Annotated in this window: 55 protein-coding genes (2 of these 55 running past the window's edge); 26 read left to right on the top strand and 29 right to left on the bottom strand. The window is 33.7% G+C overall.

Annotated features, from left to right (window positions below):
* Positions 1-2,984 carry the 3' portion of a T9SS type A sorting domain-containing protein gene (locus C6368_RS10985; protein WP_159038561.1) on the top strand. The gene continues 118 nt to the left of window position 1, outside the view, so 2,984 of the gene's 3,102 nt are visible here — the last part of the coding sequence; the start codon falls outside the window, past its left edge; it ends in the stop codon at positions 2,982-2,984.
* Between the two features lie 677 nt (positions 2,985-3,661).
* Here the strand turns inward: C6368_RS10985 and frr are convergent.
* The 7 genes from frr to C6368_RS10950 all read right to left on the bottom strand — a co-directional run bounded on the left by frr (position 3,662) and on the right by C6368_RS10950 (position 8,690).
* Positions 3,662-4,222, bottom strand: coding sequence for a ribosome recycling factor (gene frr / locus C6368_RS10980; RefSeq protein ID WP_107039246.1), 561 nt, complete (start codon positions 4,220-4,222; stop codon positions 3,662-3,664).
* Positions 4,223-4,278: 56 nt separating this feature from the next.
* A complete protein-coding gene (gene pyrH / locus C6368_RS10975) occupies positions 4,279-4,983 on the bottom strand; it encodes a UMP kinase (RefSeq protein ID WP_107039245.1) in 705 nt (234 codons plus the stop codon).
* A 94-nt stretch (positions 4,984-5,077) separates the two neighbouring features.
* Positions 5,078-5,902 (bottom strand): translation elongation factor Ts, encoded by an 825-nt coding sequence (gene tsf / locus C6368_RS10970; RefSeq protein ID WP_107039244.1) that lies wholly within the window; start codon positions 5,900-5,902, stop codon positions 5,078-5,080.
* Positions 5,903-5,925: 23 nt separating this feature from the next.
* Complete coding sequence (rpsB, locus tag C6368_RS10965) at positions 5,926-6,807, bottom strand: 30S ribosomal protein S2 (RefSeq protein ID WP_107039243.1); 882 nt, start codon at positions 6,805-6,807, stop codon at positions 5,926-5,928.
* Between the two features lie 114 nt (positions 6,808-6,921).
* Positions 6,922-7,308: a 30S ribosomal protein S9 gene (gene rpsI / locus C6368_RS10960; RefSeq protein ID WP_107039281.1), complete on the bottom strand. Its 387-nt coding sequence runs from the start codon at positions 7,306-7,308 to the stop codon at positions 6,922-6,924.
* A gap of 5 nt (positions 7,309-7,313) precedes the next feature.
* Positions 7,314-7,769 carry a 50S ribosomal protein L13 gene (gene rplM / locus C6368_RS10955; protein ID WP_107039242.1) on the bottom strand — a complete coding sequence of 152 codons (456 nt, stop codon included), beginning with the start codon at positions 7,767-7,769 and terminating at the stop codon, positions 7,314-7,316.
* A gap of 288 nt (positions 7,770-8,057) precedes the next feature.
* Positions 8,058-8,690, bottom strand: coding sequence for an FkbM family methyltransferase (locus C6368_RS10950; protein ID WP_159038560.1), 633 nt, complete (start codon positions 8,688-8,690; stop codon positions 8,058-8,060).
* 419 nt (positions 8,691-9,109) lie between these two features.
* Between C6368_RS10950 and C6368_RS10945 the strand changes: the two genes are divergently transcribed.
* Entirely contained in the window at positions 9,110-11,227 is a 2,118-nt protein-coding gene (locus C6368_RS10945) for a S9 family peptidase (RefSeq protein ID WP_107039240.1), read from the top strand.
* 64 nt (positions 11,228-11,291) lie between these two features.
* Here the strand turns inward: C6368_RS10945 and C6368_RS10940 are convergent, their stop codons facing one another.
* Positions 11,292-11,813, bottom strand: a complete 522-nt coding sequence (locus C6368_RS10940; protein WP_159038559.1) for an NUDIX domain-containing protein — start codon at positions 11,811-11,813, stop codon at positions 11,292-11,294.
* A 9-nt stretch (positions 11,814-11,822) separates the two neighbouring features.
* Complete coding sequence (locus C6368_RS10935) at positions 11,823-13,022, bottom strand: pyridoxal phosphate-dependent aminotransferase (protein WP_107039238.1); 1,200 nt, start codon at positions 13,020-13,022, stop codon at positions 11,823-11,825.
* Between the two features lie 375 nt (positions 13,023-13,397).
* On the opposite strand from C6368_RS10935, the gene C6368_RS10930 reads away from it, so the two are divergent.
* Positions 13,398-14,000: an RNA polymerase sigma factor gene (locus C6368_RS10930; protein ID WP_107039237.1), complete on the top strand. Its 603-nt coding sequence runs from the start codon at positions 13,398-13,400 to the stop codon at positions 13,998-14,000.
* A gap of 56 nt (positions 14,001-14,056) precedes the next feature.
* Here C6368_RS10930 and C6368_RS10925 read toward each other — a convergent pair whose 3' ends face one another.
* A complete protein-coding gene (locus tag C6368_RS10925; RefSeq protein WP_107039236.1) occupies positions 14,057-15,106 on the bottom strand; it encodes an HlyD family efflux transporter periplasmic adaptor subunit in 1,050 nt (349 codons plus the stop codon).
* 256 nt (positions 15,107-15,362) lie between these two features.
* On the opposite strand from C6368_RS10925, the gene C6368_RS10920 reads away from it, so the two are divergent.
* Positions 15,363-15,905, top strand: coding sequence for a hypothetical protein (locus C6368_RS10920; RefSeq protein WP_107039235.1), 543 nt, complete (start codon positions 15,363-15,365; stop codon positions 15,903-15,905).
* 134 nt (positions 15,906-16,039) lie between these two features.
* On the opposite strand, the gene C6368_RS10915 is transcribed toward C6368_RS10920, so the two are convergent.
* Together C6368_RS10915 and C6368_RS10910 are read right to left on the bottom strand one after the other, a co-directional pair.
* Positions 16,040-16,675, bottom strand: coding sequence for a carboxypeptidase-like regulatory domain-containing protein (locus tag C6368_RS10915; protein WP_107039234.1), 636 nt, complete (start codon positions 16,673-16,675; stop codon positions 16,040-16,042).
* A 56-nt stretch (positions 16,676-16,731) separates the two neighbouring features.
* A complete protein-coding gene (locus C6368_RS10910) occupies positions 16,732-17,253 on the bottom strand; it encodes a DUF7935 family protein (protein ID WP_107039233.1) in 522 nt (173 codons plus the stop codon).
* A 253-nt stretch (positions 17,254-17,506) separates the two neighbouring features.
* Here C6368_RS10910 and C6368_RS10905 point away from each other — a divergent pair, with 253 nt between their 5' ends.
* The 3 genes from C6368_RS10905 to C6368_RS10895 are packed head-to-tail and all read left to right on the top strand — an operon-like array spanning position 17,507 to position 21,704.
* Positions 17,507-19,048: a hypothetical protein gene (locus tag C6368_RS10905; protein WP_234369127.1), complete on the top strand. Its 1,542-nt coding sequence runs from the start codon at positions 17,507-17,509 to the stop codon at positions 19,046-19,048.
* A complete protein-coding gene (locus C6368_RS10900) occupies positions 19,045-20,271 on the top strand; it encodes a hypothetical protein (protein WP_107039231.1) in 1,227 nt (408 codons plus the stop codon). Before C6368_RS10905 ends, C6368_RS10900 begins: the two co-directional genes overlap by 4 nt.
* Positions 20,259-21,704: a T9SS type A sorting domain-containing protein gene (locus C6368_RS10895; protein WP_107039230.1), complete on the top strand. Its 1,446-nt coding sequence runs from the start codon at positions 20,259-20,261 to the stop codon at positions 21,702-21,704. Before C6368_RS10900 ends, C6368_RS10895 begins: the two co-directional genes overlap by 13 nt.
* A 9-nt stretch (positions 21,705-21,713) precedes the next feature.
* On the opposite strand, the gene C6368_RS10890 is transcribed toward C6368_RS10895, so the two are convergent.
* Entirely contained in the window at positions 21,714-22,229 is a 516-nt protein-coding gene (locus C6368_RS10890; protein WP_107039229.1) for a KdsC family phosphatase, read from the bottom strand.
* On the bottom strand, positions 22,229-22,999 hold the full coding sequence (locus C6368_RS10885; protein ID WP_107039228.1) for a Rossmann-like and DUF2520 domain-containing protein: 771 nt from the start codon (positions 22,997-22,999) through the stop codon (positions 22,229-22,231). The genes C6368_RS10890 and C6368_RS10885 overlap by 1 nt, the downstream gene beginning before the upstream one ends.
* Before the next feature lie 104 nt (positions 23,000-23,103).
* On the opposite strand from C6368_RS10885, the gene ccsA reads away from it, so the two are divergent.
* The 6 genes from ccsA (at position 23,104) to C6368_RS10855 (ending at position 31,826) form a co-directional block, all read left to right on the top strand.
* Complete coding sequence (gene ccsA, locus C6368_RS10880) at positions 23,104-26,400, top strand: cytochrome c biogenesis protein (RefSeq protein WP_107039227.1); 3,297 nt, start codon at positions 23,104-23,106, stop codon at positions 26,398-26,400.
* Between the two features lie 7 nt (positions 26,401-26,407).
* On the top strand, positions 26,408-26,884 hold the full coding sequence (locus tag C6368_RS10875) for a glutathione peroxidase (protein WP_107039226.1): 477 nt from the start codon (positions 26,408-26,410) through the stop codon (positions 26,882-26,884).
* Positions 26,877-27,599, top strand: coding sequence for a bacillithiol biosynthesis deacetylase BshB1 (gene bshB1, locus C6368_RS10870; protein ID WP_107039225.1), 723 nt, complete (start codon positions 26,877-26,879; stop codon positions 27,597-27,599). The genes C6368_RS10875 and bshB1 overlap by 8 nt, the downstream gene beginning before the upstream one ends.
* 61 nt (positions 27,600-27,660) lie before the next feature.
* Positions 27,661-28,803, top strand: a complete 1,143-nt coding sequence (locus C6368_RS10865; protein ID WP_107039224.1) for a glycosyltransferase family 4 protein — start codon at positions 27,661-27,663, stop codon at positions 28,801-28,803.
* A 136-nt stretch (positions 28,804-28,939) separates the two neighbouring features.
* On the top strand, positions 28,940-29,785 hold the full coding sequence (locus C6368_RS10860) for a class I SAM-dependent methyltransferase (RefSeq protein ID WP_107039223.1): 846 nt from the start codon (positions 28,940-28,942) through the stop codon (positions 29,783-29,785).
* Between the two features lie 301 nt (positions 29,786-30,086).
* Positions 30,087-31,826 (top strand): T9SS type A sorting domain-containing protein, encoded by a 1,740-nt coding sequence (locus C6368_RS10855; protein ID WP_107039222.1) that lies wholly within the window; start codon positions 30,087-30,089, stop codon positions 31,824-31,826.
* A 239-nt stretch (positions 31,827-32,065) separates the two neighbouring features.
* Here the strand turns inward: C6368_RS10855 and C6368_RS10850 are convergent, their stop codons facing one another.
* Both C6368_RS10850 and C6368_RS10845 read right to left on the bottom strand, forming a co-directional pair.
* Complete coding sequence (locus tag C6368_RS10850) at positions 32,066-32,947, bottom strand: polymorphic toxin type 23 domain-containing protein (protein ID WP_234369126.1); 882 nt, start codon at positions 32,945-32,947, stop codon at positions 32,066-32,068.
* A 36-nt stretch (positions 32,948-32,983) separates the two neighbouring features.
* The gene (locus C6368_RS10845; protein WP_107039220.1) at positions 32,984-34,378 is read right to left on the bottom strand and encodes a right-handed parallel beta-helix repeat-containing protein; all 1,395 of its coding nucleotides are present in this window, start codon (positions 34,376-34,378) and stop codon (positions 32,984-32,986) included.
* Positions 34,379-34,728: 350 nt separating this feature from the next.
* On the opposite strand from C6368_RS10845, the gene C6368_RS10840 reads away from it, so the two are divergent.
* From C6368_RS10840 to C6368_RS10810, 7 genes are all read left to right on the top strand, one after another.
* Positions 34,729-34,986: a type B 50S ribosomal protein L31 gene (locus C6368_RS10840; RefSeq protein ID WP_107039280.1), complete on the top strand. Its 258-nt coding sequence runs from the start codon at positions 34,729-34,731 to the stop codon at positions 34,984-34,986.
* A gap of 145 nt (positions 34,987-35,131) precedes the next feature.
* Positions 35,132-35,476, top strand: coding sequence for a cupin domain-containing protein (locus C6368_RS10835; protein ID WP_107039219.1), 345 nt, complete (start codon positions 35,132-35,134; stop codon positions 35,474-35,476).
* A 2-nt stretch (positions 35,477-35,478) separates the two neighbouring features.
* Positions 35,479-35,877 (top strand): group III truncated hemoglobin, encoded by a 399-nt coding sequence (locus C6368_RS10830; protein ID WP_107039218.1) that lies wholly within the window; start codon positions 35,479-35,481, stop codon positions 35,875-35,877.
* Between the two features lie 19 nt (positions 35,878-35,896).
* Positions 35,897-36,388, top strand: a complete 492-nt coding sequence (gene tpx, locus C6368_RS10825; RefSeq protein ID WP_199851628.1) for a thiol peroxidase — start codon at positions 35,897-35,899, stop codon at positions 36,386-36,388.
* Positions 36,389-36,452: 64 nt separating this feature from the next.
* Positions 36,453-37,034 (top strand): hypothetical protein, encoded by a 582-nt coding sequence (locus C6368_RS10820; RefSeq protein ID WP_107039217.1) that lies wholly within the window; start codon positions 36,453-36,455, stop codon positions 37,032-37,034.
* Positions 37,035-37,056: 22 nt separating this feature from the next.
* Positions 37,057-37,380, top strand: a complete 324-nt coding sequence (locus C6368_RS10815) for a phosphoribosylpyrophosphate synthetase (RefSeq protein ID WP_107039216.1) — start codon at positions 37,057-37,059, stop codon at positions 37,378-37,380.
* Position 37,381: 1 nt separating this feature from the next.
* Positions 37,382-37,849 carry a hemerythrin domain-containing protein gene (locus tag C6368_RS10810; protein WP_107039215.1) on the top strand — a complete coding sequence of 156 codons (468 nt, stop codon included), beginning with the start codon at positions 37,382-37,384 and terminating at the stop codon, positions 37,847-37,849.
* Between the two features lie 5 nt (positions 37,850-37,854).
* Here C6368_RS10810 and C6368_RS10805 read toward each other — a convergent pair whose 3' ends face one another.
* Genes C6368_RS10805 through C6368_RS10795 form a run of 3 tightly spaced genes read right to left on the bottom strand, consistent with a single transcriptional unit; the run spans position 37,855 to position 42,448 of the window.
* Positions 37,855-39,240 carry an FAD-binding oxidoreductase gene (locus tag C6368_RS10805; RefSeq protein ID WP_107039214.1) on the bottom strand — a complete coding sequence of 462 codons (1,386 nt, stop codon included), beginning with the start codon at positions 39,238-39,240 and terminating at the stop codon, positions 37,855-37,857.
* A gap of 23 nt (positions 39,241-39,263) precedes the next feature.
* Positions 39,264-41,339, bottom strand: coding sequence for an OmpA family protein (locus tag C6368_RS10800; protein ID WP_107039213.1), 2,076 nt, complete (start codon positions 41,337-41,339; stop codon positions 39,264-39,266).
* Positions 41,340-41,350: 11 nt separating this feature from the next.
* Positions 41,351-42,448 (bottom strand): tetratricopeptide repeat protein, encoded by a 1,098-nt coding sequence (locus C6368_RS10795; RefSeq protein ID WP_107039212.1) that lies wholly within the window; start codon positions 42,446-42,448, stop codon positions 41,351-41,353.
* Between the two features lie 171 nt (positions 42,449-42,619).
* On the opposite strand from C6368_RS10795, the gene C6368_RS10790 reads away from it, so the two are divergent.
* Positions 42,620-43,831, top strand: coding sequence for an acetyl-CoA C-acyltransferase (locus C6368_RS10790; protein ID WP_107039211.1), 1,212 nt, complete (start codon positions 42,620-42,622; stop codon positions 43,829-43,831).
* 56 nt (positions 43,832-43,887) lie between these two features.
* Here the strand turns inward: C6368_RS10790 and C6368_RS10785 are convergent, their stop codons facing one another.
* The 4 genes from C6368_RS10785 to murB form a co-directional block, all read right to left on the bottom strand.
* Entirely contained in the window at positions 43,888-44,391 is a 504-nt protein-coding gene (locus C6368_RS10785) for a GNAT family N-acetyltransferase (RefSeq protein ID WP_107039210.1), read from the bottom strand.
* Between the two features lie 41 nt (positions 44,392-44,432).
* The gene (locus tag C6368_RS10780) at positions 44,433-45,200 is read right to left on the bottom strand and encodes a CDP-alcohol phosphatidyltransferase family protein (RefSeq protein ID WP_107039209.1); all 768 of its coding nucleotides are present in this window, start codon (positions 45,198-45,200) and stop codon (positions 44,433-44,435) included.
* A 232-nt stretch (positions 45,201-45,432) separates the two neighbouring features.
* Positions 45,433-46,698 carry an aminotransferase class I/II-fold pyridoxal phosphate-dependent enzyme gene (locus C6368_RS10775; protein ID WP_107039208.1) on the bottom strand — a complete coding sequence of 422 codons (1,266 nt, stop codon included), beginning with the start codon at positions 46,696-46,698 and terminating at the stop codon, positions 45,433-45,435.
* 170 nt (positions 46,699-46,868) lie between these two features.
* A complete protein-coding gene (gene murB / locus C6368_RS10770) occupies positions 46,869-47,879 on the bottom strand; it encodes a UDP-N-acetylmuramate dehydrogenase (protein ID WP_107039278.1) in 1,011 nt (336 codons plus the stop codon).
* Between the two features lie 105 nt (positions 47,880-47,984).
* On the opposite strand from murB, the gene C6368_RS10765 reads away from it, so the two are divergent.
* Both C6368_RS10765 and C6368_RS10760 read left to right on the top strand, forming a co-directional pair.
* A complete protein-coding gene (locus C6368_RS10765) occupies positions 47,985-48,407 on the top strand; it encodes a hotdog fold thioesterase (RefSeq protein WP_107039207.1) in 423 nt (140 codons plus the stop codon).
* A 4-nt stretch (positions 48,408-48,411) separates the two neighbouring features.
* Positions 48,412-49,389, top strand: coding sequence for a chorismate-binding protein (locus C6368_RS10760; protein ID WP_107039206.1), 978 nt, complete (start codon positions 48,412-48,414; stop codon positions 49,387-49,389).
* 1 nt (position 49,390) lies between these two features.
* Here the strand turns inward: C6368_RS10760 and C6368_RS10755 are convergent, their stop codons facing one another.
* The 5 genes from C6368_RS10755 to C6368_RS10730 all read right to left on the bottom strand — a co-directional run bounded on the left by C6368_RS10755 (position 49,391) and on the right by C6368_RS10730 (position 53,475).
* A complete protein-coding gene (locus C6368_RS10755) occupies positions 49,391-50,092 on the bottom strand; it encodes a glycoside hydrolase family 25 protein (protein ID WP_107039205.1) in 702 nt (233 codons plus the stop codon).
* Between the two features lie 81 nt (positions 50,093-50,173).
* The gene (gene rplS / locus C6368_RS10750; protein WP_107039204.1) at positions 50,174-50,524 is read right to left on the bottom strand and encodes a 50S ribosomal protein L19; all 351 of its coding nucleotides are present in this window, start codon (positions 50,522-50,524) and stop codon (positions 50,174-50,176) included.
* Positions 50,525-50,685: 161 nt separating this feature from the next.
* Positions 50,686-51,114: a hypothetical protein gene (locus C6368_RS10745; protein ID WP_107039203.1), complete on the bottom strand. Its 429-nt coding sequence runs from the start codon at positions 51,112-51,114 to the stop codon at positions 50,686-50,688.
* 191 nt (positions 51,115-51,305) lie between these two features.
* Entirely contained in the window at positions 51,306-52,421 is a 1,116-nt protein-coding gene (gene dnaX / locus C6368_RS10735; protein WP_107039201.1) for a DNA polymerase III subunit gamma/tau, read from the bottom strand.
* 184 nt (positions 52,422-52,605) lie between these two features.
* The gene (locus tag C6368_RS10730; RefSeq protein WP_107039200.1) at positions 52,606-53,475 is read right to left on the bottom strand and encodes a sigma-70 family RNA polymerase sigma factor; all 870 of its coding nucleotides are present in this window, start codon (positions 53,473-53,475) and stop codon (positions 52,606-52,608) included.
* Positions 53,476-53,716: 241 nt separating this feature from the next.
* Here C6368_RS10730 and C6368_RS10725 point away from each other — a divergent pair, with 241 nt between their 5' ends.
* Genes C6368_RS10725 through C6368_RS10715 form a run of 3 tightly spaced genes read left to right on the top strand, consistent with a single transcriptional unit; the run spans position 53,717 to position 56,372 of the window.
* Positions 53,717-54,523, top strand: coding sequence for a 2,3,4,5-tetrahydropyridine-2,6-dicarboxylate N-succinyltransferase (locus tag C6368_RS10725; RefSeq protein WP_107039199.1), 807 nt, complete (start codon positions 53,717-53,719; stop codon positions 54,521-54,523).
* Between the two features lie 30 nt (positions 54,524-54,553).
* Positions 54,554-55,585 (top strand): methylmalonyl Co-A mutase-associated GTPase MeaB, encoded by a 1,032-nt coding sequence (gene meaB, locus C6368_RS10720; RefSeq protein ID WP_107039198.1) that lies wholly within the window; start codon positions 54,554-54,556, stop codon positions 55,583-55,585.
* The gene (locus tag C6368_RS10715; protein WP_107039197.1) at positions 55,578-56,372 is read left to right on the top strand and encodes a DUF6503 family protein; all 795 of its coding nucleotides are present in this window, start codon (positions 55,578-55,580) and stop codon (positions 56,370-56,372) included. Before meaB ends, C6368_RS10715 begins: the two co-directional genes overlap by 8 nt.
* 10 nt (positions 56,373-56,382) lie before the next feature.
* On the opposite strand, the gene C6368_RS10710 is transcribed toward C6368_RS10715, so the two are convergent.
* Positions 56,383-57,671: the 3' portion of a hypothetical protein gene (locus C6368_RS10710; protein ID WP_107039196.1), read on the bottom strand. It continues 13 nt past the right edge of the window; 1,289 of the gene's 1,302 nt are visible here — the last part of the coding sequence; the start codon falls outside the window, past its right edge — the gene reads right to left on this strand; the stop codon is at positions 56,383-56,385.

Here is a 57,671-nt window from a genome sequence, read left to right as displayed (position 1 = left end):
GGTCTTTAGAAATTCAAACAGGATCCAATGGTTTCCGTGAATGGGTGAAGTCTACAATGATAGATGTTGAAACAGGCGAAGTAATTGAAAGTAGCAAGCTTAGTCAAATCATTCAAAATTATAAAGCTAACAACCAAAACAAAGCACTTAGTGTAGAATGGTCAGAGTTAGGTCCAGACAATATAGGTGGTAGAACACGTGCAGTTCTTGCCGATCATACGGATATAAATATAGTATGGGCAGGGGGTGTTTCAGGTGGTTTATATAAATCAATCAATGGAGCGAACATTTGGAATCGTGTTGAAACTTTCCCAGGTGGACAATTCATTTCTTCAATTGCACAAGATGCTGGAGGGAATGTTTATGTTGCAACAGGGTCTGGTGAAGAAACTTGGACTGGAGAAGGTCTATTTGTTACATCGGATGGTGGAGTTACTTGGGATATTGTTCCAGGAACAGCTTCTTTTGGTAAAATAAATAGAGTGGCGGCTACGGAATTCAGCTCAACTGTCTATTTTACTCATTCTTCAGGCTTGAAGAAATATACGTTAGGTGGAACTGTTGAAGATGTTACAAGCTATGGTGGTTCTGGAGCTAAAACATTGAATTATTCGCAAGATGGTGAAGCAATTGTTGTAGCATCTAATAACAATGAAACTTGGGTTTCAGTGAATTGGGGACAAGATTTTCAAAAAGTTTCTGCTGTAGGAAGTAATCCTACTAATGGAGAACTAGCTCAATCAGGATATGGTAGAATTGAATATGCTATTTCAAGTAAGAAGTCTGATGGTACTTACTCTATTTATGCAGCTACAACTTCATCAAACAACCAGGGGCAATGGATTTCTTTAGATAATGGAAATTCTTGGCATAAACACACTGCAGCAACTGCAGCAGATATTAACAATGGTGTTATTGATTACCGTAATCAAGGAGGTTATAATAGTGTTGTAAGTTTCGATCCAACAGATGTTGATCGTGTTATTGTAGGTGGTATTGACTTGCATGAATGGAAAAAACAAATTAACAATCCACCATCTGGTGGATGGAATAAACTTTCAATTTGGTTTGCAAGTCCTACAAGTCCTTTGTACGTTCATGCGGATAACCATTCTTTGAGATGGGATAAAAATGATAGGTTGTATATCGGAAATGATGGAGGAATTGGTGTTTCTTTAGATCAAGGTTCAACTTATTATCCTGCCAACAGAGGATATAATATCACTCAATTTTATGCATTCGCTTACGACAGAAACGGAGGTGTTATAGGTGGTACACAAGATAATGGAAGTTTATATAATAATCTTAGAAATGCGACTTATCAAGAGTTTAAAGAAGTTTCTGGAGGTGATGGATTTACAGCTGAAATTTCTTTTTTCAACCCTAATATTTTAATTACAAGTATTTATTCAAATGGATTTTATAGAAGCGCAGATGGTGGAGCATCGGTAAGTAACTTTAGTCCAATTCTTCCTGGTTATGACGCAACAGGTGGTACTTCCTCAGCAGATCATCCTTTTCATACTCAGTTTCACTTAGGTGAATACTATGATACGGATTCAGAAGATTCTGTGATTTTTATTCCTCGTGCAAGTTATGCCGTTGGTGATGTAATTAGAGTCCCAAGTAGAGCTACTGGTGATACTATTGATTATGTTACTCCAACTGCTGTTCAGTATGATGATACTTTGTTTTATAACCCTGCCTTGACTGCAACTGAATATGTTGTTGTTGATGAGGTTACGGGTGATATGTACGATCTAGGTATTTATGATTTTGATCATTTACCTAATAGTTCTGGAAATAACCCTCCAATGGTAAATGATACTATTGAAGTATTTGTACCGAATGGTCCAGATACAGTAATTGTTGCTAGTGTAGACCCTTATAACTTTTATTACGGATCTAATGCATCAGGACCAGGTATTACTCCATTTGGAAGAGATACTGTTCGTTTGGGTGTTGCATGGGATACTTTAACTGTTCAAGATCCATTCCAATCATGGTTTGTGTTTAGTACAAACAAAAACGGTGGAGAAATCTGGGGAACACGTGATGCATTGAGATTGTCGGTTACAACAACAACATGGGTTCGTTTGATGGAAAACATTGGTTCAGCTGGTAATTTAGATGTTGCATTTAGTAAAGATTTAAATAATATGTATGTAACAGCTGGAAGTTCAGTAAGAAGATTAACTGGACTTGGAGAGGTATATTCTACTGACCCAGACTTTAAGACTAAACTTAATCTTGATTTAGGAGCAACTGCAACAACATCTACTGTCGTAGCAACTGGTTCTTTCACAGGAGTTGGTGTTAATCCAAACAATGAGAATGATTTAGTAGCTGTTCAAGGATTTAACGGTTCAGTTTTCCGTTCTTCGAATGCAGCTTCATCAAGTCCTACTATGACCGCTGTAGGTTCACAAAACGGATTAGCATTTTATGATATCATCATTGATAGAGATGATAGCGATGTTTTATTTGCTTCAACCTACCAAGGAGTTTCCTTATCAGAAGATGGAGGTGCTACATGGTTAGATGTTTCTGATCCTAAGTTTGCAGGTGTTCCTACTTATGAAGTACGTCAATCATGGAGAACATGGGATGAAGGAAATAAAGTTCCTGGTAAAGTGTTTATGGGATCATTTGGTCGTGGTATTTGGTCAACTGATGCTGTGTTAAACGTATCAACTAATGATCCAATTGAAGATGTGATTAAAGATAAACCATTTAAGTTAGAGCTTTATCCAAATCCTGCTCGTTATAACTCAACTCTTGTAGTTGACATCAAGCAAAGTGATTTATTAGATATTCAATTCTACAATATCTCTGGTCGTTTGGTGAAAAGAATTCAAAAAACAAATGCTCACGTAGGGCGTAACGAGATTAATTTCAGCGCATCTGAATTGCCTCAAGGTACTTACATTATCAGAGTACAAAGTGGTAGTCAAGTTGAGAATACTAAGTTTGTGAAAATGTAATCTTAGATTAATTCAAAATATAAGCCCTGACTTTATTAGTCAGGGCTTTTTTTGTTTATTTATTTCCCAAGAATTCCATAAGACTAATACTTTTCTTTATCGATATATTTAATTGGAAAACTTGTCTAATGTTTCAAATACGAGAATCTGAATTGCTGACTACTTTTGATTGAGCTGACGGGCTTTTAATTCATCTTTTATAGTAGATTATTGCTTGATACTTAACTATAGTTTCTACTAAATGGGTTAGTAAATTTGGAGCTCTTTATATATTTATGAGAGAAATACGTGCCATAAATACAGCAAGCCTTTTGATTTTAGGTTATTTATTTATTGGTCTTAGATAGATTTAAAACTATGGACTTTAGTGGATCTTACTTTTGTTGCCAAATAAGACCCTATTTCATCTAATGTATAACTATTTTGATAAGTATAGATTTAATATTTTAGCCAACCTAAGTTACCTTAAGTCGGTAGTGGTTAAGTGTTGAGACCTTTTTAGAACTTGAAATGTGTAGCAACCTAACCTAACTAGCCTATTGCTACTATCTTCAAATTTGGCAAACAGGAGAATTATTTTTATGATGGCTTTACTGGTGATTTCTTGATTTGATAGTAGAAATAAAAAAAGCTCTAACAATATTGTTAGAGCTTTTACAAATTTCACTAATTGTAAATTATATTTTCATTACATCAACTTCTTTGGCATCAATCAACGAATCGATTTTTTTAACAAAAGCATTTGTGACTTCTTGAACCTCTGTTTCTGCTGTTTTAGCATCATCCTCTGAAAGCCCATCATTTTTTAATTCTTTGATATAGTCCATCGCATCCTTTCGGTTGTTTCGGATACTCACCTTAGCATGTTCTCCTTCAGCTCTTGCTATTTTACATAAATCTTTTCTTCTTTCTTCAGTAAGCATTGGAATGGTAATTATCAACATCTCACCATTATCTTGAGGAGCTAATCCTAGGTTTGCGTTAATTATTGCTTTTGCACAATCACTTAAAATATTTTTTTCCCATGGTTGAACAGTTAAAGTTCTTCCGTCTAAAGTTCCAATATTAGCTACTTTACTTAAGTTGGTCATACTACCGTAGTAATCTACCATAACACCTTCAAGCATGTCTGGAGTTGCTTTTCCAGTTCTAATTTTTCGCAATTCAGTTTCAAGGAAAGTCAAGCTTTTATTATTTGCCGACTTAAACTCACTTATAGTTTCATCTATTTCTGTCATAATTTTTAGTTATTTAAAACCTTGGAATATAAAATGTAAATTTAATAAAGAATACTTTAAGCAACAATAGTTCCTACTGATTCTCCCATTATGATTTTTTTCAAGTTTCCGGCCGTATTGATGTTGAATACAATAATTGGAAGATCATTTTCCTTACACAATGTAAATGCTGTCATATCCATAACATTTAATCCATTGGAGTATACATCATCGAATGAAATTGTGTCATATTTTTCCGCTGTCTCGTCTTTTTCAGGATCTTTGGTGTAAACACCGTCCACTCTTGTGCCTTTGATTATTACATCGGCATTGATTTCAATGGCACGTAATGATGCTGCAGAATCTGTTGTGAAATAAGGGTTTCCTGTTCCGGCTCCAAAAATTACAACACGTCCTTTTTCTAAATGTCGAACAGCTCGTCTCCTAACATATGGTTCTGCAATTTCTTTCATTTCAATAGCCGAAAGAAGTCTTGAATCAATTCCTGCAGTTTCTAATGCGGATTGAAGAGCCATAGCGTTAATCATTGTGGCTAACATACCCATGTAATCTCCATGAGTTCTGTCCATTCCTCCTTCTTCTGCTTGAACGCCTCTGAAGATATTCCCCCCTCCAATTACGATTCCTAATTCAACACCTAAGTCGGTAATTTCTTTGATTTGCTCTGCATACTTGGTTAATCTGGCATTGTCAATTCCGAATTGTTTATCTCCCATAAGTGACTCACCACTTAATTTTAACAGAACTCTTTTATACTTCATGGTCAAGAATCGTTATACGTTTATAAAATTTCTACAAAATAAGACAAAAAAAAGAGAGAAACAATGTTCTCTCTTTTTTTACTTTAAATATTGATTAGCTTAATGAAAAGCGTTTAAAATCTGTAACTGTCAATCCAGACTCAACTGAATTTAGGAATTTTTCAACATTCATTTTGTTGTCACGAACGAAGTCTTGACTTAACAAAGTGTTTTCTTTAAAGAATTTATTCAATCTTCCTTGAGCAATTTTATCTGCCAAGTCAGCTGGTTTCCCTTCTTCAATAGCTTGTTCTTTACCTACTTCTAGTTCACGATCAATTACTTCTTGTGCAATACCTTCTTTTTTCAAAGAAATAGGATTCATTGCAGCAACTTGCATTGCAACTTGTTTCCCAGCATCTTCACTTGCAGAACCTGATTTGTTAAGGCCTACTAAAGTAGCTAATTGATTTCCAGGGTGGTTGTATGCTACAACAGAAGTTGCACTTACTTTAGCGAAGTTAGTTAAATCTAACTTTTCACCAATTACACCAATTTGCTCAACAAGCTTCTCATCAACTGTTAACTTCTCGTTGTACTGTAGTTTTTTTAATTCTTCTACAGAAGTAACGTCATTTTTGATACCAATTTCTAAAATTGATTTAATGAAGCTTTGGAAATCTTCGTTTTTTGCAACAAAATCAGTTTCACAGTTAAGTTGAATCATGTATCCCACTTCACCTTTAGATTCTGCAAATATAAGACCTTCTTTAGCTTCGTTGTCTCCACGTTTTGCCGCTACTTTTTGACCTTTTTTACGTAAAAAATCAACTGCTGCTTCCATGTCTCCATCAGCTTCAACTAAAGCCTTTTTGCAGTCCATCATTCCTGCACCTGTTTGTTTTCTTAAGTCATTTACCTGACTAGCTGTAATTGCCATAATATCTTAAATTACAAAAATTATTATTCTGATTTATCTTCAGCTTTAACTTCAGTTTTCTCCTCAGTTTTTGCTTCAGATTTCTCTTCTACTTTTGTTTCTTCTTTTTTAGAAGCTTCTTTTTTGGCTGCTTTTTCTTCGTCAGCTTTCTTTTTGTCTTCTTTTTTCTTTGCTTCTTCTGCTTTTTTATCCTCCTCTTGTTTAGATTTGGCTGTTTTGCGTTCTGCTAAACCTTCTTCTATTGCAGCGATAACATGGTCCATAATGATTGCAACTGATTTAGATGCATCATCATTAGATGGAATAGGGAAATCAACTAATTTTGGATTTGAATTAGTATCAATCATTGCAAACGTTGTAATTCCTAAACGAACTGCTTCTTTCAAAGCAATGTTTTCTTTCATTACATCAACAATGAAAATAGCCGCTGGTTGACGAGTCATGTCAGCGATAGAACCAAAGTTCTTTTCTAATTTTTCACGTTGTCTTGTAATAAATAATTTCTCACGTTTAGATAACGTATCCCAAGTACCGTCAGATTGCATTTTGTCGATAGTCGCCATCTTACGGACAGACTTTCTTGTAGTAGCAAAGTTCGTTAACATACCACCTGTCCAACGTTCTGTAACGTAAGGCATGTTGATAGCTTTAACTCTGTCTGCAACTATTTGTTTTGCTTGTTTCTTAGTAGCAACAAATAAAATCTTTTTACCAGATTTTGCAATTTGTTTCATAGCTAAACAAGCTTGCTCTAAATGAGCGATTGTCTTATTTAAATCAATAACGTGAATACCCTTTTGCTCATCAAATATATAAGGAGCCATTGCTGGGTTCCACTTTCTTTTGAGGTGACCAAAGTGTACACCTGCATCTAAAAGTTCTTTAAAATCTGCTTTTTTTGACATTTTAATTTTTTGTTTCGTGTTTACGTTCCTTTAGTAATCAATAATAGAGGGTTCTTTCGAAGGGTACTCCACCATTTGGATACTAAACAAGCGCCAAATAAAGTAATTGTAAGTCTAACGTTTCGAGAATTGAAACTTCTTACGTGCTTTTGGTTGACCTGGTTTCTTACGCTCTACCATTCTTGGATCACGTGTCATTAAACCATGTTCTTTTAATAAAGGCTTGTGCTCCTCATTAACTTTTACCAATGCACGAGCGATTCCTAGACGAATTGCTTCAGCTTGACCATTGATTCCTCCACCGTGTACGTTAACTGTTACGTCATATTGACCTAAAGTTTCTGTAACTGCAAAAGATTGTTGTACCTTAGTTTGTAAGGTTGCAACTGGAAAAAATACTTTGTAATCACGTTTGTTTACAGTAACGTTACCTTTACCAGGCTTCATGTAAACACGAGCTACAGAAGTTTTTCTTCTTCCTAATGTGTTGATAATTTCCATACTCATTATTTGATTGATTCTAGATTAATCGTTTCTGGCTTTTGTGCAGCATAATCATGCTCAGTTCCAACAACAACCTTAAGGTTTTTGTATAACTGACTACCTAATTTGTTCTTAGGTAACATGCGTTTTACAGCCATTTCTACTAAACGTTCTGGACGTTTTTCTCTTAATTGCGCTGCAGTCAAAGAACGCTGACCTCCTGGAAAACCTGTGTGACGAATGTATGTTTTCGTCTCCCACTTATTACCCGACATTGCTACTTTCTCTGCGTTGATTACGATGACGTTGTCACCACAGTCTACGTGAGGAGTGAAATTCGGCTTGTGTTTTCCACGGATTAATTGCGCTACTTTACTTGCCATACGCCCTAGCGTTTCGCCTTCTGCGTCAACCAATAACCACTTCTTTTCAGCGTTTTCTTTATTGATAGAGACAGTCTTGTAACTTAATGTATCCACTTTGTTAATTTTAAAAATAAGACAATAATCCCAAAATTTGGGGATGCAAATATATAACTTAAAGATTTGAATAACAAATACCCGTTGAAAAGATTTTAAAAAATGTTTGAGTATGCGTTACCGTGAAGATGGTAAAAAGACAAATATAATTATTTATTCCCTTAATTTTAAATTGACTTTATCTATTGCTGTAAATTAATTGATGGTCCGCAAAATAGTTGTTAGAATCATTGGAGACTGAGGTTTAGTTTGATAATTATCCTTGCTATGTATTGTTGTTATACATAATCAAATTTTCGCAGCTACGAAATAATATTCAGAACTTGAATCGAAATGATTGACAAATTCTTTTATGCTTAACGGATTCTTCTCTTTTAAAAAAGATTTCAGCGTGAACACTTTTAATCCTACTTCTTTGGTGATATAGCAGTAAATATCTGAAGGATTAGTTCCGTAGTAATCACTTGCTCCTTTTCCACATTCAAATAAAGTGATGGGCTTGTTCTTGCTTAATGTCATTTGTGCCCCTTTTAGCACTTCAAATTCTCCGCCCTCGACGTCTATTTTGATGAAATCTATTTTTTCTTTGAGAGAGATTATATCATCTATGGTCTTTACTTCAACTTCGATTTCTTCTATCTCGGGGTTTTTGATAGCATATTTTCTTTGTTTGATGCCACTGTAAGCTGGTGCATTTTTGACCAATTGGAAAGAAGTCTTTCCATTTTTATTAGATAAAGCGTAAGGATAAATTTTTGCTTGATTTTCAAATTTTAATTTTAGTTCCTTATATAAGTAAGGAATAGGTTCAAAAGCAAAGTGTTTGCCTTGAGGTGAATATTTTAACATCAAATTTAAAATTTCACCTTTATGACAGCCTACATCAATGCAATTATGGTTCTTTTGGATATGCTTTTTCATGATAGCCTTAGTTAGCCTATCATATTTGAGGTTTTTAGTTAAATCTACATGAAAAAAGATAAAAACTTCTCTTATTATGTCCTTAATATCCATTAAAATATCCCTTAATTTTAAAAATTTAATACCGATTATCTATTTCAGCAAAAAAGAATTTGCAAAATAAGCACCATTTTTCTATTCTCTTACATTAATCTTCATTTTTTAGCCTTTATTTGATGAAATTAGAATCCTTTTGAAAGTATGATTGTCTCATTTTCATTATTCTTTTGGCTTTTTTTCTTTTTTATCGTTTCGCAATAATTGTCTTTTCTATAGTTGAGATTCATAAAAGGACTGATATTTATTGGATTCAATTTTAAAATTTGTCTTTCTAATTTTGTTTTATCTTTGAGAACTTACAAATTATTAAACATAAAAAAATGAATAGACGTTTTGTCATTTTGATACTTTCAGTGATTTTTATTACTCAAGTGTCCGCTCAAAAAGAGTTATCCCTTGAGCAAGCTGTCTCAGGACAATATCAACAATTTTATCCTGATCACGTTTTTGGTTTTGAGTGGATTAAGAACCTTGAAAAATATTCATATTTAAAACAATATCAAACCTTAGTAATTGGTGAGATAGGAGGGGAAGAGAAAGAAGTACTGCATATTAGTGATATTAATGATGCTTTAGATGTGAAATTTAATTATTTCGCTGGGCTTAAATGGAAAGATGAGAATACTTTTGTTTTGAATCTACGAAATGTGATTGTTACGTTTAATATTAAAACTAAAAAAGGAACGAAAATCGAACTCCCTGAAAATGCAGAGAGGATTACTTTTGACAATCAATATCATAATGTTGCATATACTATTGATAATAATCTTTATCTAAGTTTGGTTGAGCAATTTAATGAAATAGCGGTAACCGAAAATACAGATCATAACATTGTTTCAGGTCAAGAGATTGCAAGAAGCGAAATGGGCATAACACAAGGTATATTCTGGTCAAATTCTGGAGAAAGCATAGCGTTTTACCAAAAGGACGAATCTGCTGTACATGATTATCCACTTCTTGACATTACAGAAGTGCCTGGGAAATTAAGTTCCATTAAGTATCCAATGACTGGTCAGCCTAGCGAGAAAGCAAGTTTGGGAATTTATATGTTGGAGAATAAAAAAACCTCACTTATAAAAACCGAAAATGGAGAAGAGAATTATTTAACGAATGTAAGTTGGACACCTGATGATCAATTTATATTGTTGGCTGAAGTAGCTAGATCTCAAAAACACATTTGGGTTCAAAAATATAAATCGGATGGTGCATTGGTAAAAACTTTGTTTGAAGAAAAGAAAGATACCTGGGTAGAGCCTGAAAAGCCGGCTCATTTTCCATCTGATAAGAGTAACGATTTCGTTTGGGTTAGTGAGCGTGATGGATTTGATAATTTATATTACTATTCTATTGATGGAGTTTTAAAATCTCAGTTAACAAAGAATAATTTTATGTTGAAAGATGTTGTTGCCGCGCAACAGGGTGAAGTGTTTTTTACTGCCACAGGTGAAAGTCCTTTAAATACAATGTTGTATAAGGTTGATTTAAAAGGAAAGCAACAATTGTTAACAAAGGATGAAGGAACACATAGTGTTAAGGTGAATAGTTCTGGAGAGTATATTTTTGATCAGTATTCTTCTCATGCCATTCCAAATATTGCGAAAATCCGAAAGTCAAATGGAAAGGAGATTAAGCAAATGCTTGAGGCTAGTAATAAATTAGCTGAATATAAATTGGCGGAAGCTGAGATTAAATCTATAAAATCCAGAGATGGTGTTGATCTGTATACACGAATTATTAAGCCAAGAGACTTTGATCCTTCAAAGAAATATCCTGTTTTGATTTATGTATATGGAGGTCCACATGCACAATTGATTACGAATAGTTGGTATGATGGTGCGAGTTTATGGATGCATTGGATGGCGAATCAAGGATATATTGTTTTTACGTTGGATAATCGCGGTTCTGGAAATAGGGGGGTTGATTTTGAGCATGTTATTCATCGTAATCTTGGTGTTGTAGAGCATCAAGATCAATTGGATGGAGTGAATTATTTAAGCGGACTTAATTATGTTGATACAAGTAGAATTGCCGTTCATGGCTGGAGTTATGGTGGGTTTATGACGGTGTCCATGATGTTGAAGTCACCTGAAATCTTTAAAGTTGGTGTTGCTGGGGGACCAGTTACAGATTGGAAATACTACGAGGCAATGTATGGTGAACGCTATATGGATACTCCAGATGAAAATAAGGAAGGATATGCTAATTCAAGTTTGTTAAATCAAGCTGAAAATTTAAAAGGTGATTTGTTGTTGATACATGGTACTTCTGATCCAGTTGTTGTAATGCAACATAATTTATCTTTGGTGAAGACTTTCATTGATTTAGGAATTCAGGTTGATTTCTTTCCTTATCCTATGCATGAACATAATGTGAGAGGAAAAGATAGGGTTCATTTAATGAGAAAGGTCTTGGATTATGTGATAGAAAATAATAAATAATAATATTTAAATAAAAAAAAATGGCAGCAATTCATTTAATTGCTGCCATTTTTTGTTTAATAATCTATCGAATTTTCGTTTTGCTTAATAACTTCGAAATCATTTTAACATCTTCTAAAGTAGGTTCTTCTGCAATACAATCAACTGACAAAGAGGATATGCTTTTTTGCAATTGAGAAAAAGCTAGTTTAACCATTTCATTGTGGTCAAAAGCCATTTCAGGCAATTCTTTCATAGTAATCCATTGCGCCGATTTTGCATCGTCGTTTCCATTTGGTTGAGTGCCCTTCTTTTTCATTAGAATGTAATGAGCTATAGAAATTACTCTAAATCGTGGATCTCTTTTCACTTCTCCAAAAGTTCCAAATTGCTTAATGAATTTTAGTGAGACGCCAGTTTCTTCTTTTAATTCTCGTATGGCAGCTGTTTCTGGTGATTCTTTATCTTCAATGAATCCTCCAGGTAGAGCCCAGGATTTGCCATTGATAGCTTTTTTACGTTCAATAAGTAAAAGGTAAAGACCTGTCTCATCGTAGCTAAATATTACAGCATCAGCTGCGATTTTTATGTTTTGTTGAATACTCAAAATAATTTTTTAGTAAGTGGTGTGAGGATATTTATCTAAGGCCTTTTCTATACAAACAAGTGCTTTTTCAAGTTCCTTTTTCTCTAAAACATAAGCGATACGCGCTTCTTTTTTTCCTAATCCAGGTGTGGCGTAAAATCCGCTTAATGGTGCCATCATAACTGTGTTTCCTTGGTATTCGAAGTCTTCTAATAGCCACTGGCAGAAATGCTCGGTATCTTCAACTGGGAATTCAGCCACAGCGTAAAATGCTCCCTTAGGTTTTGGACAGTTTACCCCCTTTATTTTATTCAGGCCATCTACCATTATATCACGACGTGCAACATATTCAACAGTAACCTCATCAAAATAGGATTGTGGTGTTGCTAAAGCTCCTTCAGCAGCGATTTGAGCGTAAGTTGGTGGCGAAAGTCTTGCTTGAGCAAATTTCATCACAGCATTCAAGAATTCTGTGTTTTTTGAAATCAATGCTCCAATTCTAGCGCCACACATTGAGTACCTTTTGGAAACAGAATCAATTAGAATTACATTTTCTTCTAATCCTTTTAAGTTCATTACTGAGTAAGGAGTTGCACCGTCATAACAGAATTCTCTATATACTTCATCAGCAAATAAGAATAAATCCTTTTCTTTTACAAGAACACTTAGTTTCTCAAGTTCTTCCTGCGTATATAAATATCCTGTTGGATTTCCTGGATTGCAAATTAGAATTGCTTTTGTTTTAGAAGTGATTTTCTTTTCAAACTCTTCTATTGAAGGTAGGGCAAAACCATTTTTGATTGTTGAAGTTACAGGGATGATGTTAATTCCTGCTGCCGTTGCAAAACCATTATAATTAGCGTAGAAAGGTTCTGGAATAATGATTTCATCTCCTGGGTTCAATCCAACAGATAGCCCGAATAATAATGCTTCAGATCCTCCTGTTGTGATGATGATTTCATCTTTTGTTACTTGAATGTCATTCTTTTTGTAATAATCCGATAATCCTTTTCTGTATGACTCAAACCCCGCAGAATGAGAATATTCTAGAACTTTGACATCTGAATTTTTAATCGCATTTCTTGCTGATTCAGGAGTCTCAATATCTGGTTGACCTATGTTAAGATGTATAACATGTTTTCCGCTTGATTTTGCAGCTTCTGCAAAAGGAACCAACTTTCTAATTGGTGAAGAAGGCATGCTAATAGCTTTTAATGATAATTTTGGCATATTTTCTTTCTGTTTTATTTGCTTCAAAAATAACTAAGACCTTTTGATTAAAGTAGTTTTTTTAAAAAGATTATCTTAAATTAAAAAAATCCATCTGCGTTTATAGTTAGAAAACCATCAATAATCACACCTTAATCAATGAAAGTTACAGTTAAAATATAAATCAAAATATTATTAAATTTTTGCCAACCTTTTGTAACTTCGCTGCGTCTTACTATTGTATTGGAGAAAAATTAATTGGATTGATTTTTGCTAATTACTTTAATAACTTTATATTTGAATTTAATAATTTTTAAAAACCAGTTGCTTATAGAAAAATTTTTACTCTAAAAAACAGAATTACATTTTAATAGTTAATCTCTAAACTGAGTAACAATGAAGCTATCTAAACTAGAAGACAAACAATTGGTTTCTTTATATATTGAAGGTCAAGAAAAGGCGTTCGAAACATTATTGAATAGACATAAAAATAAGATTTATAATTATATTTTTATGAAAATTCGTGATGAGGCACTTTCACAAGATATTTTCCAAGAAACATTTATAAAAGTTATTAAGACCTTGAAAAAAGGTGCTTATAACGAAGAAGGTAAGTTTTTACCTTGGGCTATGAGAATTGCTCACAATCTGATGATAGACCATTTCCGAAAAACAAACAAAGTTCGATTGATTTCTGAATCAAGTTCTAAATCTGCAGATTATAATATTTTTGATATGTTAGAATTGCAGGACAATAATATCGAGGATGATATTATTCACAATGAACTCGTGAGTCAGATGGTAGGTTTAATTGATCATTTGCCAGAATCTCAACGAGATATTCTAAATATGCGAATTTTTAAAGAGATGTCTTTTAAAGATATTGCAAAGAAAGAAAATGTAAGTATAAACACAGCATTAGGTAGAATGCGTTACGCCTTAATTAATATTAGAAAATTAATTGAAAAACATAATCTTCTAACTCCGCTTTCACAATAGTAAATTCTATATTATTTTACCATGTTAAAACTACAGCTTTTGTGCTGTGGTTTTTTTTATGGATTTACATTTATAATAGAATGTTGTGGTAAGCCTTCTACAATTGAGGAGTCTCCAATTATTTCAATTTCTTTTACCATTATTTTAAAAGTTTTATCGCCAGATATGACTTCAACTTCATTGTTTCTTATTGCTTTTGATGGGATTTTAACTGGATCATTTGCAATTTTAAATTGTACACTGTTTTTTAATAGGCTGCTTTCTTGTGAGAATATTGAAAAATAGACCTCAATTGTCGAAGAATCAGAAAGGAGTGTGCCTGTTTCAAAAAACCTGCCTTGTGTTAAAAGTTCCCCATTATTTGACGTAAAATCAATTGTGTCGTTTCTATTTATCCTATTTAATTCCGAAATTGGAATATGTGACACTATTTGGTATGAATTCTTTTTTGCTAATTTAAGAATCGTTTTCCCAGGTTGGATGGTGGATTGTGGATGGATTTTGCATTCTATTATCAAACCGTCAAATGGAGCGAGATAAACATAATCTTCTGCTTTTCGTTCAATCTCCTTAGTTTTATAATATTTACTGAAAACATTTAATCGATTTAAAAGCTCTTCTTCCTTTTTTGAATTCATTTCGGGTAAGGTGGGTAGGGGAAGAGTTCTTTCAATTTGGCTTTCATAGTCTATCCATTTATTAGTTGCGTCTGGTGCTTTATCTCTGATGGATAAAATTAGTTTTTGAATCAATTCCATGAATTCTGACCTTACGGTGAGAATCTCATATAAAGCCTCAAGTCTTTCAACTTTTATTAGAACTTCATTTTTTTTAAATTCTCTTCCTACATATAAGCTCGCATTGGTTTTATCAAGCTTCCCTGAAACTTTCATTTGAACATTTTCTACTGTTTTTGCCGAGATCACGCCGTTAAGCAAGAGTTTTTTTTGTGAATAAACCTCAAAAAGTTGCGGTTTATCAGTATTTTCAATACTTAATTGTTCATTGGCTTTTTGTTTTTTATTATTGGAAATAAAAAATATTATGGTAATTAGACCAATTATGATTAATGAAAACAGAATATTTAAGAATTTATATGATTTCATTCACTTTTTTTGAGGTAAAAGTAGCGGAATTACTGATGAAACTGAGTATATTTTTAAATAACTTATGTTTGAAAAAAATCAAAAAATAGTAATTTTTAAAATTTAATAGATCAAGGTGGTATTAAGTATATATTACTAAATTATCCCATTATAGTGAGTTTTGTTAATAAAAATGTTGAAAAGCAAGGAGTTTCTGCCGTTGAGAACGGGTCAATATTATTTACCTTTGTATATAGAGTAATTCTAAAATCGCAATATGCTAAGTACACTTTTTAAAAAGAAAGTTTCAGATGAACAACTTGCTAATGTCTTTGTAAATGGCGTTTTAGACGTTATTGACAAAGGTTTTGAGGAGGTTAAATCAATAATGAAGGAAGATCCAGCATTTGTTAAAAAACCTCAGCTTGATAAGATGGCGGATGGTCATTTTGCAATGATTGTAATTGTTGGGAATATCAATGAATTAGGTGGTTCCTTTTCATCTCACATGTTACAATCTCTTGAGCCTTTGATTTATAAAAAGATTGCTGATGCTTTTGAAATGACGAATCATGAATTTGAAGATCATGTTAAGGACTACTCTAAATTTATGTCAAGAGTAAATCATCCTTCTAAAGTTACATTATATAGTATGTCTAAAGCGATGTTCTATAAATATAAATTGAATGACTTTCAAGATGATTACTTTAAAAGTATGGATTCTCCAAATCCTTTGTTTCTAAAGAGAATGGATGAAATAATGAAGAATTTTTTATGGAATTGGGAGGCTTTCTTTAAGCGATACAAAGTCCAAATGTAATGCTTAATTAATTGTCTAGGTATCTTCTTTCCAATAATTTACCCCGCTTACTTTACCATTAAATAAAATATTAAACCAAAAAAAAACTCCATATACTTATGGAGTTTTTTTTGGTTATTCTTTTATATTAAGTTCTATTCCCTTTGGAGTTCACCATTTTTCCAAGAGTCAATAAATCTACCCCAAGCTGCAGGATTCAGCAGGTTGTTCATTGGTGCTTGACCTTGGGTGTATATTTGAGTTAATCTTTGTTCGGTTTGCCAGTTATATGATAATTTTCCGTCTGTTGGTACTCTTGATGCAATAAATGCAAGGCTTTCACCCGAAAGTTGTTTTTGAGCTCTTCTTAAGGCATCGTCATATGGATCCATTTCGACAAAAGCTCTAGCAAAATCTTCTCTTGAAGGCCAAGGGTAAATATCTACTTCTGGAAGTAGTAAGGTATCTGGCGTCATTACGTGAATGATAGAATATCTAGTTTCATTTAAAGAGTCGGGTACAATGTAAGAACTTGTTTTGTATCCAAAAGCATTAAAGAGAATGGTGTCGCCAGGACGAGTAACAAAACTGAAGTACCCGTAATAATCTGACATTGTTCCTTTTCCAGTTGTTTTGTCTATAACTGAGGCATATGATACTTGATCTAGACTGTCACTAGAGACTAAGACTCCTGAAAATTGGATCAAATCTCTTTTGTTTCCATTGTTTTGAGCGTTTAAAGAGAAAGAAAAACCAATAAATAAAGCAAATATAAATGTAATGAATCGCATACGTTTTGTTTTAATCAATAATACAAAAAAATACTCAAATTTTTAAATTTGAATTGTTAAAATAACCTTTGAAGTTCTTCCTTTACTAGTTTGATCGTAATTTCTGTTGGCAATTCGTCAAGTTCACCAATTATTTCAAAAATCTTATTACTTAACTCAATGGATGTTGCATTTTCTCCGAGTGCCTGTGCAGCAACATTTATAATTTTAATCGTTTCCTCTTTGCTTTTCTTTACCATTTCCCACACAGATGTGGATACAAAAATTTGTTGTGCTACATTGTGGTCAAACTCACTTCTGATATTACTTAATAAAGCAGACTGCAGCATTATTGCAGAATTATTAGGTTCATGTAAGCGCATTATTAAGCTTTGTGGATTAATACGTTCTAATAATAGAACAACTCTTTGGTATGCTTCCATTCTAGGTTCTAAAAAGAATTTTTGACGTTCTTTTTTTAAATCAATATTCATGTTGGTAATTTCACGCTCATTCTGTTTTTTAAGAAAAGCCATGACAACAAAAATTACTGCTAAGGCAGGGACAAGGGCAACAATTATAAAAGTTATATATTCCATTTGATTATTATAAGATTACATCAAAAATAACATGCTTTCATTAATATCTTCCTCTAAAACATATAAAATTTATTAATGTGGTTAAAATCAACTTCAATAAATGATTTTCATTAAATTTGTTTGTTGCCTTACGAATGTTCCTTTGTTTTAATAGTATCAATTATTTACAATGGTTTATAGCCAACCTTTTACTTGCAAAAACGTTCAATAATATAGAAAATGCTGTATGTGGAAAAAATATATTTTTTTATTCTTGATTTTTCTAACGGCTGTAAGTTGTAGAAAAGATAAGGTTGCTTGGACTTCTGATTGGGTGGTTCCTCTCATCAACGATACCCTTTTAATAAATGATTATGTGAATGATTCTACTTTAGGAGTCAACAATAATCAAACAATTCAAGTAATAGTTGATAGAAATTTAATTGATTTAGATCTCTCTTCTCTCATTGAAATTCCAGATACATCAGTAGATCAATCTTTTAGTATCGCTTTTCCTTCCATTGAATTCGCGCCGGGTTCCAGCTTTATTGATGAGGTGAAGGAACATGAATTTTCTTTTGAAGATATTGCGTTAACAACAGCTAGAATTAAGTCTGGAATTGCCTCAATTCGAATTGAAAATCCGGTATCTACTATAGGGGTTTTTACAATTTCCTTGCCTGGTGTTTATAAAAATGGAGTTGAATTTTCTATAACTCAAAATGTTGCTGGTGGAACTGGAGCAAATCCAGGTATTGGTACATTGATTTTAGATTTGTCTGGTTACACAATTGATATGACTGGGGTTACAGGTCAATTGTATAATGTTATTCAATCCAGAATGAAGGTGGTTACTGATCCTCAGGGACCAACTGTTTCAATTACTAATCAAGATGTTTTTAAGACCAAAGTGACATTTGAAGGACTAACAGTTGATTATGCAAAAGGATACTTTGGTAACATTGTATTTTCAGATACTACATCGGTTGATTTAGAAGCGCTTTCGAAAATTATTGGAGGAGCCATAAATATCGAAGATATTAATTTGGAAATGGTGATTAGAAATGGAATTAAAGTTAGAGCTAAAGGTCAAATTACTAAGTTTGAGAGTGTGAATTTCGGAAATAATGCAGTTGAATTAGATCATCCACTTTTTGGTCAAAATTTTAACATTGATCCTGCTTTAGGTTCTTGGAATAATATTGTTCCATCTGAACTTTCATTTTTATTTGATCAATCCACAGGGAATATGGAGGGTTTCCTTGAAAACCTAGGAAGTCAATACAATGTAGGTTATTCAATTGAACTTAATCCTTTAGGGAATACTTCTAGTGGAAATGATGTGATTTATCCTCAAAGTAATTTAGGAATTGATTTAAGAGCAAACTTTCCATTGTTGCTTGGTGCAGATAATTTGACATTGAGAGACACTTTTGAAATTGATTTTAAAAATGATAATAAACTTTTAAGGATAGAGTCAGGGAAGTTAATTTTAAATACAAGCAATAGTTTTCCTTATGGTGCAAAAATAAATTTGGAATTACTGGATGAAACCTATGAAAGCTTGAATCAAATTACTTCTACTGGAGCCATTTCTCCAGCTCAAATTAATGTGAATGGCGATGGTCATGTTCCGATAGATGAAAGTATAGAATTTATTCTTGAGGAAGAAACAGCAGATTTACTTTCGGAAACTAAATTTATTAAAGTTACAGCTGTATTTAACTCAACTAGTTTTAACAACAATACCATTTATGCTAATGCAGCCCTTAAAATTTTATTAATGAGTGAGTTCAAATTAAAAACGGAATTATGATTGCTAAAAGAATGTACTTGATGTTTCTAGGGGTTCTTTTATTGCTTGGTCATTCTGCAAAAAGTCAAGAACTGCTACCTGTATTGTATGATTCTACTGTCGTTAATCATCAATTATCTGTAAATAGTAGTTTGTTTTATCACAGTACTTCTTTATCGAATGAACTAAGCAATAAAATAATCTTTGGTGGTGATATTTCAGATGAGTTGAGTAAAGATGTATTTGATGAACATAATGAGTATAACAGAATAGGCGGAGGAGCAAAATTTAGAATTGCATATAAGGCAGCAGGTCAGGTTTTTAAATCGAAACCTAATTGGGGTTGGATGATAGAGGCTTCAAATGAAATTCATGCATCATCCGATTATTCTTCAGATATTGTGGGACTTGCATTGTTAGGAAATGCTTCGTATTTAGGAGAAACCGTAACTTTTTCTAATTCTTCAGCCGAATTTGTTCAATTTTTGAGTTTGGGTGCCGGGATTCATGATAGAAAAACTAAGAATTTCATATCATTAAATGTTGTTTTACCTCAAAACTATGTTCAGTTATTTGTAAATAAAGGAAGTGCCTCGTTTTCTGAGGATGGCTCAAATGTTGATTTAAGAGTTCAGGGTGAATTGATGGAAGCAATAAGTTCTCCTTATTTTAAAGGCGCTGGAGGTGCAGTAAATTTTGATTTTAATATTCCATTTGGAATTCAAGAAGCATTTAATGGGATTATAAAATTTACTGGAAGAAATATTGGAGCATATCATTTAATAAATTCCAAGTTTCAAGAAGTTGATGCTACAATTTCTTACAGTGGTTTTTCTATTGATGACTTTACAAGTGAAACGGGAATTGCAAGTTTTAAGGATACCTTAGGTGTTTTAGAATCAGAAAGCTCATCCACAAGGTTGTTACCAGGATTTATTCAAGTAGGAAAGGTAGCAAGCGTGCATTCAACTAAAAAGTTGCAATCTACATTTGGAGTTCGAATGTACACTAATGTTATTTATAGACCAATGGTGTATTTAGGATTACATTATCAACCAAGAGGAAACTTCTCATTTGGTACTCAAGGTTCATTCGGAGGTTATGGAAACTTTCGTTTGGGCTTGTATGCTAATTATTCTGGAGATAAAATGATGATTGGTTTGGGAACCGAAGATTTACTAGGAGCGTTATTAAAGAGCCAATACGGCCAGTCAGGTTTAATAAGATTAGCATGGAAATTTTAAGAAAGATAATATTCATTTGTGTTTTTAGCTTTCCTTTAATAGGAATCGCGCAAAGTACTTTTTATAAAAAGTTTACAAGTGGTCCTTTTGATCAAGGTTTTGGGATTGTCCAATTGCCAGACTCAAGTTACGCCATAACTGGTACTTCAGGTGGATTTAACAATGATTCAGGTCAAGCTTTTTTGATGATAATTGATAGTTTGGGAAATCAAAAATGGACCAAGAATTATGGCGATTTTGGAGAGGATATTGGGATGAGAGTGATCCATGTTCCAAATGATGGTTTTTATATAGCTGGCTATACTGGTTCAACTGCGAATGGTGATTTTGATTTTGTTTTATATAAGACAGATTTGTCAGGTAATCTACAATGGGAAGAAACATACGGAGGTGCTGATTGGGATGTTCTTCATGACGCCGCTCTTTTAGATGATGGTGGTTTAATATTAGTGGGCGAAACTGATGGACTATTGTCTCAGGGGAAAGATGTTTTCATGGTTAGAACGGATGCTTTGGGAGCAGAAATTTGGACAAAAACTATACAAACAGCTGAGGATGATTTTGCATCTTCTGTCCTGGTTTTATCTCCAACAGAATTTGTAATCGGCGGTAATATTGGGGATTTTGGTATTTCTAAAGGGATGCTGGCATCATATCATGTTGATGGTACTGAAAATTGGGTAGAAATACTGGATCAAGCAGGTGTTACCAAAGTTAATGATATGGCTTTAGACCAAGGGATAATTTATATGGCGGGCTACATTAAACATCCAACAGAAAATAAAAATGATTTTTGGTATGCAAAGTCAGATTTAAATGGAAATTATGTTGGTCAAAATTTTTTCCAAGGATATTTAAGCGGAGGATATTATAACTCTATCGCTGTGTCAGGAAATGGTGTTTATTTAGGAATGTTGTCAGATTCTCCTGAAATCAACCCTTATCCTGGAGGATTAGATGCATTTGTTCAGCTTTATTCATTTTCAAATATATATGAAGCGGGAGCTACATTTTCTGCTTTTGATGAAGATATGATTAATCAGTTAATTCTTACAAATGATGGAGGAGTTGCATTTGTTGGAACTGCAAGCGACAATCCTTTAAATTCATCTCTTGGTTCAAATGTAATGGTAGCTAAATTAGGGGCTAATGCAGAATCAACTCCAGTTGCTGATAACGGGCTTGACTTAGTTAGTCTTTCAACCGAAGAAAAGAAAATAATTTCGCTTTATCCAAACCCAACAAGTTCATTTATTAATATTTCATCTGAATTGGATCAAAAACCATTTGAATTAAGAAATATCCAAGGAAAGCTTGTTAAGTCTGGAAATATTTCGACAAAATTATCTTTAAGTGAATTGAAAAAAGGAGTCTATTTTCTGCGCATAGAAGATTCAAATCAACTATGGTCAGCCAAAATAATTAAAAATTAGAAGGCTTTATTACCATTCATGAGCTTCTGCACTAAACCAGTTTCCTTGAACACGTAAGGTTTGTTCTATGACATCTCTCACGCAATTGTTTCCACCCTTACAAGGAGATTGATAATGAGATATATTCTTGATTTCAATTGCAGCATCTTGAGGACAGGCTGCAACACCTACTTTTTGCATTACTTTGTAATCAGGGATGTCATCACCCATGTAAAGCACTTCTTTGTCTTCAAAACCATATTTGGATTTTAAGTCATTATAAACATTTACTTTGTTTTTCGCTTTTAGAATTACCTCCTTTGCTCCACCTGATAAAAGTCTGTCTTTCACAGCATTCGAATTGCCTCCACTTATGATGAAAATGTCATATCCCATTTTTGAAGCATACTGAAGTGCATATCCGTCTTTTGAATTTAGTGATCTAACAATTTCATTAGTAAGAAGACTCACATTTCCATCTGTTAAAACACCGTCTACATCAAATATGAAAGTGGTAATTGCTGATAAGCTTATTTTGTAACTCATTATTTATTAATTTCTTTATCGATTAGTTCGCTGAACAAGCGGTATAATTGTTTTGTTTGTGGGTTCTGAATAGAATTGATATGTTTTTCTATAATGTTTGTATCTCCTCTTGCGGCAGGCCCTGTTTGAGCTTCAATTGGAGAAAGCGTGTTTAGTTTTTCAACAGTTTCTTTAATTAAAGGTTTGAGTAAGTCAAAATCTAAATTGTGTTCGTTTAAATGTTGTTGGGCTAAATGGTAAAGGAAATTCGTGAAATTATTTACCAAAACTGCTCCAATATGTGTGTTGTATCTATCTTGAGAATTGGCAATAATCACTTTTGAGCTTAAAGTTTCTCCTAGAGCTTTTAAATCGTTTTGAAATTCGATTTCGTTTGCTTCAATTAAAAAAGGGACCTTCGAAATGTCTATGCTTTTGTTTTGACTAAATGTTTGTAGTGGATAAAAAACTCCTAAATATTTTTTAGTTGGTAAATCTTCTATTCTGATACTTCCTGACGTGTAGGCAATTTTTATATTTGAAGGAAGTTGTGAAATTACTTCTGAGATTGCAAAATCAGCAACACAAACCATGGCTAAACAATCGTTTGGAAACGTGTTTAAAGATTTTAAAACATTAGTTTCTAAGGTCTTGGATAGTTTTTGAGCTTTTGTAAAGTCTCGTCCCCAAACATATTTTATTAGATGTCCATTTTTCTTTAAATGAAGACCTAGATGATGAGCAACCTTGCCTGTACCAATAATTACAATATGTTCCTGTTTTTTGGTCATTCGTTCCTTTGTATCAAACGTTGAATTGGCTCAAAATTAACATTAAAATGCTTACTATATCAGGAAAGCTTTCGTAGATTTGTCGGGTAAAATAGGAAAATACAATGTTAGATAAAATTATAAGGGGAATTTTCTCTATGAAAATGATGACCGTCAGTATGGTGATCTTCGCAGTAGCAATAGCTAGAGCAACATTTATAGAGTCTGATTTCGGTACGCCAGCCTCGAAAATCGCTATATACAACGCAACATGGTTTGAAATTCTTTTGCTTCACCTTTGTGCCTGTTTAATCGTAAATATTTTTAAGTATAAAATGTTCCAAAAAGGAAAATTGGCTACTTTATCTTTTCACCTTTCTTTTCTTCTGATAATTGTTGGCGCAGCTCTAACAAGATATGTTGGTTTTGAAGGTCAAATGAGAATTGGGGAAGGTGAAACTACTAATATTTTGTATAGTTCAACTCCATATTTAACACTCAAGTCAAATGATTTAGTGAATCAATACACGCACAACGAAAAACGTTGGTTATCGGAAGGAGTTGAAAACCCTTTTGATTTTGACTTTCAATTACCGAATCAACCTAAGATTAACGTAGAATATGTTTCTTATAAAGAGGGGATGATAGATTCGCTAGTTGAAGATCCTGAAAACGGAAACAATGCTATCGAACTAATTATTCGTGGAGAAAGTAAGTTTCTTTTTGAAGGTAGTGAAGATGTAATTGGAGGATTAAATTTCTCATTTGAAAATGAAAACCCTTCTCAACCGGGTGTTACAATTACTGAAGAAGGAGGGATGTTGTATATTCTTTCGAATCAACCTTATCAAAGAGTAGATATGTCTATGCTTTCGAAGGAAGATCGAATGACAAATAACATATCACCAGAAGCCATAACTGAGATTCAATCAGACACTCTAGTACCTTTTTATCCGAATCAACTTTATATGTTGGGAGCTGAAAGTTTAGTGTTTAAGGATTTTAGGAAGAATGTTTCAATGAAGAAAATGAAATCTCCTGAAAAAGATGGCGGATTTGACTTCTTAACATTACGACTTTCTACAGATTCTGAAACTAAAGAAGTGGTTGTTGAAGGAAGTTCAAATCATATTCTTCAAGAACAATATATTCAATTTGCAGGCCTTAATTTTGAAATTGGATATGGTGCTAAGCCAATTGAATTACCTTTCGCTATTAAATGTAGGGAATTCCAATTGCATAAATATCCAGGTTCTACGATGGCCAGTTCATTTGCGTCAGAAGTTACAGTTGTAGATTCGGCTAGAGGTGTAAATCACGAACAAAGAATTTTCATGAATAACGTGATGGATTATCATGGATATAGATTTTTCCAATCAAGTTATTTTCCAGATGAATCAGGAACAGTTTTGAGTGTAAATTATGATTGGTGGGGAACGATGGTCACCTACATTGCATATCTAATTATGACAATAGGAATGATTATGTCATTGTTTAATAAGGTAGGTAGAATGAAGGAATTGAATGGTTTGATTAAAAAATCTAGAGAAAATAGGTCTAAAATGTTGAAAACTATCACTTTGTTAATTGGTGTAGGATTAGGTGGATTTTCTTACGCTCATGGAGACGACACTACTCATACACATGAAGATGAACATGTTCATGTAGAGTCTCATGACCATAACAGTCATGCAGGTCACGACCACGCCCATGGCGAGCATGATCACTCTTCTCATTCCACTGTGGTGCCACGAAAGGTTGAAATCAATTACTTGAGTATAGAAGATGCACAGAAACTGGATGATTTATTGGTTCAGGATTATGATGGTAGAATTATTCCTTTTCACACCATGGCGGATAAGTTGTTACGAAAAATTCATCGCGGAGATAAATTCGGAGAATTAAACGCTGTTCAAACCCTAATTGCAATGCATTTATATGGCCCTGATGCATGGCATGATGTTGAAATTGCATTCGTGTCAAACAAGATACGAGATGAGTTAGGCACAGGAAAGTATGTTTCCATAAAAGGAATGGAAGATGAAAACGGAATCTTCAAATGGATGGATGAATATGAAATTGCGCATGGTAAATCTGATGGACAGAAAAATGAGTTTGATAAAAAGTTAATTAAACTTGGTGAGCGGTATACGATTTTGAAAGAAATTTTTCAATTTAAACACCTTAGAATAGTCCCTATACCGGGTGATGATAATGGTAAATGGATATGGCCTTTTGCAATGGAGTTAAGAGAGAAAGATCAAAAAGCAAATACCCTAGCGATGAATCTACTAACAAATCTCTTTGCTGTTTCTCAAAAGGAAGCTAAGTTTTCAGATGCGCAACAATATTTAGTTCCATTAAAGGAATATCAGTGGGAAGAATTAAGGGTTTATGAAAATGAAAACCCTCATTTAGATAAATTGACTCAGAGGCATGTCGATGTTGAAATAGCTTATAATAAATTTAAGGTATTTGATAAAATTCAATCATTTTATTTCTTATTTGGTTTCTTAATGTTGATTCTGTTCTTCTTTAGAACTTTGGTTACTCCAACGCTGAAAAGTGAATCAATTATAAAGAAAATTAATTATGTTTTCTTAGCAGGTGTTATTCTTGTTTTTATAGGTCACGGTTCTGGATTGGCTATGCGTTGGTATATTTCAGGGCATGCTCCTTGGAGTAATGGTTATGAAGCAGTAATTTTTATTGCTTGGTCTACTATTTTGGCTGGTTTGTTCTTCGTAAAAAAGAATCCAGCTGTAATTGCCGCGACTACTTTACTTGGTGCCTTTATGTTGTTTGTAACAGAATTAAACCTGCTAGATCCTGAAATCACACCGCTTCAACCTGTTTTAAAATCTTATTGGTTAATGATTCACGTAGCTATTATTACTTCCTCTTATGGATTTTTGGGTATTTCAATGATCTTAGGATTGGTGAATATGATTTTATATCTTTTAAAGAATAAAAAGAATAAGAAACGCCTTCAAATGAATATCATCGAAATCACATCTGTTTCTGAAATGGTAATGATTATTGGTTTGTTTATGTTAACCATAGGAACGTTCTTGGGAGGAGTTTGGGCTAACGAATCTTGGGGTAGATATTGGGGTTGGGATCCAAAAGAAACTTGGGCACTTGTTTCAATTTTGGTTTATGCCATCATTATTCACTTCCGTTTTATTCCTGCTCTAAGCAGTAAATTCCTTTTCAATGTTTTGAGTTTGTGGGGATTCTCTGCAATTCTCTTTACATTCTTTGGTGTAAACTTTATTTTAGTAGGTCTGCATTCATACGCGCAAGGTGATGGTGTCGCTGAATGGCCAACATCTGTATTTGTAGCCATTGGAGCATTTGGAACCTTTACTTTACTAGCAACAGTAAAGTATTTAATGGACGCTAAAAAAAAATCAAAATAATAAAACTATGAAATTATACGATTTTAAAGTAGATGGTATTAATGGTGAGTCTTTTGACTTGAGTCAGTTAAAAGGTAAAAAAGTTATGATCGTAAACACAGCTTCAGAATGTGGGTTAACTCCTCAATATGAACAATTGCAATCACTTTTTGAATCTACTTCAAACGATAATTTCATGATAATAGGTTTTCCTTCAAATGATTTTGGAGCTCAAGAACCGGGAAGTAATGATGAAGTGGCGTCTTTTTGTCAGAAAAATTACGGAGTATCATTTCCGATGATGTCGAAAGTGTCTGTAAAAGGAGATGATCAACATCCTCTTTATGCTTGGTTGCTGGAGGAAAGTAAGAAGAAAGGAGGTGCAGAAGAAGTTGCTTGGAATTTTCATAAATTCCTAATTAATGTAGAAGGTGAATTTGTTAAGGATGTTCACCCAAAAACGCTACCTAATACAAACGAAATAACAGATTGGATCAATGGTTAAAAAAGTAGAAATATTAGCCTTTGGTGCTCATCCTGATGATGTAGAATTAGCAGCCGGAGGTACTATAATTAAAAGTGTTCAACAAGGAAAGAAAGTGGCCATTGTTGATTTGACTCAGGGAGAATTGGGTTCTCGAGGAACAATTCAAACACGTTATAATGAAGCTGAAAATGCAGCTAAAATTATGGGTGTTGCCCACAGAGAAAATTTGAAATTGGCTGATGGCTTTTTTGAAGAATCAGAAGATAGTTTATTAAAACTAATTACGGCAATTCGCAAATATCAACCCGAAATAGTGTTTGCTAACGCTCCATCTGATCGTCATCCTGATCATGGTAGAGGTAGTGATTTAATTTCTAGAGCTTGCTTCCTTTCCGGATTATTGAAAATAGAAACGAAAATAGAGGGAGAGAAGCAATTACATTGGCGACCGAAAGTTGTTTATCATTATATACAAGATAGGTATTTAACTCCTAGCTTTATTGTTGATGTTTCCGAGCAAAGAGATCTAAAATTTAAAGCAATTTTAGCATATGAAACTCAATTCTTTCATTCAGATATGTCAGGACCCAAAACACCTATTTCTGGTCAAGACTTTTTAGACGCTCTGGAGGCTAGACTTGTTCAGTATGGACGTGATATTGGAACAAAATACGGTGAGGGATTTATCTCGGAAAGACCCGTGGGAATAAATGATATTTCAGATTTTCTTTAAATTTAAATAAATTGACTTTATCTTCATCCTCGAAAAAGAACAATAACCTTTGTTTACAGGTATGAAGTCAGATAAAAAAGTACTGTTTTTAGCAAGTTGGTATCCGAGTGATGAAAATTCAACGCTGGGTAATTTTGTTCAGAAACATGCTGAGTTAGCAAATGAAATCGCTTATGTTGATGTGCTCTATGCCGTAAATTCTAATGCTGTGAAACGCATTACTGTAGTTGATGAGGTTATAAATAATCTACGCACAGTAATAGTATATTATCCTACAGTAAAATCTGAGTTGCCCGGATTATCGTCAGTTATTAAACGTAATTCGTTCTTAAATGCTTTGAGAGAGGGTTTTAAGTATTTGAATTCTAAATATGATCTAGTTCATTTAAACGCTGTTTTTCCTGCTGGGATTTTTGCAAGATGGTTGAAAAAAAAGCATCATATTCCATATGTTGTTACTGTGCATTGGACAGGTTTTTTAGAATGTCATAACGTATATTCATCTTTGCCATTCTATTTGAAAAATACTTTTAAAAGAATTTTTAATGCTGCTCAACAAGTTTTTCCTGTCTCCGATCATCTAGGTAAAGCCCTGATAAACCTCGGTTTGACTGAAGAGTATTCTGTTTTAAACAATGTGGTGAAATCTAAATATTTTTACCCTGAAAAGAAAAAATCAAATTCTAATTCCATTCCTCGTTTCTTACATATTTCAACTTTTGATGATAGCCACAAGAACGTAACAGGAATGTTAAGGGTGTTTAGTAAACTTAAGATTGATTTTCAACTTCATATCATAACCGAAGGAGATGAATTGGACGTTTGGAAGGTAATTACATTTTTTAATATCCCTCATGAGAAATGTATCGTGGAGAGCAAATTAAAGGTGGAGGAAATAGGGGAGGCCATGAGAAAATCGGACTGTTTTGTTCTTTTTAGTAACTATGAAACATTTTCTATCGTTTTGGCCGAAGCTTGGATGTCAGGATTGCCTGTAATCTATAGTCAATGTGGAGGACTTACTGAAATAACTAATTCAAATATAGGTATTCAAATAAAATCTAAAGATGAGGTGGGCCTTTTGAAAGCATTAGAAAATTTCAATGTAAGTAAATATAATCCAGATTTGATAAGTGATTTTTCAAATCAATTTTCTGAAGGAGCTATTAAAAAACAACTTGATAAAGTTTATAGGACATTTTAATCTGAAATCTAATAATAGTTTGCTGATCAGATCATGTTTCATTTAAGTATATTTTGTTCATCTAACAGTAGCAGATGCAATTAAATAGAATTAACTTTGCGTTCATTATTTTAGAAGCCTTAAAAAGTATAACATTATGATCAAGAGTATTTATAGATTTTTATCTCCGAAGTTTCAGACTTTATTTTCAGATTATAAGGTAGATATGAAACCAAGATATGGTCATGGAAAACCTCCACATAAAGAATTGTATTCCATTATCAATGAAAATAGAAATTTATATAAGGATTTTTTGAGTGAGGCGCTACGGTATAAAGATAATATTCAAAATATTAAAAAAACAGGTGAAGATTCTGATGTCAACAATCCAACTTGGAATAATGGATTTTTACCAGGTTTAGATATTGTGGGTATTTATTCAATGATGGCCATTAATAATCCAAAAAAGTATATTGAAGTAGGTTCAGGAAATTCAACAAAGGTTGCTTTTAAGGCTAAAAAGGAGAATGATTTGGATACGGAAATAATCTCAATCGATCCAATGCCACGTGCGGAGATTGATCATTTGGCTGATACTGTAATTAGAAAGCCCTTTGAAGAAATTGATTACAACACAATTCTGGCTTTAGAAGAAAATGATATCCTATTTATTGATAATTCACATAGAATTTTACCCAATTCTGATTCAATGGTGTTTTACATGGAGATTCTACCAAAATTAAAGAAGGGTGTAATTGTTCATATTCATGATATTTATTTACCATATGATTATCCTCAATTTATGTGTGATCGTTTTTATACGGAGCAATATGGTCTAGCTATGTTTATGTTAGCTAATCCTGAAAAATACAATACTATTCTGCCTAATTATTTTATATCGGAAGACAAGGAGTTAAGCGAAATGATAAAGCCTTTTTGGGATCATGCTAACTTGAAAGGTGTTGAAACGCATGGAGGTTCTTTTTGGTTGAAAATTATGTAAACCTTCCTTTACTGAAAAGAATCTAAAGGTTTTCATTGTTTGAATGTTGATTCTAGATTATGTTTTACGCATCGTATTTATTAGGTTTTTTAGAAAAGTTGAATTTGTATTCTGGGCTTTCAGTCTTTGATTAAACTATAAATTGCTGATGATTTGATGTATTGTTATTTAATAATTTGTTAATGTTTGCAGTAGAGATAAGAAGTATTTAAAATTAAATTATGGATTTATTCATTTTTTATCCATCAATTATTGTGTAAAAAGTTTATTTTTGAAGGTAAATCAAAAAAAACACGATAATATGAAAAAAACATTACTTTTAGGAGTAGCCTTACTATTTACTATGGCTATCAATGCCCAAGTAATTTTCTCTGGAATTAGTCCAGCGGCAATTCAAGGGAACTACGGAATGACTTATGGTGAACCAGGAAGTTCTTGGGGTAATCCAGATCTTGGAATTCCAGCTAATTCAGTTGAAGATGAATTAGCGCTTTATGAAACTGATTCAACGGCATGTACAGCAGCCACAAATGCTGCAGCTTTAGCAGGTAAAATCGCAGTAGTTTACAGAGCTGATTGTGAATTTGGTGATAAAGTTATGAATGCAGAGGCTGCAGGAGCAATTGCTTGTGTAATCATTAATAATGTTCCAGGAGCACCAATTTCTATGGGAGCTGGTGTTAACGGTCCTAGCGTTGGGATTCCAGCTGTTATGATTTCAGATGTTGACGGAGCAACTTTAGTTGCTGAAATGCAAAATGGTCCTGTGACTGTTTTTATCGGAAATAAACTAGGTTATTTTTCAAACGATTTAGGGTTGAAAATTTCTAGTATTTTACGTCCAACTTATTCTTCAATTCCTTCTGCAATTGCAACTGATGGGACTGAATATCAAGTTGATGTTGAAGCTTATGGTTTCAACTATGGTAGTTTAGATCAAACAGATGTAACTTTGAACGCAATCATTACTTTGAATGGATCAGAGGTTTATAATGAAACTTCAGCTCCAGTTTCAATTGATTCTGGTGATAGTGCATTGTTTTCTTTACCATCTTTTGCTCCAGCTACTTGGACTGAAGGGTACTATTCTTTAGAGTATTACGTAACTAGTGATGTTTCAGATGATTATGACTTTGACAATACTTTAGAGTCAGATTTCGTAATTAGTGATTCAAAATTAGCTTATGCTAATATTGATGAGACAACAATGATGCCTTCAGAATTGAGCGGATTGAGACCTATAGACGCAAGTGGTAATGCTATTCCTCACTTCTCTTCTTGTATTACTTTTCAGGATGAAAATGCTAGTCGTTTAGCCCCTCAGAGTATTTCTTTCTCTGCATCAAAAGCTACTTCAGCAACTGATCCATCATTAATTGGTGAAGAATTATTAATTCAAGTTTATACTTGGGATGATGTATTTGTTGATTTAAACGATCCTGGATTTACAAATCCTATTGGAAGTTATGCTGAAATTATGCTTGGTGATTATGAGTATACAGCAGATATTCCTGGAGAGGTTGTTACGGCTTCATTTGACAATAATGACATCGTTGCTTTACAAGATAACCAACGTTACCTTTTCTGTGTAAATACTTTTAATGCTGAATTGTACTTCGGTCACGATGCTTCAAGAGATTATACTTATAACCGTGATTATTATGTTCAACCATTATTCCCGATTGAAGCTAACCCAGGTTCTTTCAATCCAAATGGATTCGGTCCTGAGACAGTTCCTGGAGTAACGGTTTCATTTATTGATGCAAATACAGTTAATTTGAAAAATGAGAAATTAGCAATCAAAATGAATGCTTATCCTTCTCCTGCTTCTGATATCTTAAACGTAGATTTCAATAGTAATGAAGTAAATAAAGTAGAATTGATAAACATGATGGGACAAACAGTTGTTTCTCAAAATGTTTCTAACAATGTTGAAACAACTACAATGGATGTTGCAGGTGTTGAAAACGGAGTTTATATCGTTAAGGTATACTTGGATAACAACATGACTCATACAATGCAAGTTGTTGTAAATCACTAATAAGATTTAAAGAGTTTTATAGAAAGGGCGACATTTATGTCGCCCTTTTTACTTTGCTGATGTTTACTGAAAAATAGTGAGATTCCATTTGAAAAGGGCCTTGATAAAATTTGTAGCAGTTCTTTTTACGCCAATATGCTATCAGATTAACCGATTAGGGGCGAGGGCGTTATTGTTTTAATATTGTAGCAGGAATTTAATCAGTAGATTAAAAACTTTTATAAACTCCATTTCTTATTTTAATAACTAAAGCTTCTATTTAAGCCAAACTGCATGAAGAATTTTGCTGGAGCTGCCTCTTCCTTATAATGAACAGGAAAACCTTCGGAATTAAGCATAGGGTAATTGACATTTGGTTTACGCCAACGCATAGGAACGAATTTTTTATCATGCATAAACCTGTTTTGTAAACCATGTCGAATACGTTCACTGTCAATTCCTACAAGAGCGGATACATGATTTCCATAATTAATTTGGTGGTCAAAACCTAAGCTAAGTATTCCATGGCTTGTCTTGCCATAATGTGTAGCACTTAAGTCTTTATAACCTAGTACGTAAATGCTGTCTTGGGTGTTTTGTAATCTTGTTCCCCTTGTATCACCTGTCCATAATTGTGTATTAAGACTAAAATTATATAAATCGTCGTGGTAGCTCGCACTCGCGTGACTTGTTCGGTACATATCGCGGCCAGAACCTGCAAAAAGATCATTCTCAATATACAAACTGATTTGATGAATGTGAAAACCAAATCCACCAGAACGTTGAGAAGAACCAGCATTGTCAATATACCAAAGGTAATTATAAGCTAAGGCATAGTTGTGTTCAGATTGATGATTTAGGCCATCGTATATAAGTTGAGGTCTACTATTTTCTCCTCCTGAAAGAATAACAATACCTGTATTGATCCTTTGAGTTAAATACTTTTTTCTACCGCCAAAGTGGGTAGCATTGAAGCGTAAGTGATTTCCGAAATTAAGTTGTGCAAAATTATACTTATAATACCCTTGAACTTTTAAGCCAATTTGATTAATGTGAGTGCCCAAATCGGCGGTTAATGCAACTTGAATTCCCCATTGATCATCGTTCCATTTTTGAGCGTTAAGAGGTGAAGTGCTTAACAAAATTAGAACGAGTATAAAATAGGGGTGGAATCTCATTTAATCTAACTCGTATGGTCCGATGTCGAGTACTCCAGCTCTTGGTTTACCTAAAATGTCTACCCCAGAAATAGGAAAAAATAGAGGATTGGCAGCATCTTTACACAATGAATTGCTTTTAATAATATATTCTTTATCGATAATACTTTCAAATAAGGGGTCAGTATTCCATACATTATCAATAAATCCTGAATTTGTGGGTACAGTTAATTGCTTTATAAAATTAGTATTGTAGTCTATATCAATAGATACCGCTCCATTATTTGTAATTGTATCATAACCAATTTGAAAGTCACCACCTCCATATATAATTGAATTGTAGAAAGAGCCTTCATTAACATCACCAATATAAGTTATGTTATCTTCTCTAGTGAAATAATTTTTAATGGCTACTGCAGGTTGGTTTCCTTCAGAACCATAGCTTAAAAATTGGGAATGTCTGAAATTATGGCCTCCACCTTCTAATAGAAAGTATGCATAAATTCCGTTATCATAAACATTTAAGTTTTCTCCATAAACCATTCCACCAGAATAATTGAAAATTCCATAGCTGGCATGATTTGAAATTTCCGTTTCACTTAAGGTAACTGTATATCCAGAATTTGAAGGGTCATTTCCGAAAACATGAACTCCTGCTGTACCATTCTTTATTATTGCATGTTTAATATAGCTCTCTCTTGCCTGATTAAAATATATCCCATAATATTGACCTTTAACATCTTCGTAGAATGCTTCTAAACGATCACCTTCAAAAACTACTTTGTTATCAAAAGTTCCATCGACTTCTAATGTTCCTTTATTTACAAATAGGATTGCCCCTTTGTGTAGATGAACGTTAGTTCCAGCCTGGATTTTTAACGTTTTCGCGGAATCAATCAGAGCAAAATCGTAAATGACATGAGGTTTGTCATTAGGCCAAACTCCTTCATTTAAATCTTTGTAATGAAAATAAGCATCTTGTCCCCAAGCAGCAAGTTGTACACTTTGCATTTTTCCATTGGTCTCAAATTCTACAACATCTTCAATTATGAAGGGGTCAAGAAATCCATTTTCTCCTAAGGTTACTTCCACAAACATGAATAAACTGTCGTCTGCAGGGATTATGATGTCATTAAAGGTAGTTCCGGAAAGACCGTCTAAATTAATTCGGTAGGGAGAAGATTCTCCTCCAACTAACACTACACTATTTACTTTTACGGGCTGCCCTGAAGTATTGTAGATTTTTAACCTCTGAGTTGTTGATCCAATAGTAGTGAAAACGGTGTCAAAAAGTACTGTGTCAGCTGAAAAAGAAAGGTTATCCTTAGAGAATAAAATATCTTTTTTGCAACTTGTTAAGTAAGAAGCAGTCCAAGCTAAAAGTATAAATGGTAAAATATATAGAATCTTTTTCAAGTTATTAAAGTTTTAATCCGTCGAAAATCGGAAAAGTTGCTGCTAAGTTAACGAATTAATATTGGTTTTATTTTTTGAAATTTGGAACAAATAGTTCATAAGTGTTCTTTCTAAATCATGCATGAGTATAGTAGATTATAATATAAAGACAATATTTTGTGTTCCTTTTAAACCCAAATAATTATATTTATAAAATATAGTGATTAGAAACTTTTTATTACTCAGTATTTAAACTATATTTGGCGAGAGAAATTTATTATTGAAATAATTTGCACTAAGGTTGTGTGGATTTGATTTTAATTATTAAATTTGCCATCCGATTTAAGATAGAACAAGTAATTTTAGTTGAAATGAAAAAAGATACACATCCAGAAAACTACCGTTTAGTAGTATTTAAAGATATGACAAATGAATATTCATTTGTTACACGTTCATGCGCTGCATCAACGGAAACAATTGAATGGGAAGACGGTGCTGAGTACCCTCTAATTAAATTAGATATCTCTCACATGTCTCATCCTTACTTCACAGGTAAAGAGCAGTATGTTGATACTGCAGGTCGTATTGATAAGTTTAAGAATAGATATGCGCGTCACATGAAAAAATAGTGACCCACTATAAACATATTGAAAAGGAGAGCTTTACGCTTCTCCTTTTTTTTATTTCCAGAATTAATAAAGGATAAATTAGTCTTTTATTTGAACTATGCTTATTTTTGCTTGGGTTTAAAGTACTACCTAAAAAATTATTAGAATGAATAATAATTCTTTTCAAAACGAATTAATCTTTGGCGATGATAAAGTAAAGATTACTTTAATTCTAGAAACTTCTTTTTCTAAAGAAATAAGAATCGCCTTTAAAAAAGGACAAGTGATGAGAGAGCATAAGACTCCATTCCCAATAGTTGTTCATCTACTTGAAGGTTCAATTGAATTTGGAGTTAATGGAGAAAAGCACCAACTTTCCAAAGATGATATTTTAACCTTGGAAGGGAATGTACCACATGATTTGTTGGCAATTGAAGAAAGTATAGTTCGCCTTACATTATCTAAAATGGACACATCAGATCGTGTGGTGACAGTAGCTGAAAATTCTTAACCATGAGAGAAATTGAAAATAGAGAAGACGTGAGTGAGTTAGTAAATGATTTTTATGCTAAAATTAGGACAGACGAGACTTTGGGTCCTATATTTAATTCTCATTTGTCAGATGAACAATGGCCTTCTCATTTAGAAAAATTGACAGATTTTTGGGAGACTAATTTGTTTGGAATTCCTAAATTTAAGGGAAATCCGCCACATGTTCATGCAGAGGTTGATCGGAACTTGAATTATGGAGTAACACAAGAGCATTTTGCACATTGGATGCACATTTGGTTTAGAACCATAGATGAAAAGTTTGAAGGACGATTAGCAGATAGGGCAAAAAATGCCGCTAGAAAAATGTCTACCGGGTTGTATATTGCTATTTGGCACCAAAGACCAGGGAATAAATTATAGTAAAATTAAATACAATATCATGGAAATTAAATTTAAAGGAACAACTATTCAAACAAGTGGAGATTTTCCAAAAGTAGGGGATAAACTTCCAGAAATGAAATTAGTAAAGTCAGATTTAACAGAGTTAAATACGAATGATCTTAAAGGTAAAAAAGTTGTTTTTAATATCTTTCCTAGTGTGGATACATCAGTATGTGCAATGCAGTTGAATAAATTTGCGGATAAATTAAAACATAGAGAGGACGTGGCTTTGGTTTTTACATCATTGGATTTGCCATTTGCACTTAAACGTTTTTGTACTTCTAAAGGAATAGAAAATGCTATAACAACGTCGGATTATCGATATGGCGATGCTCATCAATTGGGGACTATAATGAAAGGTGGACCTTTGGATGGTTTGCACGCAAGAGGGGTAATTGTGACAGATGAAAACCTGGTTGTGCAATATGCTGAATTGGTTGAGGAAGTTACAGATGAACCAAATTATGAAGCGGCCTTAAATAAGGTTTAGGTGAGAACTTAAATTATTACTGAAAAAAAGTAAAAAATGATTATCTTATCGCAAAAGTACAATTATGAGATATATTTTAATCAGTTTATCATTTCTTATCGGTTCTATCGGAATTACGCAAGAGAGTTCAATGTCTAAGGAAACTCAAATTAAATTAGCAACGCATTTTTTATCTGAAAAAGAAAAAAGTGAAGCTAAAGTTTTAGGTTATTCCAATGATGAAAACATGATTGTTTTGCGTGAATCTGATAGTTACTTAACATGTGTTGCAGATGACCCAAAGAAAGAAGGGGTTCAAATCGTTTGCTATTATAGTGAATTAGAAGATTTTTTTCAAAGAGGACGAGTGTTGAAATCTCAAGGTAAAACACCAATTGAAATTCGAGAAATTAGAAAAAAAGAAATAGAATCAAATCAATTGAATTTTCCAGAAGGTCAAAGCATGATGTATGTATTCAATGGAAAAGAAGAAAACTTGAATAGCCAAACGGGAGAAGTGAAAGATGGGAGATTGCGCTATGTGGTTTACATTCCTTATGCAACTCAAGAATCTACCGGACTTCCGCTATCGCCCTCAGCACCAGGAATGCCGTGGTTAATGGATCCAGGAACGCACAGAGCACACATTATGGTGACACCAATTTAGGTGCACGCTAAAATTTTAGATTATGGCAAGAAAACCAACATACGAAACAGTATCTGAAGCGACCAATGACTTAATTAAACGTGGTTATACAACTGACTTTTATATTGAAGCTACAAAGGATTGTATTGTCTGTAGAAAATCAGATTTAGCTTTGTCTGAAAAAGATTTTGTTATCGACGAGGTTCATCGATTTGAAGGAGAAACAGACCCAGGTGATTCTATGATTGTTTATGCCATTTCCTCTAATAAACATAATGTTAAGGGGGTTTTAGTGAATGCTTACGGCGTTTATGCAGATGGAGATACATCAAAAATTGTTGCTCATTTACATAAACAATCTAAGTAAAATGAGTAAACCTAGAAAACCATTAAAAAGACATGAATCTTTGCAGCCATTTAGTAGAGAACATCACCAAGGTTTGCTCTTGGGGTGGAAAATTCGTAAAGGGATAAAAAATGGAGTTTCTTTAGAAAAGATCAAAAGTTACAACGATTGGTTTTTCGAAAAATATTTGAAACCTCATTTTGAAGACGAAGAAAAATATATTTTTCCTGTTCTAGGTGATGAGCATGTAATGATTGAGAAAGCTAAATCGGATCATGAACGCTTAAAAGAATTATTTTCAGTTGAACAGGAATTAGAAGAATCAATAAATTCTATCGAGGAAGAACTTGAAAGACACATCAGATTCGAAGAAAGGGAGTTATTCCAATTAATTCAAGAAATAGCTAGTCCAACAGAATTAGAGAAAATCGCCGAACTTCATGATGAATTAAGCTTTGTTGAAAATAGAGCGCTTGTTTATTGGGAATAAAGTCACTATTCAAGTATCTTCCCTGGATTCATTATATTATTTGGATCAAAAATTTGCTTTATCTCTTTCATCAAACGCAAGGACATCGCAGAAAATGGAATATCCATATAAGATTTTTGAACGAGTCCAATCCCATGTTCTCCCGAGATAGTTCCTCCAAGCTTTACTGTCAGCGAGAAAATTTCTCGGATCGCCTTTGGAAGTTCATTATTCCATTGGTCATCAGTCAGGTCTCCTTTTAAAATATTCACATGTAAGTTTCCGTCCCCAGCGTGACCATAACACACCGATTTAAAACCATATTTATCACCGATTTTTTTAACTCCGGCCAAAAGATTAGCTAACTCAAATCTTGGAACAACCGTATCCTCTTCTTTATATATAGAATGTGTTTTTACGGCTTCGCCAACTTTTCGACGAACTTCCCAAAGTTTGTCTTTCTGTGCTTGACTATCAGCAAATAGCACGTCGCCTGTTTCAAATTGCTCCAAAATGTTTGCGATTTTCTCACAGTCTTCGATAAGTTTATTTTCATCAAAACCATCAACTTCAATTAATAAATGAGCTTCGTGGTTTTCATCTATTTCCATTTGAATTGTAGGAATATTATCTATTGTCCAACGAATGGCATCACGCTCCATAAACTCCATTCCGCTTGGCGTAATTCCTGTTTTCATGATGGCAGCAACGGCTTCACATGCTTTCCTAGCTTCATAAAAGGGAACCAACATTAACATGTTCTCAGTCGGATGAGAAATTAGTCTCAATACAATCTTGGTTACGACACCCAAAGTTCCTTCGCTACCCACAATTAATTGAGTAAGATTATAGCCTGTCGCATTTTTTAAAACATTGGCGCCTGTCCAAATAACTTCGCCGTTAGGTAAAACAACTTCAAGGTTTAAAACATAATCTGCAGTTACGCCATATTTCACAGCTTTTGGGCCGCCACTATTTTCAGCAATATTTCCACCAATAAAGCAACTTCCTTTTGATGCTGGATCGGGAGGGTAAAACAATCCTTTTTCGCGAACAGCTTCTTGCAAGACTTGAGTAATTACTCCTGGCTCAGTTATGACTTGAGAGTTGTTTTCATCTATTTTGATGATTTTATTCATCTTTTCCATGCTCAAAGCCACTCCACCGTGAATAGGAAGTGCACCACCACTTAAACCTGTTCTAGCTCCAGATGGAGTAACCGGGATTTTGTTGTCATTGCAATATTTTAAAATAGCTGAAACCTCTTCAGTTGTCGAAGGTTTTAAAACTATTTGAGGAGGGAAAAGTAAATCTTCTGTTTCATCACGACCATATTTATCTAATATTTCGGAGTCGTTAAAAGCGATGTTCTTGAATTTGTTGAATAAAAAATCAATTTGTTCTGAGGTCATTTTTTCTATAATTGAAGAATGTATTAATTAGCAGTAATTTCAAACTCCGTTCTTCTATTTTCTTGTCTCCCTTGTGAAGAATTGTTACTGGAAATTGGTTTCGAAGCTCCATACCCTTGCGAAGTTAATCTGTCTGCTGAAATTCCTTTGCCCTTTAAGTATACCACGACTGCATCAGCTCTATCTTGAGACAACTTGTCATTAATCGTTGCAGAACCTGTATTGTCGGTATGCCCTGAAATCTCAACTTTTAAAGTTGGAACTTCTTTTAATAGATTTACCAGCCTGTCTAATTCTGCATTAGATTCACTTCTTAAGATTGATTCTCCAACATCAAAGAAAATATTTCGCAAAGCAATTCTACTTCCAACGGCAATATTTTTCAGATTGATTGTTTTGTCGATAAGGTTGTAATCGCTTCCTTCTGGAACATCAAAGTTTTCCGAATGGAATAAATATCCATCTGCTTTTACAGCAATTCCATAGTTTTTTCCAGCTGTTAAAGAGAGGAGAAACTTTCCAGTTGCACTGTTTGTTGTGAATCTCTCAATAATTTTACCATTTTTATTGTCTGTAATTTCTATCGAGGCTTCAACAGCTTTTCTAGTTAATGCGTCAATTGTTTTTCCTTTAAAAACGGTCAATGAAACTTTATTAACACTCACTACTTCTTCAATCTGAGGGTCTTTAATTGGTTCTGCAATCGAGGCTAATAAGTAATCCTCCATATCGACAATTGGATGTTTAGGAGCTCCCCAAAAAGTAACTTTATAAATGTCGAAACCACCTTGGCCATTTGGACGATTTGAAGAAATGTAAGCGTATTTTCCATTGGCTGTTGCTGCAAAAAAGAAATCGTCATAAGGAGTATTGATTGGATAACCCATATTTTCTGGTTTTGACCATCCTCCTTGAGTCTTTTTCGATACAAATATATCATATCCACCAATTGATTCGTGGCCTTGAGAAGCAATATACATTGTTTTTCCATCAATGTGCATGTAGATAGGGCCATCATTAAATTGACTATTTACCTGATTGATTGTAGTTGCAGTGCTATAACTTTTATCCATTAAACTTTGTTTCCCAGCATACATAATATTCGTTCCTTTACTCAGGTTTTCATTCCCTCGAGCGAAAAATATGTTGTATCCATCGTGATTATAGGAAGCATACATGTCATTCGTTCGTTTTGTGCTAATTTGATGATGCATAATTTCTGGAGTACTCCAATTCGAGCCCATTAAGATAGTTTCATATATATCGATTTGCCCTTCGTTATCTTTGTGAAGAAGCATTTTTGTTCCGTCGTAAGACAAGTTATTTACAATGTCGTCTAAAGTTGAATTTACACTTCCAGAAATTGGCTTTGCTTTTTGCCAAGTCCCATCATTGTTAAATGAACTATAGATGTCGTGGTCAAAATCTCCAACTACATTTGGTTTGTTTTCATTAGGTCGATTAGAGCTAAATATAATTTCTGCTCCATCAGTTGTAATCGTTGGTGCAATTTCGTCAAATTCTGTATTTAGTGCTTGAACATTATCAACCCATACACGAACAGGTTCTGCTTTAAATTTTTTAGCATATCCGCATTCTTTTTTTCGCATTGTAACAAACTTGTTGAAGTTGTCCGACTTTCTATAATTCTCTTCAAATTTCTTGTAAGAAACCAAGGCTTCATCAAATTTCTCTTCAAGTTGCTTAGCGTTACCATGATAATAATATAGGAATGGATCTGCAACTGGATCCAAAGCGTATGCTTTATCTAAAAATGGAATTGCTTTGTATGGGGTAGAAGAATGAATGTAACAAACTCCAATTCTGTAATTATTTAACGCGTTTTCAGGATTGAGTTTTTGAGCAATTTCAAATTCAATAAGTGCTTTTTTGAAGGTCAAACCTGGATCTCTCACTTCAAAAATAGCCAATGAACCTTCTTCAAATAGAGTAGTTCCTTTGTCAATTGCATCCGTAGCTTCTTTGTATGCATCGGTATCATCTTTGAAGTTACTGCGTTTGAACTCTACGTTTTGTGCTGTTGAGAATCCGCTGATCAATAAAGTGCTAATTAAAATAAATTTCTTTAATGTTTTCATATTAGTATTCTTTAAAATCCACAATTTTGTGATGCATATTGCGCTCCGGTTTCTGAGCCTAATTCTTTTGCTTTTTCCCAATCAGAACATGCTGCATTCATTTCTCGCAACATTTCATTTATCATTCCTCGATTTACATAAGCACTCGCATAGGATTTGTCTAATTGAATAGCCTTATCAGCAGCTATTTTAGCACCTTTGTAATCTTCTTTTTTAAATTTAGCAGCAGCAATATTTGCAAACCCTGGAGCATAATCACTTTTTATTTGCACACATTTTTCGAAATCAGATAATGCTTCCTCTATTTTATTGCGTTCCATTTGTGTTGCTCCACGATTGTTATATGCTAAATGAAAATTCTGATCTATTGAAATTGCTCTGTTGAATGCAGCAATAGCTCCATCATAGTTTTTCATTTTCATTTTTGTTGTACCAATATTGTTCAATACGAAAGCTAAATTTGGATTTTTCTTTTCTGCTTGTTCATAATCGGCAACTGCTTTAGTATAGTCTCCTTTCATTCGGTGACAACTTGCTCTGTCATTATATGCATAAGCTAAATTTCCGTTTTTTTCTATCGCTGTTGTAAATGACTGAATTGCATAGTCATATTCTTTTTGTAAGAATTGAAGTGTTCCGTAGTTGTAATATGCATTTGGGTTTTCAGGGTCTATTTCAATTGATTTTTTATAATCAACCTCTGCTTTTGTATATTCCAAACTCCCTTGATATGCTCTGGCACGTTGAAAATAAGCTTTAGAATAGTTTGGGTCTTTATTCAAGAGCTGACTTAGGGTTTTAGCTGCTTCTCCGTAAAGTTTAGCTTCATTCTCCGCAATTCCTTTATTATAAAAAGCAGCTGTGAAATTATTATCCAATTGTATAGACTTTTCAAAAGAGGCAACTGCCATTAAATATGATTTTTGTTTAAAAAGCTCAATTCCTTTGTTGTAAGCCTCTTGACTTGCGGCGGTTGTACTATTTTCTTGATTCTGAGCTGAAATAGAATCCATGTATGCTTGTTCTTTCTCGGTAAGCTCTTGACTAATTCCTGTATGCGCAAAAATGCATATACCGAAACCAAAGAGCAAAAGTTTTTGTTTTATCATCTTGTTCGTTTTTGCAATCCATAAATTTAGAATAATTAATTGGATTCCTTGGTTGGAACTTAACCCAATAAAGTATAAGATAAATAGAATTATTCTAGTGTCTTGGTAGCTTTTAAATGGAGTGTTCTGCGAAATTGTTGTTATTTTAGCATTTCAAAATCACATAGAAAGATGAGTAAAGAAGTATATATAGTTGACGGTGTAAGAACACCAATAGGGAGTTTTAGAGGTTCATTATCAAATGTTCGTCCTGATGATATGGCGGCTTTAGTTATGAAAACAGTTGTTGAAAGAAACTCTACATTAGATCCTAATGCAATTGAGGACGTGATCTTTGGTTGTGCTAATCAAGCAGGAGAAGACAATAGGAATGTTGCTAGAATGTCGCTGCTGTTGGCAGGACTACCGAACACAATTGGTGGGGAAACTATTAATCGATTATGTTCTTCAGGATTGTCGTCTGCTGTAACTGCTGCTCGTGCAATAAAGGACGGTGCAGGAGATATTTATTTGGCTGGTGGTGTGGAAAACATGACACGTGGACCATGGGTAATGAGTAAGTCCTCGGCGCCTTTTGGTAGTGATGTGAAAATGTATGATTCGTCCTTCGGATGGCGTTTTGTTAACCCAAAATTACATGAAGTTTATGGTACTGATGGTATGGGTGTAACAGCAGAAAACTTGGTGGCCAAATATGGTATTTCTCGAGAGGATCAAGATAAATTTGCTGCATGGTCGCAACAAAAAGCTGAAACAGCTTGGTCAAATGGTAGATTAGCTGAAGAAATAGTTGCTGTGGAAATTCCAAGACGTAAACAGGAAGCATTAATATTTGATAAGGATGAATTTTTCAGACCTGGAACAACGGTTGAAACATTAAGTAAATTACGACCAGCATTTAAAAAAGAAGGAGGTTCTGTTACTGCAGGGAATTCTTCGGGATTAAACGATGGGGCAGGAGCTTTACTTTTGTCAAGTGAGCAAGGATTAAAAGATCATCAATTAAAGCCAATGGCTAGGTTTGTTGGAGCTGCTGTAGCTGGTGTTGAGCCAAGAATTATGGGTATTGGACCTGTTTATGCGACCAATAAATTATTGAAAAGAACTGGTTTAACAATGGATGATATGGATATCATTGAATTGAACGAAGCTTTTGCGGCGCAAGCATTGTCTTGTACAAGAGCTTGGGGATTAGCTGATAATGATCCACGTTTAAATAGAAATGGAGGAGCCATTGCCTTAGGTCATCCTTTGGGAATGACAGGATCTCGTATTTTGCAAACAGCGGCTATTGAACTACAAAAAACTCAAAAAAGATATGCTTTGATTACCCTGTGTATTGGTGTTGGTCAAGGTTATGCAGCAATTATTGAAAGGGTTTAATTTTTTTGATTTGTAGAGGTATATTGTATTGTGCCTCTACAAATCAAAAATATTAATTATAAAACTTTCTCATATGCTCTTCTTGGGCTACCTCTAAAATAGACTTCTCCACAGTATTTATAGTCTAACTTTTCAAAAAGAGCCAACATTGGCCCATTGTCGAAATTTGTATCGGCTTTAACACTGTATATTTCATTTTCCAAAGCATACTGATCGATATAATTCAACATTTTCTTAGCTAGTCCCTTTCCTAAATATTCTTTAGCAATAGCAACACGGTGATAAACTACAAAATCTTCATTGGTTAGCCATTCGCCGTCAATATTGTCGTATTCAGGTTCATCATTAATTAGAATTGCGCAATAACCTACTATGTCGTTGTCCGCTGTCAACACGAATCCTACATTGTTTTTAATGTCAGTGCGAATAGAATCTTCATTTGGGTAGCCATCTTGCCATTGATTACTTCCATCCGATTTTCTTTGAGCAATCGCTTGTTGTAAAATGTTCCAAATTGATGAAGCATCGTCCGGATTTGCTTTTTTAAAATTAAACTGCATAGCAAAAAGAATTAAGTAAATATAAAAGTAAACATATCACTTTATTTCAAAAACAATTTTCGAATAGCTACAAAAACCAAGATCAATAACGTGTAACAAATAAAGAATGGAATTATGTATTCAGTCATGTTTAACATTAACATGATGGAAATTATTAACAATTGAAAGCCCAGTCCAAATATAGAAACTAAAGTCATAAACCATTTTGGAAATGGTTTACTCTTGGCTGCTTGTTTATCCAAAGCATAGATAATCTTGTCAAATGGACCATAAAAAGCGATATATGCTTTGTATATTTTGTTAACTGTAGATTGTTTTTCGCCTGGAAAAGCTTTCGGAGTTTCGTTTTCAAATATGCGACTAGTGGAGTCTCCATTCACGTTATTCCTAAGAATAACATAATAGAAATTATAAAGAGTGCCTTGAAGTTGTATTCCAAAAAAGGCAAGGAGCATCTCGCCAAATCGAATATCTGCAATATAAGCTATTGCACAAAGGAAAAGAAAGTTCAGCAATAAATCTGACAAGGAATCATAATACCTTCCTGTATGAGATGGGGTTTGTTTTAATCTTGAAAGTTCTCCATCTGATGCATCAATTATTGATTTCAGAACAATGAAAAATGCGGCTGCATAAAAGTATCCAGCTATAATACAAGCAATAGCAATCAATCCCACGATTAGAAATAGCGTTGTGACATGAAGAGGTGTTGCATTGGTGTTCATCAATGATTTTGCAAACCATCGGCCGGGTTTTCTTCCGTAATCTGATACATCAAGGAATTTATATTCTAAAGGGAGTTTAGACATTTTTTGAAATTACAAAAGAGATATGATCTCTTCATTTTATGATAATAGAATCGATGTTTGTAAAAGTAGTACAACTTAGAATGAAAACGCTTTTAATTCTAAACTGAATTTATGCACGAAACCAAAAAAGATATAAGGTAGAATTTGTTTATTTAACTAAAAAAAATGCTCCTCAACATTGTTGAGGAGCACTTAATTATATTAACAGGGCAAACAAATAAAAAATTAAATATTATTTGTCAACCTCTACATTTGCAAGTTTCTCTGCTTTATATTCACCCTTATCCAATTTAGCTTTCACTTTTTTGAATGTTTCGATTGTATACTCAACATCTTCTAAAGTATGAGCAGCTGTTGGAATCAAGCGCAACATAATTGTGTCCTTAGGAACAACAGGATAAATAACGATTGAACAGAAAATGCTATAATTTTCACGTAAATCGAAAGTCATATTTGTTGCTTCTGCAAGATTTCCTTGAAGATTGACTGGAGTAACAGCAGAATTAGTCTCACCTATGTTGAATCCATTTTCCTTCAATCCTTTTTGTAAGGCAGATGCTATTTTCCAAAGGTTCTCTTTGTGTTCAGGTTGAGTTCTTAATAACTCTAAACGTTTACGTGCACCAACAACTAACGGCATTGGAAGTGATTTTGCAAACATTTGTGAACGCATATTGTAACGCATGAATTCAATAATGTGTTCTTTTGCTGAAATAAAAGCTCCGATTGAAGCCATTGATTTAGCGAAAGTTCCGAATAATACATCAATTTCTTCATGTACACCTTGAGCTTCACCAGCACCCATTCCTGTTTCACCAATTGTACCGAAACCATGTGCGTCATCTACGAATAATCTAAAGTCATATTTTCCAGACTTTCTAAAATCAACGATCCCTTTTAGGTCTCCTTGGTCACCAGCCATTCCGAATACTCCTTCAGTAATTACTAGAATTCCACCGTCAGTATTTTCTACCAATTTTGATGCTCTTGACATTTGTTTGTCGAAACTTTCCATGTCATTGTGCTTGAAAACAAAACGTTTTCCAGCATGTAATCTCATACCATCCAAAATACATGCGTGTGATTCACTATCGTATACGATAACATCACCACGGTCAACTAAACAATCAATTGCTGAAACCATTCCTTGGTAACCAAAGTTCAAAAGAATTGTATCTTCTGTTTTCATGAAGTCAGAAAGTTCGTTTTCTAAAGCTTCGTGCTCACTTGTTTGACCCGTCATCATTCTAGCTCCCATAGGATAAGCCATTCCCCACTTTGCAGCTGCATCGGCATCCGCCTTTCTAACTTCAGGATGATTTGCTAAACCTAAGTAGTTATTTACTGACCATACAAGGCATTCTTTACCACGAAACATCATCTTGTTTCCGATTTCACCTTCCAATTTAGGAAATGTAAAGTAGCCATGAACTCCTTTAGCATGCTGTCCAATTGGACCTCTATTTTCTTTTATTTTTTCAAATATGTCTTTAGCCATAAAAGTCTTTTTTTGTCAACCTAAGAATAAGTTGTCATTTATTACGAATGCAAAGATAGCTGATTTTTAGATATTTTCATACTCTCACTACGTAAATATTAATTCTTGCTTTGCTTAAGTTGTTGTGAGTTAGTTGTGTAGATTGTTTAGAACTTATGTAAAACTTTATATTAATGAATAATATTCACCTCACGTTCTAAGTTTATCCCATAACGCTCTGAAATATCTTGAATTATGTTCTCAGATAAGTCGTAAATTTCCTTTCCTGTAGCATCTTTATAATTGACAAGTACAAGGGCTTGACGTTTATGAACTCCGAAATCACCGAAAGTTTTACCTTTCCATCCAGATTGATCAATTAACCAGCCAGCAGGAACTTTTACATTTTGCTCATCTACTTTATATGCAGGGATTTCACTATAACGCAATTGAAGTTTGAGATATTGTTTCAAAGGAATTACTGGGTTTTTAAAGAAACTTCCAGCATTCCCAATTTTTTTAGGATCGGGTAATTTTGATTGACGAATTGAAATGATCGCATCACTCACGTCCTTAATAGTTGGTTGAGAAATGTCTCTTGCTTTTAACTCCTCCTCAATCGCCCCATAACTTGTATTAAGAACAGGAGATTTTGAAAGTTTAAATGTGACTGATGTAATGACATATTTGTTTTTGAGCTCCTTCTTAAATACACTTTCTCTATAGCCAAATTGACATTCTTCATGTGTGAAAGTTTTTAATTTTTTTGTGGCAATTTCTAAAGCTTCTAAAGAATCAAAAACATCTTTAATTTCAACTCCATAAGCACCTATGTTTTGCATCGGACTAGCTCCAACACTACCAGGAATTAGAGATAAATTTTCAATTCCTCCCCAATTGTTTTTGATGGCATGTAGAACTAAGTCATGCCAAACGATCCCCGCACCAACTTTTAAAGTGACATCTTTATCTGATTCTTCAATCAGCTCAATTCCTTTAATTTCATTTCGTAATACCACACCGTTGTAATCACTTTGAAATAAAACATTACTTCCACCTCCTAGAATCAATAAGGGTTTGGTTTTCAATTCTGAAAGCAATGATTTAAGTTCGTTTACTGATGTAAATGGAGCGAAAAATTCCGAATGAACTGTGATTCCAAAAGTGTTGAATGGTTTAAGATTTACGTTTTCTTGAAGCATTTTGTCATATTTTATACGAATGTAATTACTTTTAGGGTGCACAAATAAAGAAAATGATTGTTTTATCATTATTCAATATTTAAAAACTTTTTAAAAATCAATAAGATGCTAAGACAAGTCGATTTAAAGTATATCAATTCTTTCAATAAAGACACAATGATGGAAACATTAGATATTAAATGTGTGGAAATTGGGAAAGATTATATCGTTGCTACGATGCCGGTTAATGCAAACACCCACCAGCCGATGAAGTTGTTACATGGTGGTGCGAGTGCTGCACTGATTGAAAGCATTGGTTCTATGGGGTCAACTTTGATGCTTGATGTGGAAAAGGAAGTTCCTGTAGGAATAGAGATTAATGCAAATCATGTTGGTGGAATGTCTTCTGGAATGGTAACAGCAGTGGGGAAAGTTGTGCATGCTGGAAAGAGAACCCATGTATGGCAAGTTGACTTAACAGATAGTAAAACTGGTCGTTTAGTATGTACTGGTCGTTTAACAGTAATGGTGGTTCCAAGACAGCAATAATATTATGGCATATTTAACATATCAATTTCCGAATGAAGAGGTGAAGATTTTAAAAGGGTCTTGGCGCGAAAAAAGTTTTGAGGATTTACCTGAAAACTGTTTTTTTATAACTGATTTCATAAAGGAAAAATCTTTTTATTTTATAGAAGAGGAGGAGGTTAGTGCATTTTCCAATGCTGATTTATTTTTTAATAAAGAAGACGATGTTTTTATTGCCAATGAAAAAGCTTATTTAAATGGTTTACAATATTTCATAGATGGCTTCGAAATGTTCGGAATTGAAAAAGCTATCTTTTCAAGAATTAAGCTGGTTGAAAAAGAGGAAGCCAGTAGAATGATTGAAGTTTTCCAACGACTAGCAAAGGTATATAAAAGTCAAGCTCTCGTATATTTGGTTAGCGATGAGAAATTTGGAACTTGGATTGGAGCAACACCGGAAACCTTACTTTCAGGGAACGAGAAAGTAATGAAGTCTATGGCATTGGCGGGAACAAAAAGGTCTGAAGAAACTCAATGGACAACTAAAGAAAGGGAAGAACAGCAATATGTAGTTGATTTTGTAAAAAATAGGATTGAGGCTCAATTTTCGGGGGATTTGTATGTCTCTTCTGCTGAAACAGTAAAAAAGGGTTCTGTTTATCATTTGCAAACCAATTTTGAATTCCCCTTAGCAAAAGAAAAATGGAATGATTTAATGCAGTCTCTTCATCCTACTCCAGCGGTATGTGGAACACCTAGGGATTTAGCGCAAAATTATATTCTGACGAATGAACCGCATAAAAGAGAGTTTTATACTGGATTAATTGGATTGAAGAGTGTGAATGAATTAAAAGTATATGTTAATTTGCGCTGTATGCAAGTGCTTGAAGATAATTTCGCGTTGTACCTTGGCGGAGGAATTACCTTGGCTTCAGATATTGCGAATGAATTACAGGAAACTGAAGATAAAAGTGAGACATTGTTGTCTGTGATTTTTGGTTGAATTATTCAAAACTCACTCTGCTTACATTTAAATCCAGCTTGACATTCCTATGAAAAGGTAAATCTCCTTTGTCAGTAAATTGCCAATACAGTATTCTGTCATCTTTAGGAAGTAGGAATGGTTCTGAATAGGCTGCGATCCAAAATTTATGGTCTTTAAAATTTTCTTGAAACTTTGTTCTGTAGAAATGGAATGAAGTATAAATAATCGGCCTTTTTCCTGTTTTTTTTTCAATTTCATTCAGAAAAGTCAACATGTTCTCAAATAAAATTTCATCAGAGGAGCCCTCTATTTCTACGTCTAAAACAGGCGCTAAATCTGTTTCAAGAACTTTATAGTGTTTCAAGAAATGTTCTGCTTGTTCGCTAGGGTTAGTGTTTGGACGAAAAAAATGATATGCGCCGTGTTTAATGTTTTTCCGAATTAATTCTTTTCTGTTGTAATCCCATTCTCTATCTGTATGGTTTTTTCCCTCGGTTGCTTTAGCATAAACGAAATGAATGGCTGGAGTAAGGGATTTCGAAAATAAGGTGTCCCAATTTATTTTTCCTTGGTGATGAGAAACATCAATCCCAAATCCTTGATAGTTTTTCGGAATGGCGTAGTTGAAATCACTACTTTCTTTAAATTGCAATGAGCTCCATAGGATTAAGCTGAAAATTATAAGAAACACAAAATTGATAGCAATTACAGAGCGTTTCATTTTCGAATTAAATAGAGATAACCAAAAAAAGGACTTCCCGATAAAAGAAAGTCCTTAAAGTATGTTGAAAGAAAAAAGATTTTAGAATCTTCTTTTCTCTTTAATTCTTGCAGATTTACCAGTTCTTTCACGGAAGTAGAAGATACGAGCTCTACGTACAGCACCATGCTTAAGTACTTTAATTTCTCCAATAAAAGGTGAGTGTAATGGGAAGATACGCTCTACTCCGATACCACCTGATATTTTACGTACAGTGAATGTTTCAGTTGAACCAACACCTCTGCGTTGAAGAACTACACCAGTAAATATCTGGATACGCTCTTTTTCACCTTCTTTAATTTTATATGAAACAGCTACTGTATCTCCTGCTCCGAAAGCTGGCGCATCGTATGCTGTTGAAAATTCGTTTTGAACTTCTTTTATTAAATCCATGACTATTATTTTATTCTTCTCCGAAATTGGGGTGCAATATTACATATAATTTATGAATTAAACACGTCGGATAATGAATATTTTTAAAATTATTTGTTCGCGTTTAATTTAGTGGCACAAATATACATAATCGTTTAACTCCGACAATGATAATTCTTAAATTAAAAATCAATATCTAAATTAAATTTTTGACGCAATGTTGTTAAGTGTGGATTGCGTTCTGCCATATCATTAAATTTGTCTTGACTAGAGAAGAATTTCCCTCCTTTAACAGTTTCTTCAGTAATCTTTAATTGGATAGACCAATTGTTGAGTTCTTTTCGCATATACCCAACAAGTGTTGTTTCATGAGTTTTAATGAATCCCATTTGAACATCATTGTCAACCCTGTGTTTGATTAGATAGTTTTCTCCAATTTCCGGGTCATTTCCTATCATGGCAGTATACAATGTTCCCATCCCTTCTTCTTTAACTTTGAAGGCGAACTTTCTCCAAGTCATTCTTAAATCATCGATAGTAAAAGATTCTGTTGGACGATTTTCGTGATTTTCCTCAACAACTTCTACTTTCTTAGTGTTTGCTTTCGACATTAGGTCGTTAATGCCTAAATAAGAGTTGTTAAGTTTTCGAGTAGGAGCTGTGAGCTTTTTAGCTTCCTTATTTAAAATTATAGGTTTTGGTTTTTCCTTTGTTTTAGGATTAGAGGTTGAGTTGGCTTTGTTATCCCTTAAGGCTTTGCTGTCTTTTTGTCCTTTGAAAGGAATGATCTCAACGGGATCAGTTAAGGCTTTTTTTTTTCAAGCTCATTTTTAATCGAACACAATTGCATTAAAGTTAGTTCGACCAATAATCTTTGGTTTTTTGCTGACTTGTAATTGGTGTCTGCACTACTAATTACACCTAGAGCACGCATGATGTGTTTGGCATCTATGTTTGCTGACTGTTCTTTATATCGTTCTTTTATAGCGTCTCCGACCTCCAGTAATTCAACTGTTTTTGGATTTTTACCAACTAAAAGATTCCGGTAGTGTTCTGATAAACCAACAAGAAATTGGTGACCATCAAATCCATGATTAACGATTTCGTGGTACAACAAAAGACTATTGGTGATGTTTTCGTCTAATGCATAGTCAACTAATCTAAAAAAGTAATCATAATCTAAAACGTTTAGGTTTTCTATTACTGATTTATAAGTTAAGGTCTTCCCAGCAAAACTTACAATTTGATCAAAAATAGACAGTGCATCTCGAAGTGCTCCATCCGCTTTTTGAGCTATTAAATGTAGGCCTTCACTTTCCGCATCGATTCCTTCGTTTACGGAAATCTTTTTTAAGTGATCAGCAATGTCTGAAATTTGAATTCTATTGAAATCAAAAATTTGACAACGAGAAAGTATGGTAGGAATTATTTTATGTTTTTCAGTCGTTGCGAGAATAAAAATCGCATGTTTTGGTGGTTCTTCTAATGTCTTTAAAAAAGCATTAAAAGCCGCTGTTGAAAGCATGTGAACCTCATCAATTATGTAAACTTTGAAATCTCCTAATTGTGGTGCAACACGCACTTGATCAATTAAATTTCTAATGTCATCTACACTATTGTTTGAGGCGGCATCTAATTCATATACATTTAAAGATTGACCTTCATCAAATGATTTGCATGAAGGGCATTCTCCGCATGCCTCAATGTTTTCAGTTTTGTTTGAGCAATTGATCGTTTTTGCTAAAATACGAGCGGTGGAAGTCTTTCCAACTCCTCGTGAACCACAAAATAAAAATGCTTGCGCCAACTGATCGTTTTTGATTGCATTCTTCAAAGTTGTAGAAATATTGCCTTGCCCAACCAATGTATCAAAGGTTTGGGGTCTGTACTTTCTAGCTGAAACAATATAATCACTCATGTTACAAAAATAATAGAAATTAAAGTCTTTTCGTTCATATCTTGTTTAGAAATTTATAAACTTTCAAAAGGGGTGATGTTTATTTTTAGGACAATAGTATTTGTTGAACTATGTTCATTAAACAAAAAAAACCGTCATCCCTGATTGTATCAAGAATGACGGTTTTTCTGTGTTAGATTAAATTTTATCCTAAATATGATTTAAGCATCTTGCTCCTTGAGGTATGTCTCAAGCGACGCACTGCTTTTTCTTTAATTTGTCGAACACGCTCTCTTGTTAAATCGAATCTGTATCCTATTTCATCTAAACTCATTTGACGTCTACCGTCTAGTCCAAAATACAGTTTTAGTACATCAGCCTCCCTAGATGTGAGAGTGGTCAAGGAGCGATTGATTTCTTTTTGTAAAGACTGGTGAAGTAAACCTTCCTCAGGTCCTTGTAAACTGTCATTTTCAAGCAGGTCGTACATATTCGAACTGGATTCATCACCTTCTTTTAAAGGGGCGTCCATGGAAAGGTGTCTTCCATTAGATTCTAAAGCATGTTTAACATCTTTAACGGATAATTCTAAATGATGCGCTAATTCTTCTGCAGATGGTGCGCGTTCTAATTTTTGTTCAAGTTCGGAATAAGCTCGATTTACTTTGCCGATAGATCCAATTTTGTTCAAAGGTAAACGAACTACTCTTGCTTGTTCTGCTAAAGCCTGCAAAATAGATTGACGAATCCACCAAACTGCGTAGGAAATAAATTTAAATCCTCTTGTTTCATCAAATCTTCTGGCAGCTTTAATTAATCCAACATTTCCTTCATTAATTAAGTCAGGAAGTGTGAGTCCTTGGTTTTGATATTGTTTCGATACAGAAACTACAAAACGCAAATTGGCACGTGTCAATTTATCCAAAGCACGTTGATCACCAGCTTTAATTCGACGGGCTAACTCAACTTCTTCTTGGGCGGTGATTAAGTCTACTCTTCCGATTTCCACCAAGTATTTATCCAAGGATGCAGTTTCTCGATTGGTAACTTGTTTGCTAATTTTTAGTTGTCTCATATCCCTATATTTTTTTGAAATTTTGATAATTATAATGCGCTTTTAAGGCACCTTAAACTTATCATACATTAATATAACGTTTTTATTCCGAAAAAGTTGGTTATTAAATATAATTTTATTAAAAGGGAGCGTTATTTAACAGTTTTTAGACTATTTGGATAAATTCAAAGCTGTTTTACTAAGTATTTCATCAGCCTTTCAAGAGAAGTCTGTTATATTTGTTAAAAATGAAATATAAGAGATGAAAGATATAATCGAAAAAGCATGGGAGGATCGTTCTTTATTGAATAACGATGAAACCGTACAAGCAATTGAAGCAGTTATCGAAGGCTTAGATAAAGGAGATTTACGAGTTGCAGAACCTGTGAATGGAGATTGGCAAGTGAATGAGTGGATTAAAAAAGCAGTTGTCATGTATTTCCCTATTCGTAAAATGGAGACTATTGAAGTTGGTCCTTTCGAATTCCACGATAAAATGGCATTGAAAAGAAACTATAAGGATTTAGGTGTTCGTGTGGTTCCTCACGCGGTTGCACGTTATGGGGCATACATTTCAAAAGGTGTAATTTTAATGCCTTCCTATGTTAATATTGGTGCTTTCGTAGATGAAGGTACTATGGTGGATACTTGGGCAACGGTTGGTTCTTGTGCACAAATTGGAAAAAATGTTCACCTCAGTGGTGGAGTTGGGATTGGTGGAGTTTTAGAACCTTTGCAAGCTGCTCCAGTAATTATTGAAGACGGAGCTTTTATTGGTTCACGTTGTATCGTGGTTGAAGGAGTTCGTGTGAGGAAAGAAGCTGTTTTAGGGGCAAATGTAGTTTTGACTAAATCAACCAAAATAATTGATGTTACAGGTGATGAGCCAATCGAAATTAAAGGGGAGGTTCCAGAAAGAAGTGTTGTAATCCCTGGTTCTTACACTAAAACATTTAAAGCAGGTGATTTTCAGGTTCCTTGTGCCTTGATTATTGGAAAGAGAAAAGCAAGTACAGATTTGAAAACTTCCTTAAATGATGCTTTACGTGAGCATAATGTAGCGGTTTAATCTAGAATTCTTTCAAAATGAGTTAAGGTTATGAATGAAGAACAACTGAAAAAATGGAAAGAAAAACGTCAGAAAAGAAGAGATTCTTTTAATAGTGATGGTTTACTTTCTGGTATTCTAAGTGGAGATCTTCAATCTTTAAGTAGTGGTATTACGTTGCTTGAGAGTAACCGAAAAAAAGATAAGGAAGAAGCTCAAAAATTAGTTAATAGCTGTCTTAAATATTCGGGTAAGTCAATTCGTGTAGGAGTTACTGGTGTTCCGGGAGTTGGGAAAAGTACATTTATAGAGTCTTTTGGTCAAGTGGTAATCGATAAAGGTTTTAAGATTGCTGTCTTGGCCATTGATCCTTCTTCAGAAAAAAGTGGTGGTAGTATTTTAGGTGATAAAACCCGAATGAATCAATTGTCGGTTCAGGAAAATGCTTTTATTCGGCCTTCTGCGGCAGGGAAATCTTTGGGAGGTGTGGCTAGAAAAACACGAGAATCAATTATTTTATGTGAAGCTGCAGGATATGATTTTATTTTAATTGAAACTGTAGGTGTTGGTCAGTCTGAAACCATGGTGAATTCAATGGTGGATTTCTTTATGTTGTTGATGTTAGCTGGAGCTGGTGACGAACTGCAAGGTATTAAACGTGGAATTATGGAAATGGCCGACGCTTTAGTTATCACAAAGGCGGATGGAGATAATTTATTGAAGGCCAGAAGAGCGAAAAAAGAATATGAAAATGCAATGCATTTATTTCCTGCTAATGAAAATGAATGGATTCCTAAAGCTTTAGTTGCGTCTGCAGTAGAAAACTACAATATTGTTAAAACTTTCGACACAATCGAGAGTTTTATGAATCAAACAAAAATAAATGGATCTTTCCTTATTAATAGGAAGCGTCAAGATAAATATTGGTTGCATGAAACAATTGCAGAAACCTTAATGTTGAGTTTTTATTCATCTGAGAGTTTGGTTAAAGTGATAGCCGAAGTAGAAAAAGATGTTGTTGAAGGAAAAATGTCTTCTTTTGAAGGAGCAGAAAAATTAATGAAAATTTACAATCATGAATAAATTATTTATTGCGTTTACAAGTTTGTTTTTATTTGCCGCTTGTAATGATGAAAAAGTAAAGGTTGAAAACGAAAAAGTTGAAACTACCTTGGATGAAAATGAATTTGATGATTTGTCTGTAGAAGCTATCGTTGATAGTGTTTTTCAAAAAAGTGGTTCTGGGTTAATCGATCAATCAAACATATCATTTGACTTTAGAGAGTTCCAATATGTGCGAATGTTGGGAGATGCTGGATTTATGAAATCACGAAAGTTTACGAATGATAAAGAAGAGGTAATTGTTGATACTTGGCAAGGTGATTCTTTAATTAGGACTGTGAATGGAAAGGTGATTGATTTAACTGAAAAGAAACGAAATGCCTATAAAAACTCAATTAATAGCGTTTTTTACTTCGCTTTCCTACCAAAAGCTTTAAAAGATCCTGCTGTAAACTTGGATTTGGTTGATGAGGTTGAGATCAATGAAAAAATGTATTACAAGATTAAAGTGACATTTAATGAAGAAGGTGGGGGAGAAGACTTTCATGATATCTTTCTATATTGGATAGGAATTGAAGATTATTCAATGGATTATATGGCGTATCAATATTTCACTGAAGAAGGTGGGATTCGATTTAGGGCTGTAGATAAAGTGCAAGAAGTAAATGGGATTTTATTTAGAGATTATTTGAACTATGCACCAAAAGAGAATTTGATGAATGACTATATGAGCGTAGATAAAGTTTTTTCTAACGATGGAATGAAGTTGGTTTCTGAAATTCGCTTAGAAAATGTAGTAGTGAATTAATTATTGGATGTTATTGTTTTTTTACTTCCACAATCCGATTGTATTGACTTTCATCTAATTTTGTGAAATATACCTTGTCGTTTATTACTTTGATATTTCGTGGTTGACGCATATCTGACAATTGAGCAATATTAGTTATTGTACCATCTTCAAGATTGATTTTTGAAACTATGACTCCTTGCTTATCCTTGGTGTACATATAAATATTGTCGTAGAAGTAATCTTTGAAATATTCACCTGAGAAAGAGAATTTTGCACTGTTTTTCTTTAAAGAGAAGGTTTCGTTGTCAATTTGAAAAATGCTATCTCTTACTCCATCCAAAACCACTATATTGTCATTGAGTCCAAAAGATAATACGTCAAGAGGTTGGGAGGCAATATTATCGCTCCAACTCGTCATAACGAATAATTCAAATGAATAATTATTTAAAGACATTAGTTTTCCATCCCAAAGTCCCATTGTAATAATGTTTTGATGTACTGGTTGGTGCCTCATGTAGTATGCAACTGCTGAATTATAATGATATGCAGCATTTTCATAACCTTCATGATCGAGGGATTGATAAATATCAGTAACTTCCTTATCAATTATTCTAATAAGCGAATACATTTGATTATGCATACTGATTTTCTGGTGAAATGCTCCATTATTACCCAAAGTAACCAAGTTTTTAATATTGATTTCAAAGTCTTCTTTTGAAATTCCTTTCATGAGTTGTATGTTCTTGTTTTGTGTATAAAATTGATACACTGAATCTTTTTCAATCAAATGAAAGTTTCCTATGGCATCCAAGAAAATTTCTTCTGGTTTTATTTTTAAGATTTTTGTATATATTTCATCTCCTGCTCTATTTATAACTTTGATAAAGTGTTCCTTTTTGAATTTAGTGATGATAAAAAAATGATTGAGAGGGAAAGGATAATAATCGATAATGAACTCATCTTGGTTGTCGAAAACATTTCTGTATTTGGAATCTGTAATAGTGAATTCATCCAACATTTGAAGTTTCATGTTTTCTGGCTTTAGAGTTAATGAAACTAACTTGTTTATCGTGTCTGTGGGTTTTAGACCATCTATAATTTTGAATTTATAATCTTCATAGATTTCATGTTTAATAGTGATTATATCTTTACTTTTTATAGGGATGTTGAAGACATGATTTGTTGAAGTAGTAGAATAGAAACTATTATTTACCTCAATTGTAGCGTAGTAAACAAACTTCCCTTCATTTTGAATAGCTAATCTTAAAGTTTGTGCATTCAAAAGTATTGGAGAAAGTAAAACCAGAAATAAAATGT

The sequence above is a fragment of the Brumimicrobium mesophilum genome (genome assembly GCF_003025005.1).
Lineage (GTDB): Bacteria > Bacteroidota > Bacteroidia > Flavobacteriales_D > Crocinitomicaceae > Brumimicrobium > Brumimicrobium mesophilum.
The sequence above is the reverse complement of the archived record's forward strand: the minus strand, read 5'-3'. Positions and strand labels throughout refer to the sequence as shown.

Coding starts and splice junctions, on each gene's coding strand:
- C6368_RS10815 (WP_107039216.1), top strand. CDS start 37,057: ATGGCAAGAAAACCAACATACGAAACAGTATCTGAAGCGACCAATGAC.
- C6368_RS10765 (WP_107039207.1), top strand. CDS start 47,985: ATGCTAAGACAAGTCGATTTAAAGTATATCAATTCTTTCAATAAAGAC.
- murB (WP_107039278.1), bottom strand. CDS start 47,879: ATGCTTCAAGAAAACGTAAATCTTAAACCATTCAACACTTTTGGAATC.
- bshB1 (WP_107039225.1), top strand. CDS start 26,877: ATGGTTAAAAAAGTAGAAATATTAGCCTTTGGTGCTCATCCTGATGAT.
- C6368_RS10945 (WP_107039240.1), top strand. CDS start 9,110: ATGAATAGACGTTTTGTCATTTTGATACTTTCAGTGATTTTTATTACT.
- C6368_RS10790 (WP_107039211.1), top strand. CDS start 42,620: ATGAGTAAAGAAGTATATATAGTTGACGGTGTAAGAACACCAATAGGG.
- rpsB (WP_107039243.1), bottom strand. CDS start 6,807: ATGTCAAAAAAAGCAGATTTTAAAGAACTTTTAGATGCAGGTGTACAC.
- C6368_RS10900 (WP_107039231.1), top strand. CDS start 19,045: ATGATTGCTAAAAGAATGTACTTGATGTTTCTAGGGGTTCTTTTATTG.
- C6368_RS10775 (WP_107039208.1), bottom strand. CDS start 46,698: ATGGCTAAAGACATATTTGAAAAAATAAAAGAAAATAGAGGTCCAATT.
- dnaX (WP_107039201.1), bottom strand. CDS start 52,421: ATGAGTGATTATATTGTTTCAGCTAGAAAGTACAGACCCCAAACCTTT.
- C6368_RS10785 (WP_107039210.1), bottom strand. CDS start 44,391: ATGCAGTTTAATTTTAAAAAAGCAAATCCGGACGATGCTTCATCAATT.
- C6368_RS10795 (WP_107039212.1), bottom strand. CDS start 42,448: ATGATAAAACAAAAACTTTTGCTCTTTGGTTTCGGTATATGCATTTTT.
- C6368_RS10745 (WP_107039203.1), bottom strand. CDS start 51,114: ATGTCGAAAGCAAACACTAAGAAAGTAGAAGTTGTTGAGGAAAATCAC.
- rplS (WP_107039204.1), bottom strand. CDS start 50,524: ATGGATTTAATAAAAGAAGTTCAAAACGAATTTTCAACAGCATACGAT.
- C6368_RS10885 (WP_107039228.1), bottom strand. CDS start 22,999: ATGACCAAAAAACAGGAACATATTGTAATTATTGGTACAGGCAAGGTT.
- C6368_RS10730 (WP_107039200.1), bottom strand. CDS start 53,475: ATGAGACAACTAAAAATTAGCAAACAAGTTACCAATCGAGAAACTGCA.
- C6368_RS10930 (WP_107039237.1), top strand. CDS start 13,398: ATGAAGCTATCTAAACTAGAAGACAAACAATTGGTTTCTTTATATATT.
- C6368_RS10865 (WP_107039224.1), top strand. CDS start 27,661: ATGAAGTCAGATAAAAAAGTACTGTTTTTAGCAAGTTGGTATCCGAGT.
- frr (WP_107039246.1), bottom strand. CDS start 4,222: ATGACAGAAATAGATGAAACTATAAGTGAGTTTAAGTCGGCAAATAAT.
- C6368_RS10915 (WP_107039234.1), bottom strand. CDS start 16,675: ATGCGATTCATTACATTTATATTTGCTTTATTTATTGGTTTTTCTTTC.
- C6368_RS10755 (WP_107039205.1), bottom strand. CDS start 50,092: ATGAAACGCTCTGTAATTGCTATCAATTTTGTGTTTCTTATAATTTTC.
- C6368_RS10715 (WP_107039197.1), top strand. CDS start 55,578: ATGAATAAATTATTTATTGCGTTTACAAGTTTGTTTTTATTTGCCGCT.
- tsf (WP_107039244.1), bottom strand. CDS start 5,902: ATGGCAATTACAGCTAGTCAGGTAAATGACTTAAGAAAACAAACAGGT.
- C6368_RS10925 (WP_107039236.1), bottom strand. CDS start 15,106: ATGAAATCATATAAATTCTTAAATATTCTGTTTTCATTAATCATAATT.
- C6368_RS10760 (WP_107039206.1), top strand. CDS start 48,412: ATGGCATATTTAACATATCAATTTCCGAATGAAGAGGTGAAGATTTTA.
- C6368_RS10800 (WP_107039213.1), bottom strand. CDS start 41,339: ATGAAAACATTAAAGAAATTTATTTTAATTAGCACTTTATTGATCAGC.
- C6368_RS10910 (WP_107039233.1), bottom strand. CDS start 17,253: ATGGAATATATAACTTTTATAATTGTTGCCCTTGTCCCTGCCTTAGCA.
- C6368_RS10890 (WP_107039229.1), bottom strand. CDS start 22,229: ATGAGTTACAAAATAAGCTTATCAGCAATTACCACTTTCATATTTGAT.
- C6368_RS10780 (WP_107039209.1), bottom strand. CDS start 45,200: ATGTCTAAACTCCCTTTAGAATATAAATTCCTTGATGTATCAGATTAC.
- rpsI (WP_107039281.1), bottom strand. CDS start 7,308: ATGGAAATTATCAACACATTAGGAAGAAGAAAAACTTCTGTAGCTCGT.
- tpx (WP_199851628.1), top strand. CDS start 35,897: ATGGAAATTAAATTTAAAGGAACAACTATTCAAACAAGTGGAGATTTT.
- C6368_RS10835 (WP_107039219.1), top strand. CDS start 35,132: ATGAATAATAATTCTTTTCAAAACGAATTAATCTTTGGCGATGATAAA.
- C6368_RS10725 (WP_107039199.1), top strand. CDS start 53,717: ATGAAAGATATAATCGAAAAAGCATGGGAGGATCGTTCTTTATTGAAT.
- C6368_RS10805 (WP_107039214.1), bottom strand. CDS start 39,240: ATGACCTCAGAACAAATTGATTTTTTATTCAACAAATTCAAGAACATC.
- C6368_RS10875 (WP_107039226.1), top strand. CDS start 26,408: ATGAAATTATACGATTTTAAAGTAGATGGTATTAATGGTGAGTCTTTT.
- C6368_RS10920 (WP_107039235.1), top strand. CDS start 15,363: ATGCTAAGTACACTTTTTAAAAAGAAAGTTTCAGATGAACAACTTGCT.
- C6368_RS10840 (WP_107039280.1), top strand. CDS start 34,729: ATGAAAAAAGATACACATCCAGAAAACTACCGTTTAGTAGTATTTAAA.
- C6368_RS10950 (WP_159038560.1), bottom strand. CDS start 8,690: ATGAAAAAGCATATCCAAAAGAACCATAATTGCATTGATGTAGGCTGT.
- pyrH (WP_107039245.1), bottom strand. CDS start 4,983: ATGAAGTATAAAAGAGTTCTGTTAAAATTAAGTGGTGAGTCACTTATG.
- meaB (WP_107039198.1), top strand. CDS start 54,554: ATGAATGAAGAACAACTGAAAAAATGGAAAGAAAAACGTCAGAAAAGA.
- C6368_RS10810 (WP_107039215.1), top strand. CDS start 37,382: ATGAGTAAACCTAGAAAACCATTAAAAAGACATGAATCTTTGCAGCCA.
- C6368_RS10935 (WP_107039238.1), bottom strand. CDS start 13,022: ATGCCAAAATTATCATTAAAAGCTATTAGCATGCCTTCTTCACCAATT.
- C6368_RS10820 (WP_107039217.1), top strand. CDS start 36,453: ATGAGATATATTTTAATCAGTTTATCATTTCTTATCGGTTCTATCGGA.
- C6368_RS10855 (WP_107039222.1), top strand. CDS start 30,087: ATGAAAAAAACATTACTTTTAGGAGTAGCCTTACTATTTACTATGGCT.
- ccsA (WP_107039227.1), top strand. CDS start 23,104: ATGTTAGATAAAATTATAAGGGGAATTTTCTCTATGAAAATGATGACC.
- C6368_RS10830 (WP_107039218.1), top strand. CDS start 35,479: ATGAGAGAAATTGAAAATAGAGAAGACGTGAGTGAGTTAGTAAATGAT.
- C6368_RS10860 (WP_107039223.1), top strand. CDS start 28,940: ATGATCAAGAGTATTTATAGATTTTTATCTCCGAAGTTTCAGACTTTA.
- C6368_RS10895 (WP_107039230.1), top strand. CDS start 20,259: ATGGAAATTTTAAGAAAGATAATATTCATTTGTGTTTTTAGCTTTCCT.